This window comes from Microbispora bryophytorum (assembly GCF_006874465.1).
GTDB classification, from domain to species: domain Bacteria; phylum Actinomycetota; class Actinomycetes; order Streptosporangiales; family Streptosporangiaceae; genus Microbispora; species Microbispora bryophytorum.
The window spans coordinates 1-54,386 of the sequence record NZ_VIRL01000003.1 but is presented as its reverse complement, the minus strand read 5'-3'; the positions used below and the strand labels follow the sequence as shown (position 1 = coordinate 54,386).

Annotated in this window: 63 protein-coding genes (1 of these 63 running past the window's edge); 11 read left to right on the top strand and 52 right to left on the bottom strand. The window is 69.9% G+C overall.

The window, feature by feature from the left end; translation table 11 throughout:
- The 4 genes from FLX07_RS07805 to FLX07_RS07790 all read right to left on the bottom strand — a co-directional run.
- Positions 1-850: the 5' portion of an alpha/beta fold hydrolase gene (locus FLX07_RS07805; protein ID WP_142569082.1), read on the bottom strand. Its footprint begins 203 nt before the window's first position; 850 of the gene's 1,053 nt are visible here — the first part of the coding sequence; its start codon is at positions 848-850; its stop codon lies off the left edge, out of view.
- A 24-nt stretch (positions 851-874) separates the two neighbouring features.
- On the bottom strand, positions 875-2,020 hold the full coding sequence (gene alr, locus FLX07_RS07800; RefSeq protein WP_142569080.1) for an alanine racemase: 1,146 nt from the start codon (positions 2,018-2,020) through the stop codon (positions 875-877).
- A gap of 78 nt (positions 2,021-2,098) precedes the next feature.
- Positions 2,099-3,601, bottom strand: a complete 1,503-nt coding sequence (locus FLX07_RS07795; RefSeq protein ID WP_142569078.1) for an NAD(P)H-hydrate dehydratase — start codon at positions 3,599-3,601, stop codon at positions 2,099-2,101.
- Positions 3,602-3,760: 159 nt separating this feature from the next.
- Entirely contained in the window at positions 3,761-4,615 is an 855-nt protein-coding gene (locus FLX07_RS07790) for a haloalkane dehalogenase (protein WP_142569077.1), read from the bottom strand.
- A gap of 91 nt (positions 4,616-4,706) precedes the next feature.
- On the opposite strand from FLX07_RS07790, the gene FLX07_RS07785 reads away from it, so the two are divergent.
- Positions 4,707-5,204, top strand: a complete 498-nt coding sequence (locus FLX07_RS07785; protein WP_142569074.1) for a MarR family winged helix-turn-helix transcriptional regulator — start codon at positions 4,707-4,709, stop codon at positions 5,202-5,204.
- 69 nt (positions 5,205-5,273) lie between these two features.
- Here FLX07_RS07785 and FLX07_RS07780 read toward each other — a convergent pair whose 3' ends face one another.
- The gene (locus tag FLX07_RS07780) at positions 5,274-5,624 is read right to left on the bottom strand and encodes a holo-ACP synthase (protein WP_142569072.1); all 351 of its coding nucleotides are present in this window, start codon (positions 5,622-5,624) and stop codon (positions 5,274-5,276) included.
- 240 nt (positions 5,625-5,864) lie between these two features.
- Here FLX07_RS07780 and coaA point away from each other — a divergent pair, with 240 nt between their 5' ends.
- Genes coaA through FLX07_RS07750 form a run of 6 tightly spaced genes read left to right on the top strand, consistent with a single transcriptional unit; the run spans position 5,865 to position 11,340 of the window.
- Positions 5,865-6,806 carry a type I pantothenate kinase gene (gene coaA / locus FLX07_RS07775; RefSeq protein WP_142569070.1) on the top strand — a complete coding sequence of 314 codons (942 nt, stop codon included), beginning with the start codon at positions 5,865-5,867 and terminating at the stop codon, positions 6,804-6,806.
- 57 nt (positions 6,807-6,863) lie between these two features.
- Positions 6,864-7,814, top strand: coding sequence for a DUF389 domain-containing protein (locus FLX07_RS07770; RefSeq protein ID WP_142569068.1), 951 nt, complete (start codon positions 6,864-6,866; stop codon positions 7,812-7,814).
- A gap of 58 nt (positions 7,815-7,872) precedes the next feature.
- Positions 7,873-8,814, top strand: coding sequence for an ABC transporter ATP-binding protein (locus tag FLX07_RS07765; protein ID WP_142569066.1), 942 nt, complete (start codon positions 7,873-7,875; stop codon positions 8,812-8,814).
- The gene (locus FLX07_RS07760) at positions 8,811-9,677 is read left to right on the top strand and encodes an ABC transporter permease (protein ID WP_142569065.1); all 867 of its coding nucleotides are present in this window, start codon (positions 8,811-8,813) and stop codon (positions 9,675-9,677) included. Before FLX07_RS07765 ends, FLX07_RS07760 begins: the two co-directional genes overlap by 4 nt.
- On the top strand, positions 9,674-10,627 hold the full coding sequence (locus FLX07_RS07755; protein ID WP_229689525.1) for an ABC transporter ATP-binding protein: 954 nt from the start codon (positions 9,674-9,676) through the stop codon (positions 10,625-10,627). Before FLX07_RS07760 ends, FLX07_RS07755 begins: the two co-directional genes overlap by 4 nt.
- The gene (locus FLX07_RS07750) at positions 10,624-11,340 is read left to right on the top strand and encodes an ABC transporter permease (RefSeq protein ID WP_142569063.1); all 717 of its coding nucleotides are present in this window, start codon (positions 10,624-10,626) and stop codon (positions 11,338-11,340) included. Before FLX07_RS07755 ends, FLX07_RS07750 begins: the two co-directional genes overlap by 4 nt.
- Here FLX07_RS07750 and FLX07_RS07745 read toward each other — a convergent pair.
- The gene (locus FLX07_RS07745) at positions 11,337-12,317 is read right to left on the bottom strand and encodes an alpha/beta hydrolase (RefSeq protein ID WP_142569061.1); all 981 of its coding nucleotides are present in this window, start codon (positions 12,315-12,317) and stop codon (positions 11,337-11,339) included. The genes FLX07_RS07750 and FLX07_RS07745 overlap by 4 nt on opposite strands.
- Positions 12,318-12,366: 49 nt before the next feature.
- A complete protein-coding gene (locus tag FLX07_RS07740; protein ID WP_142569060.1) occupies positions 12,367-12,684 on the bottom strand; it encodes a putative quinol monooxygenase in 318 nt (105 codons plus the stop codon).
- Positions 12,685-12,828: 144 nt separating this feature from the next.
- Here FLX07_RS07740 and FLX07_RS07735 point away from each other — a divergent pair, with 144 nt between their 5' ends.
- Positions 12,829-13,734 carry an AraC family transcriptional regulator gene (locus FLX07_RS07735; RefSeq protein WP_142569058.1) on the top strand — a complete coding sequence of 302 codons (906 nt, stop codon included), beginning with the start codon at positions 12,829-12,831 and terminating at the stop codon, positions 13,732-13,734.
- A gap of 124 nt (positions 13,735-13,858) precedes the next feature.
- Here the strand turns inward: FLX07_RS07735 and FLX07_RS07730 are convergent, their stop codons facing one another.
- The 5 genes from FLX07_RS07730 to rplM form a co-directional block, all read right to left on the bottom strand.
- A complete protein-coding gene (locus FLX07_RS07730; RefSeq protein WP_142569056.1) occupies positions 13,859-14,704 on the bottom strand; it encodes an alpha/beta hydrolase family protein in 846 nt (281 codons plus the stop codon).
- A gap of 253 nt (positions 14,705-14,957) precedes the next feature.
- Entirely contained in the window at positions 14,958-17,801 is a 2,844-nt protein-coding gene (locus tag FLX07_RS07725) for a LuxR family transcriptional regulator (RefSeq protein WP_142569054.1), read from the bottom strand.
- Positions 17,802-17,906: 105 nt separating this feature from the next.
- Positions 17,907-19,292, bottom strand: a complete 1,386-nt coding sequence (glmM, locus tag FLX07_RS07720; protein ID WP_142569052.1) for a phosphoglucosamine mutase — start codon at positions 19,290-19,292, stop codon at positions 17,907-17,909.
- A complete protein-coding gene (rpsI, locus tag FLX07_RS07715) occupies positions 19,292-19,813 on the bottom strand; it encodes a 30S ribosomal protein S9 (RefSeq protein WP_142569050.1) in 522 nt (173 codons plus the stop codon). Before rpsI ends, glmM begins: the two co-directional genes overlap by 1 nt.
- A 30-nt stretch (positions 19,814-19,843) precedes the next feature.
- Positions 19,844-20,287, bottom strand: coding sequence for a 50S ribosomal protein L13 (gene rplM / locus FLX07_RS07710; protein WP_142569048.1), 444 nt, complete (start codon positions 20,285-20,287; stop codon positions 19,844-19,846).
- 337 nt (positions 20,288-20,624) lie between these two features.
- Here rplM and FLX07_RS07705 point away from each other — a divergent pair, with 337 nt between their 5' ends.
- A complete protein-coding gene (locus FLX07_RS07705; protein ID WP_167748153.1) occupies positions 20,625-21,347 on the top strand; it encodes a CAP domain-containing protein in 723 nt (240 codons plus the stop codon).
- A 41-nt stretch (positions 21,348-21,388) separates the two neighbouring features.
- Positions 21,389-22,603, top strand: coding sequence for a hypothetical protein (locus tag FLX07_RS07700; protein ID WP_142569044.1), 1,215 nt, complete (start codon positions 21,389-21,391; stop codon positions 22,601-22,603).
- Between the two features lie 439 nt (positions 22,604-23,042).
- On the opposite strand, the gene FLX07_RS07695 is transcribed toward FLX07_RS07700, so the two are convergent.
- Complete coding sequence (locus FLX07_RS07695; RefSeq protein WP_142569042.1) at positions 23,043-23,357, bottom strand: hypothetical protein; 315 nt, start codon at positions 23,355-23,357, stop codon at positions 23,043-23,045.
- Positions 23,358-23,978: 621 nt separating this feature from the next.
- Between FLX07_RS07695 and FLX07_RS07690 the strand changes: the two genes are divergently transcribed.
- Entirely contained in the window at positions 23,979-26,330 is a 2,352-nt protein-coding gene (locus FLX07_RS07690; RefSeq protein ID WP_142569041.1) for a hypothetical protein, read from the top strand.
- 53 nt (positions 26,331-26,383) lie between these two features.
- On the opposite strand, the gene truA is transcribed toward FLX07_RS07690, so the two are convergent.
- The 39 genes from truA to FLX07_RS07495 form a co-directional block, all read right to left on the bottom strand.
- The gene (gene truA / locus FLX07_RS07685; protein ID WP_142569039.1) at positions 26,384-27,274 is read right to left on the bottom strand and encodes a tRNA pseudouridine(38-40) synthase TruA; all 891 of its coding nucleotides are present in this window, start codon (positions 27,272-27,274) and stop codon (positions 26,384-26,386) included.
- 82 nt (positions 27,275-27,356) lie between these two features.
- On the bottom strand, positions 27,357-27,899 hold the full coding sequence (rplQ, locus tag FLX07_RS07680; protein WP_142569036.1) for a 50S ribosomal protein L17: 543 nt from the start codon (positions 27,897-27,899) through the stop codon (positions 27,357-27,359).
- Between the two features lie 148 nt (positions 27,900-28,047).
- Positions 28,048-29,064, bottom strand: coding sequence for a DNA-directed RNA polymerase subunit alpha (locus FLX07_RS07675; protein WP_030508347.1), 1,017 nt, complete (start codon positions 29,062-29,064; stop codon positions 28,048-28,050).
- Between the two features lie 155 nt (positions 29,065-29,219).
- Entirely contained in the window at positions 29,220-29,846 is a 627-nt protein-coding gene (gene rpsD / locus FLX07_RS07670) for a 30S ribosomal protein S4 (protein WP_142569034.1), read from the bottom strand.
- A gap of 20 nt (positions 29,847-29,866) precedes the next feature.
- Positions 29,867-30,271: a 30S ribosomal protein S11 gene (rpsK, locus tag FLX07_RS07665; RefSeq protein ID WP_020542285.1), complete on the bottom strand. Its 405-nt coding sequence runs from the start codon at positions 30,269-30,271 to the stop codon at positions 29,867-29,869.
- Between the two features lie 36 nt (positions 30,272-30,307).
- Entirely contained in the window at positions 30,308-30,688 is a 381-nt protein-coding gene (gene rpsM, locus FLX07_RS07660; RefSeq protein ID WP_142569032.1) for a 30S ribosomal protein S13, read from the bottom strand.
- A gap of 232 nt (positions 30,689-30,920) precedes the next feature.
- A complete protein-coding gene (gene rpmJ / locus FLX07_RS07655) occupies positions 30,921-31,034 on the bottom strand; it encodes a 50S ribosomal protein L36 (protein WP_003956441.1) in 114 nt (37 codons plus the stop codon).
- A 45-nt stretch (positions 31,035-31,079) separates the two neighbouring features.
- Positions 31,080-31,301, bottom strand: a complete 222-nt coding sequence (gene infA, locus FLX07_RS07650) for a translation initiation factor IF-1 (protein WP_030508344.1) — start codon at positions 31,299-31,301, stop codon at positions 31,080-31,082.
- 420 nt (positions 31,302-31,721) lie between these two features.
- Entirely contained in the window at positions 31,722-32,171 is a 450-nt protein-coding gene (locus FLX07_RS07645) for a DUF1707 SHOCT-like domain-containing protein (RefSeq protein ID WP_142569030.1), read from the bottom strand.
- 68 nt (positions 32,172-32,239) lie between these two features.
- Entirely contained in the window at positions 32,240-33,070 is an 831-nt protein-coding gene (gene map, locus FLX07_RS07640; protein WP_142569027.1) for a type I methionyl aminopeptidase, read from the bottom strand.
- An 86-nt stretch (positions 33,071-33,156) separates the two neighbouring features.
- Positions 33,157-33,810: an adenylate kinase gene (locus FLX07_RS07635; RefSeq protein WP_142569025.1), complete on the bottom strand. Its 654-nt coding sequence runs from the start codon at positions 33,808-33,810 to the stop codon at positions 33,157-33,159.
- Entirely contained in the window at positions 33,810-35,117 is a 1,308-nt protein-coding gene (secY, locus tag FLX07_RS07630; RefSeq protein ID WP_142569023.1) for a preprotein translocase subunit SecY, read from the bottom strand. The genes FLX07_RS07635 and secY overlap by 1 nt, the downstream gene beginning before the upstream one ends.
- A gap of 181 nt (positions 35,118-35,298) precedes the next feature.
- Complete coding sequence (gene rplO / locus FLX07_RS07625; protein WP_142569022.1) at positions 35,299-35,754, bottom strand: 50S ribosomal protein L15; 456 nt, start codon at positions 35,752-35,754, stop codon at positions 35,299-35,301.
- Positions 35,755-35,756: 2 nt separating this feature from the next.
- Complete coding sequence (gene rpmD, locus FLX07_RS07620; RefSeq protein ID WP_142569020.1) at positions 35,757-35,939, bottom strand: 50S ribosomal protein L30; 183 nt, start codon at positions 35,937-35,939, stop codon at positions 35,757-35,759.
- A 2-nt stretch (positions 35,940-35,941) separates the two neighbouring features.
- Positions 35,942-36,574 (bottom strand): 30S ribosomal protein S5, encoded by a 633-nt coding sequence (gene rpsE / locus FLX07_RS07615; protein ID WP_142569018.1) that lies wholly within the window; start codon positions 36,572-36,574, stop codon positions 35,942-35,944.
- 64 nt (positions 36,575-36,638) lie between these two features.
- On the bottom strand, positions 36,639-37,022 hold the full coding sequence (gene rplR, locus FLX07_RS07610) for a 50S ribosomal protein L18 (protein WP_142569016.1): 384 nt from the start codon (positions 37,020-37,022) through the stop codon (positions 36,639-36,641).
- 2 nt (positions 37,023-37,024) lie between these two features.
- Positions 37,025-37,567 carry a 50S ribosomal protein L6 gene (rplF, locus tag FLX07_RS07605; RefSeq protein WP_142569014.1) on the bottom strand — a complete coding sequence of 181 codons (543 nt, stop codon included), beginning with the start codon at positions 37,565-37,567 and terminating at the stop codon, positions 37,025-37,027.
- Positions 37,568-37,585: 18 nt separating this feature from the next.
- Positions 37,586-37,984: a 30S ribosomal protein S8 gene (gene rpsH, locus FLX07_RS07600; RefSeq protein WP_030508333.1), complete on the bottom strand. Its 399-nt coding sequence runs from the start codon at positions 37,982-37,984 to the stop codon at positions 37,586-37,588.
- Between the two features lie 111 nt (positions 37,985-38,095).
- A complete protein-coding gene (locus tag FLX07_RS07595; protein WP_030451489.1) occupies positions 38,096-38,281 on the bottom strand; it encodes a type Z 30S ribosomal protein S14 in 186 nt (61 codons plus the stop codon).
- A 2-nt stretch (positions 38,282-38,283) separates the two neighbouring features.
- A complete protein-coding gene (gene rplE / locus FLX07_RS07590; RefSeq protein WP_142569012.1) occupies positions 38,284-38,868 on the bottom strand; it encodes a 50S ribosomal protein L5 in 585 nt (194 codons plus the stop codon).
- On the bottom strand, positions 38,868-39,173 hold the full coding sequence (gene rplX, locus FLX07_RS07585; protein WP_167748187.1) for a 50S ribosomal protein L24: 306 nt from the start codon (positions 39,171-39,173) through the stop codon (positions 38,868-38,870). Before rplX ends, rplE begins: the two co-directional genes overlap by 1 nt.
- An 8-nt stretch (positions 39,174-39,181) precedes the next feature.
- Positions 39,182-39,550, bottom strand: coding sequence for a 50S ribosomal protein L14 (gene rplN, locus FLX07_RS07580; protein WP_030508330.1), 369 nt, complete (start codon positions 39,548-39,550; stop codon positions 39,182-39,184).
- Positions 39,551-39,738: 188 nt separating this feature from the next.
- Positions 39,739-40,038, bottom strand: a complete 300-nt coding sequence (gene rpsQ, locus FLX07_RS07575; protein ID WP_142569008.1) for a 30S ribosomal protein S17 — start codon at positions 40,036-40,038, stop codon at positions 39,739-39,741.
- Complete coding sequence (gene rpmC / locus FLX07_RS07570; RefSeq protein WP_142569006.1) at positions 40,031-40,267, bottom strand: 50S ribosomal protein L29; 237 nt, start codon at positions 40,265-40,267, stop codon at positions 40,031-40,033. Before rpmC ends, rpsQ begins: the two co-directional genes overlap by 8 nt.
- Positions 40,267-40,686 carry a 50S ribosomal protein L16 gene (gene rplP / locus FLX07_RS07565; RefSeq protein ID WP_030508327.1) on the bottom strand — a complete coding sequence of 140 codons (420 nt, stop codon included), beginning with the start codon at positions 40,684-40,686 and terminating at the stop codon, positions 40,267-40,269. Before rplP ends, rpmC begins: the two co-directional genes overlap by 1 nt.
- Before the next feature lie 2 nt (positions 40,687-40,688).
- Positions 40,689-41,540, bottom strand: coding sequence for a 30S ribosomal protein S3 (gene rpsC / locus FLX07_RS07560; protein ID WP_142569004.1), 852 nt, complete (start codon positions 41,538-41,540; stop codon positions 40,689-40,691).
- Positions 41,540-41,893, bottom strand: a complete 354-nt coding sequence (gene rplV / locus FLX07_RS07555) for a 50S ribosomal protein L22 (RefSeq protein WP_030508325.1) — start codon at positions 41,891-41,893, stop codon at positions 41,540-41,542. The genes rpsC and rplV overlap by 1 nt, the downstream gene beginning before the upstream one ends.
- 33 nt (positions 41,894-41,926) lie before the next feature.
- Entirely contained in the window at positions 41,927-42,205 is a 279-nt protein-coding gene (gene rpsS / locus FLX07_RS07550) for a 30S ribosomal protein S19 (protein ID WP_142569002.1), read from the bottom strand.
- An 11-nt stretch (positions 42,206-42,216) separates the two neighbouring features.
- On the bottom strand, positions 42,217-43,053 hold the full coding sequence (gene rplB / locus FLX07_RS07545) for a 50S ribosomal protein L2 (protein ID WP_142563128.1): 837 nt from the start codon (positions 43,051-43,053) through the stop codon (positions 42,217-42,219).
- A gap of 130 nt (positions 43,054-43,183) precedes the next feature.
- Positions 43,184-43,486 carry a 50S ribosomal protein L23 gene (gene rplW, locus FLX07_RS07540; protein WP_030508322.1) on the bottom strand — a complete coding sequence of 101 codons (303 nt, stop codon included), beginning with the start codon at positions 43,484-43,486 and terminating at the stop codon, positions 43,184-43,186.
- Positions 43,486-44,136 (bottom strand): 50S ribosomal protein L4, encoded by a 651-nt coding sequence (gene rplD, locus FLX07_RS07535; protein ID WP_142569000.1) that lies wholly within the window; start codon positions 44,134-44,136, stop codon positions 43,486-43,488. The genes rplW and rplD overlap by 1 nt, the downstream gene beginning before the upstream one ends.
- Positions 44,133-44,789 (bottom strand): 50S ribosomal protein L3, encoded by a 657-nt coding sequence (gene rplC / locus FLX07_RS07530; protein WP_142568998.1) that lies wholly within the window; start codon positions 44,787-44,789, stop codon positions 44,133-44,135. Before rplC ends, rplD begins: the two co-directional genes overlap by 4 nt.
- Before the next feature lie 13 nt (positions 44,790-44,802).
- A complete protein-coding gene (gene rpsJ, locus FLX07_RS07525; protein ID WP_012887830.1) occupies positions 44,803-45,111 on the bottom strand; it encodes a 30S ribosomal protein S10 in 309 nt (102 codons plus the stop codon).
- Between the two features lie 244 nt (positions 45,112-45,355).
- Entirely contained in the window at positions 45,356-46,549 is a 1,194-nt protein-coding gene (gene tuf / locus FLX07_RS07520) for an elongation factor Tu (RefSeq protein WP_142568996.1), read from the bottom strand.
- A gap of 160 nt (positions 46,550-46,709) precedes the next feature.
- Positions 46,710-48,758, bottom strand: a complete 2,049-nt coding sequence (gene fusA / locus FLX07_RS07515) for an elongation factor G (RefSeq protein ID WP_229689565.1) — start codon at positions 48,756-48,758, stop codon at positions 46,710-46,712.
- Between the two features lie 84 nt (positions 48,759-48,842).
- Positions 48,843-49,313, bottom strand: a complete 471-nt coding sequence (gene rpsG, locus FLX07_RS07510) for a 30S ribosomal protein S7 (RefSeq protein ID WP_079319871.1) — start codon at positions 49,311-49,313, stop codon at positions 48,843-48,845.
- Position 49,314: 1 nt separating this feature from the next.
- Positions 49,315-49,689 (bottom strand): 30S ribosomal protein S12, encoded by a 375-nt coding sequence (rpsL, locus tag FLX07_RS07505; protein WP_030508316.1) that lies wholly within the window; start codon positions 49,687-49,689, stop codon positions 49,315-49,317.
- A gap of 560 nt (positions 49,690-50,249) precedes the next feature.
- The gene (locus FLX07_RS07500) at positions 50,250-54,125 is read right to left on the bottom strand and encodes a DNA-directed RNA polymerase subunit beta' (protein ID WP_142568993.1); all 3,876 of its coding nucleotides are present in this window, start codon (positions 54,123-54,125) and stop codon (positions 50,250-50,252) included.
- Between the two features lie 19 nt (positions 54,126-54,144).
- The coding region (locus tag FLX07_RS07495; protein ID WP_142568991.1) for a hypothetical protein at positions 54,145-54,386 on the bottom strand (242 nt) is incomplete at its 5' end.

Sequence of the window (54,386 nt, the reverse complement as noted above, 5' to 3'; positions counted from 1 at the left end):
TGAGCACGTCGAGCGCGGTGAGCTTGTCGTGCGTCATCAACGCCGGATAGAAGTCGGCGATCACCTCGGACGGGGTCGCCCTGATCATGGACTCGACGAAGTCCACGACGGTGGGGCTGACGTTCCTGGAATCGCCGAACCCGAGGTGACGCAGCGCCAGGAACGACAGGTCGGTGCCGGCCTCGCGCCCCCGGTCGACCAGCGCGCCGCTCCTGCGCATGATCGTGACGGCCGACGGCACCGCGAGGTTGACGAGCTTGGAGACCAGGGCGGGCAGGCCGAGGGTGATCTCGGCGAGCTTGCCCGCCGACGTCGCGATCAGCGACACGCCCCGGATCTTGTCGCCGAACAGCTCGGGCCGCCGCTCCGCCAGCGCCATGATCGTCATGCCGCCCATGGAGTGGCCCACCACCACGCACGGCCCCGGGACGAGCTCCTCCAGCACCAGCGCGAGGTCCTCGCCGAGGCGCTCGATCGTGCAGTCGTTGGCCGGTCCGCGGGCGGACTGGCCGTGGCAGCGCTGGTCCCACAGCACCAGCCGATAGGAGTCGCGCAGGTCGCGTCGCTGGTAGTGCCAGGAGCCCGAGGACAGGCAGTAGCCGTGGCACAGCACCACGGTCAGCGGCGCGTCCTCCACGCCGTCGACCTCGGCGTGGATCTTCACGCCATCGGAGGTCGTGAGCGTCACCGAACGTCCGTGCAGCTCGCCGAAGGGCTCACTCGCCTCCAGGTCCGGCCGCAGGCGGATGCGGCCCACGGCGTACCTCTTCGCGAGCGTGGCCGCCGCCACTCCCGCGGACGCCGCGCCGAAGACCGCTCCGGCGATCCCGACCTTGCGACGTGTGCTCATGCCTGCCCTCCTCGCAGCCGCGGCTCAGCGTCCATCCGTATGGACACGAGGCACGCGGGATCCGATCCTCGTCACGATCTCATGGGTGATCGTGCCCAGGGAATCCGCCCATTCCTGACAAGTCGGCTCGCCGTTGTCTCCGGGACCGAAAACGATCACCTCGTCCCCCGATTCCGCCGGGTCGTCACCGAGGTCGATGACGAACTGGTCCATGCACACCCGCCCGGCGATCCGCCGCCGCCGGCCCGCCGCCAGCACCTCCGCCCGATTGGTCGCGTTTCGCAAGATGCCGTCCGCATACCCGAGAGGAACGAGGCCAAGCGTGGTCTCACGCTCCGTGACGTACAGGTGCCCGTACGACACTCCCGAGCCCGGGGCGGCCCTCTTGACCTGCGCGAGCCTGGCCGTCAGCGTCATGGCGGGGCGCAGCCCGAAGTCGCCCAGCTCGGGAATCGGGCTCAGGCCGTAGACCGCGATGCCCGTGCGGACCATGTCGTACCTCGCCCGTGGCAGCGTGACGGTCGCGGCCGAGTTCGCGAAGTGACGGATCGCGTCGCTCGGCACGCCCGCCTTGTCGGCGACGGCGAGCGCCTCCTCGAACGTCGCGAGCTGGCTGTCGATCGAGGGATGTCCCGGGATGTCCGCGCAGGCGAAGTGCGACCACAGCCCGGCGATCTCGACGGCCCCGCTCGCCCGCGCGGCGAGCGCGTGCTCGACCAGCGACGGCCAGTCCGCGGACGTCGCGCCGCCGCGGGAGTTGCCGGTGTCGGCCTTCAGATGCACCCGGGCGGTGCGCCCCGTGCGCCGGGCGGCCTCGACGATGTCGTCCACGACCCACGTCGACCCGGCCGACAGCTCGACGTCCGCGAGCAGCGCGGCGTCCAGCGGCTCGCCGGGGGTGATGAGCCACGACATGACCGGTGCGGTGACGCCCGCCTCGCGCAGCGCCAGCGCCTCGCGGACGAGTGCCGTGCCGAGCCGGCTCGCGCCCGCCTCCAGGCACGCCTTCGCCACCTGCGCCGCGCCGTGACCGTACGCGTCCGCCTTGACGACGGCCATCATCTCGGCGCCGGCGGCCGACTCGGCGAGCAGCCGCACGTTGTGCGCGATGGCGGACAGGTCCACGCGTGCCTCGGCCGGGGTCGCGGAGCGCACCGCTGAGAAGCTCATTTTTCCAGTGTGTCAGGTGGACCCGGGTGGATGCGCCCACCCTGACGGCGCACGTCAGAGCGCACGTCAGAGCACACGTCAGAGCGTACGCAGGGCCTCGGGCAGCGCCTGGGCGACGTCGAGGGCGGCGATCGGCGCCTGCCCGCGTCCCGCGGCCTCGCCTCCGGCGGCCGTCCGCGCCGCCAGCCCGTGGACGTACGCCGCGCACGAGGCCGCGTCGTAGCCCGTCAGCCCGGCGGCGAGCAGGGCGCCCGCGATGCCCGACAGGACGTCGCCCGTGCCGCCCGTCGCCAGCCACGGCGTGCCCGTGGTGTTGACCCGCACCGGCCTGTGCTCCTCCGCGACGAGCGTGGTCGAGCCCTTGAGCAGCACCGTCGCCCCCAGCTCCGCGGCGGCCCTGCGCACGTGGTCGAGCCGCCCGGCCTCGATGCGCTCGCGCGGCACGCCGAGCAGCCGCGACAGCTCCCCCGCGTGCGGCGTGAGCACGGTGGGGGCGGCCCGGCGCAGCAGCGTGCGGTCCTTGGCGACCAGCGTCAGCCCGTCGGCGTCCACCAGCACGGGCACCCCGGTGGACAGCACCGCGCGGGCCACCGCGTGCGCCTCCGGGCCCGTCCCGAGCCCGGGGCCGAGCACCCATGCCTGCACCCGCCCGACCTCGTCCAGCGAGCTCTTCAGCACCAGCGACGGATCGAGCACGGTCGTGATGGCCTCCGGCCAGCGGGCCCTGACCAGCCGCACCGGCTCGGCGGAACTCGCGAAGCGGACCATCCCCGCGCCGGCGCGCACCGCGCCGCCGACCGAGAGCACGGCGGCCCCGGTGTACCTGTCGCTGCCCGCGGCGATCCCGACGACGCCCCGCCGGTACTTGTCGCTCTCCTCGCCCGGGCGGGGCAGCAGGTCGGCCACGTCGTCGGCGGTCAGCGCGGCCACCTCGGGGTCCGGCAGGAAGGGTCCCAGGCCGATGTCCACCAGCTCGACCGCGCCCGCGTGGGTGGCGCCGGGATCGACCAGCAGACCGGCCTTGTACGCGCCGAACGTCACCGTCAGGTGCGCGCGGACCGCCGGTCCCTCGACCCGTCCGCTGCTCGCGTCCACCCCGCTCGGCACGTCGACCGCGACGACCAGGCCCCCGGCCTCCGCGGTCAGCTCCGCGAGCGTGCCGTACGGCTCCCGCAGCGGCCCGCTGCCGCCGATGCCGACGAGGCCGTCCATGACGAGGTCGGCGTCGGCCAGCAGCTCGCGCGCCCGCGCGGCGTCGTACGGATGTGCCCGGCCGCCCGCCTTCCGCAACGCGGCCAGGCCGCCCTCGTGGGTGCGCGAGCCGGCGAGGACCGCCTCCACCCGCGCTCCCCTGCGGGCCAGCCGGGCTCCGGCGTACAGGGCGTCCCCGCCGTTGTCGCCGCTGCCGATCAGCAGCACGGTGCGGGAGCCGTACACCCGGCCGCGGGAGCCGGCGAGCAGGTGCGCGCAGACCGCGGCGAGCCCGGCGGCGGCCCGGTCCATCAGCGTCCCCTCGGGGAGCCTCGCCATCAGCGCGAGCTCGGCGGAGCGGATCTGGTCGGAGGTGTAGGCGGTCCGCATGCGTCCGACGGTAGCCTGCCGGGTCGGCGATGGCGATCACCGTACGCCGGGCATCGGCGAGGAGATGCCCCCCGCGGCGCGAACGGCGGTCGCTCCCACGGGCCGGCCATGCCGGCCGGCCATGACGCGCGGCCATGCCGCGTGGCCATGACGGCGGGTCTACAGCCCGTGCCGCTCCGCCCACGCGTCGATCGCCGCGGCGATGGCCTCCGGCCGGTCCTCCGGCGCGTGGTGGCCCGCCGGTCCGCAGTGCTCCACCTCCAGCCCCGCGATGTTCGCCGCGCACCAGGCGGCCATCTCCGGCCCGATGGACAGGGTCGGCGAGGAGTCGAAGGTTAGCAGCAGCTTGGGAACGTCGTGGCTGCTCGCGAGCCACCCGCCGTACGCGCCGATGCGCTCGGCGACGTCGGCGGGCTCGCCGTCGAGCGGCATCGAACGCGCCCACTCCAGCAGCGGGCGGCGGCTGACGCGCGTCGGGTACGGCTCCAGATAGGGCCGCATGTCCTCCTCACCGAGCGGCGTGAGCACCCCTCCGGTGAAGGCGGTCTCCACCATGAAGTTCCGGTCGAGCACGAGCGGCTCGCCCTCGGGGCTTCGGATGGCCTCCGCGCGGGCGCGCGGCGCCTCGCCCAGCTCGCTCCACGACATCGTGCGGACGATCGTCTCGAAGAACGCGACGCCGCGGACGCGTCCGGGATGGCGGGCCGCCCAGTCGAAGGCGAGCGACCCGCCCCAGTCGTGTCCGACGAGCACCACGTCCTCCAGCCCCAGCCGGTCGAACCAGGCGTCGAGGTAACGGGCGTGATCGGCGAACCGGTACGGCATATCGGGCTTGCCCGAGCGGCCCATGCCGATGAGGTCGGGGGCGAGCAGGCGGGCGTCGGCGCGGATCCCTGGCAGGACCTTGCGCCACAGATGGGACGAGGCGGGGTTGCCGTGCAGGAAGACGAAGGGAGCACCGCTGCCGGTCTCCTCGTGGTACATCGCCGAGTCGAGCACGTCGATCGAAGGCATGGGGGTTCTCACATTCGTTCGTCTGACTAACGTTAGTAACACGAACAGATTAGGTCGTTAGTCGGACTAACGCAATCGGTAGGATGGCGGCATGAGCAGCAGCGAGCCGGGCACGGCCCCTCCAGCGGCCCCCCGCATGGACGGGAGGACCGGACCGGCCCGGTTGCAGGGCCTGCCGACCCGGCTTCTGTCACTGGCGGCGACGCACTCCGACCGCCTCGTCAACGAAGGGCTCGCCGCCGCCGACGCCCGCAAGTGGCACTACGCGGTGCTCGCGACGCTGGAGGAGTCGGGCCCGGCCAGCCAGGCGGAACTGAGCCGCCGCACCGGCATCTACCGCAGCGACCTGGTCTCCGTCATCAATGAGCTGACCGATCGGGGCTTGGTGGAGCGCGCGCCGGATCCTGCGGACCGGCGCCGCAACGTCATCACGATGACCGAGCGGGGGCGCGCCCGCTTCGCCCGGCTCGACACTCTGATCACCGAGCTGGAGGACGAGGTGCTCGCGCCGCTCGGCCCGGCCGAGCGCGACCAGCTCGCCCGGCTGCTCACCCGCCTCGTGGACCACCACGCGCGCCGGGACGGCTGACTGCCCGGGATCCCCGCTCGGCGTTCCCGCTCGGCGTTCCCGCTCGGCGTTCCCGGTCGGCGTTCCCGCTCAGGACTCGGCGAGGACGTAGGCGACCGCCATGCCGCCGTCGTGCGACAGGGAGACGTGCCATCTGCGCACGCCGAGGTCGCGGGCCACCTCGGCCGCCCGGCCCGTGATCCTCAGCTCGGGCCGGCCGTGTCCGCCACGCACGACCTCCGCGTCCAGGTGCCGCAGGCCCGGCGGCGCACCGAGGGCCTTGGCCACCGCCTCCTTCGCGGCGAACCGCGCGGCCAGCGACTCCAGCGGCAGCGCGCCCTCGGCATCGGTGAACAGCCGCCTCCGCAGCGCGGGCGTGCGCTCCAGGGCCGCGCCCAGGCGCGCCACCTCGACCACGTCCACCCCGATGCCCACGATCACAGCGCCAGCGTACGGCGCGGCAGGGAGCGAACCCGACGCAGTGAGCGCAGTGGCGGGCCGAGGAACGAGGAACGCCGCGAAGCGAACGAGGAGCGGTGAGCGACCAATGGCAGGAGCGAACCCGACGCAGTGAGCGACCAGTGAGACGAAGCGATCGTTCTTCCCCGTCGGGCGCCGCGGTAATCCATCGATTTTTGTCCACAGGCTGTGCACGACCCCGGGTGGGAGCGCGGAAACGCCATGGCTACGCTTGCCGTCGTGGCAGATCGGGACGGGTACGTCGAGCTGAGCCGGGAGCAGTGGCGTGACCTGCGCAAGAACACACCGCTCACCCTCACCGAGGCGGAGCTGGAGGAACTGCGCGGCGTCCACGACCCGATCGACCTGTCCGAGGTCACCGACATCTACCTGCCGCTCACCCGGCTACTGAACCTGCACTTCACCGGTTCGCGGCAGCGCGGCGCGGCCGTCGGCGCCTTCCTCGGCGAGCAGGACGCGCCCCCGCCGTACGTGCTGGGCATCGCGGGCAGCGTCGCGGTCGGCAAGTCGACCACCGCGCGGCTGCTGCACACGCTGCTCGCCCGCTGGCCCGAGCACCCCCGGGTCGACCTGGTCACCACCGACAGCTTCCTCTACCCCAACAAGGTGCTCGAAGAGCGCGGGATCATGCACCGCAAGGGCTTCCCGGAGAGCTATGACCGGCGGGCCCTGGTGGGCTTCGTGGCCGACGTCAAGGCGGGCCGTCCCTCGGTGGAGGCGCCGGTCTACAGCCACCTGGAGTACGACATCGTGCCCGGCGCCGTGCAGACGGTGGACCGGCCGGACATCCTCATCGTCGAGGGGCTCAACGTCCTGCAGCCCGCGCCGCCGGACGCCCTGGCGGTCTACGACTACTTCGACTTCTCCATCTACGTGGACGCCCGGATGGAGGACATCCGCACCTGGTACGTGGAGCGCTTCCACAAGCTGCGCCGCACCGCCTTCTCCGACCCGAAGTCCTACTTCCGCCACATCGCGGCGCTGTCGCACGAGGAGGCGACGGCGTTCGCCGAGAACGTCTGGCGGGAGATCAACGAACGCAACCTGGTGGAGAACATCGCCCCCACCCGCCACCGGGCCGGGCTGATCCTGCACAAGGGCTCCGGCCACTCCGTCAGACGGGTGCGGCTGCGCAGAACCTGAGTCGTCTCCAGCAAACCGAGCCCTGCCGCAGTTGCCAGACGCTCCTAGGATGCGGCTGTGCTGCATCTGCGGATCATCTCCCCGTTCCGGCTGACCGGCCAGGTCGTCGAGGTGCTCGACCGTACGCCGGGAGTCACGAACGTCGTGTTCCTGGCCAAGGCGGCCAGGAGGCCGGAGGGCGACGTCGTGCTCGCCGACGTCGCCAGGGAGGCCGCCGACACGGTCATCGGCCGGCTCAAGGCGCTCGGCCTGGAGCGGGACGGCTCGATCACCGCCGAGGACATCGAGCTGTCGATCTCCCGGGGCGCGGCCGAGGCGGAGGAGCGGGCGCCCGGCGAGGGCGACGACGCGGTCGTGTGGGACCAGTTCGAGCAGCGTGTGGCCCTCGACAGCCGCATCACGTGGGCGTTCCTGGCGTTCCTCGCCATCGCCACGCAGATCGCCGCGATCGGCGTCCTCATCCCCTCGCAGATCCTGATCGTCGGCGCGATGGTCCTCGGGCCGGAGTTCGGCGCGGTGGCGGCCGTCTCGTTCGGCCTGCTGCGCCGCCGGTGGCGGCTCGTCGGCGCCGCGGCCCGCACGCTCACCCTGGGTTTCGCGGCCGCGATCGCCGTCACCCTGGCCTGTGCCCTCGTGTCGCGCGGCCTCGGCTGGATCTCCCCCGACAGCCTGCGGCACCACGACGAGGTGCGCTTCATCGTGACGCCCGACCGCTGGTCGTTCATCGTGGCGCTGCTCGCCGGCGCGGCCGGGGTGCTGTCGATCACGGCGGGCAAGTCCTCGGCGCTGGTGGGCGTCTTCATCTCCGTCACCACCGTCCCCGCGGCCGGCTACATGGCCCTGGCCCTGGCGCTGGGGCGCTGGGACGAGGTCGGCGGCTCGGCGCTGCAGCTTCTCGTCAACATCGCCGGGATGGTCGTCGCCGGCACGCTGACGCTGCTCCTCCAGCGCGCGCTGTGGTCGCGCTACGGTGGCGGCCGGGCACGACGAGGCATACCTGAGGCGTAGGCGGGGTTCCTCCATCAGGCGGAGGCCCGGCGAACGCCCCGCCCAGTAGGGTCGGATCATGACAGCGAGCGCGACCCCATGCTTCGCGACCGAGGGGCTGACCAAGCGCTTCCCCCGCGTCACGGCGCTCGACGACCTCACGGTCGCCGCCGGAACCGGCGTGACCGGCCTCGTGGGCGCCAACGGCGCGGGCAAGTCGACGCTGATCAAGATCCTGCTCGGCCTGCTCCCCCCGACCTCCGGGCGTGCCTCGGTGCTCGGCTTGGACACGGCGACCCAGGGCCTGGAGATCCGGCGCGTGGTCGGCTACATGCCCGAACACGACTGCCTGCCCCCGGACATGTCCGCGACCGAGTTCGTGGTGCACATGGCCCAGATGTCCGGACTGCCGCGTACGGCCGCCCGCGAGCGTGCCGCCGACACCCTCCGTCACGTCGGGCTGGACGAGGAGCGTTACCGCCCGATGGGCGGCTACTCCACGGGCATGCGGCAGCGGGTCAAGCTCGCCCAGGCCCTCGTCCACGACCCGCAGCTGGTCTTCCTCGACGAGCCCACCAACGGGCTCGACCCGCAGGGCCGCGACGACATGCTCGCGCTGATCCGGCGCGTCGGCACCGAGTTCGGCATCAGCGTGCTGGTCACCTCTCACCTGCTCGGCGAGCTTGAGCGGGTGTGCGACCACGTCATCGTCATCGACGGCGGGCGGCTGCTGCGCTCCTCGGCGATCCGGGAGTTCACCCGGGCCGAGCAGACCGTCGCGGTGGAGGTCGAGGAAGGGCAGCAGCGGCTCGCCGAGCGTCTGATCGCGGGCGGCGAGACGGTCGCCGCGCAGGGCAGGCTGCTGACCGTCCAGGTGTCCGCCGACGACCCCGGCCGCACCTACGACGCCGTTCGCGACGCCGTCTGCGACCTCGGCCTGAGCCTCCTGCGGCTGGAGCAGCGCCGGGGCCGCATCGAAGACGTGTTCAAGGAGTCCACAGCCAAGGAGCCGGTGGCATGACCCCAGAGCCGACCGCGGTCATCCACGACATCGGATACCGCCACTACGACGGCGTACGGCTGGGGCGCGGCCGGGCCACGCTCGCCCTCGGCGTGCAGAGCCTGCGCGGCGTGTTCGGGCTCGGCCGCACGGTCCGCGCGAAGATCATGCCGCTGCTGCTGGTCGCGATCATGTTGATGCCGACGGTCGTGTCGATCGGCGTGATGGCACTCGCCAAGCAGTTCGTGATGCCCTATCCCAACTACGCGGTCTTCATGCAGGCGGTGATCGCGGTCTTCCTGGCCGCCCAGTCGCCGTACCTGGTCGCGCCGGACCTGCGCTTCCGTGTGCTGCCGTTGTATTTGTCCCGCCCGCTGACCGTGACCGACTACGTCCTGGCGAAGCTGACCGCGCTCGCGGTCGCGCTGTTCGGGCTGCTGGCCGTGCCGCTGACGATCGAGTTCGTCGGCGAACTCCTGGTGGACCTGCCGGGGCCGCCGCACACCGCCGACTATCTCGGCGCGCTGGGCGGCGCGGTCCTCCACGCGGTGCTGCTGTCCTCCGTGGGCATCGCTCTCGCGTCGTTCACCCCGCGCCGCGGTCTCGGCGTCGCGTCGGTGATCGCGTTCTACATGTTCACCGCCGCCGTCTCCGGGATCTTCGCCGGCGTGCTGATCTCGTCGGGACGCGACGACCTCGCCGGGTGGGCCCTGCTTCTCAACCCGTTCTTCCTCGTCGACTACGTCCAGTCGGCACTGTTCGGCACCACGCCCGTCAACACGGAGTCGGCTCCGCCCGGCATCGCATCGTGCCTGATCCTGCTGGCCGTCGTCGCCGTGGCTGTGACGGGCGTTCTCCTGCGCTACCGGAAGGCGGCGTCGTGACCACCACGAGCTCCCCCGTGACCACCCGCCAGGGCGTGCTCGAACTCGCCCAGGTGTCCCGCTGGTACGGCAACGTCGTGGCGGTCAACGACGTCACGATGACCATCGGGCCCGGCGTCACCGGCCTGCTCGGGCCGAACGGCGCGGGCAAGTCGACGCTGCTGCACATGATGGCCGGGTTCCTCGCGCCGTCCAGCGGCACGGCGACCCTCGACGGCGGACGCATCTGGCACAACCACGGGATCTACCGGCAGATCGGCCTGGTCCCCGAGAAGGAGGCCGTGTACGGCTTCCTCACCGGATGGCAGTTCGTGCTGTCGTCGGCCCGGCTGCACGGCCTGCCCTCGCCCGCCGAAGCGGCCAAGCGGGCCCTCGACCTGGTGGAGATGACCGACGCGTCCGGCCGCCGCGTCGAGACCTACTCCAAGGGCATGCGGCAGCGGGTCAAGGTCGCGGCGGCCCTCGTCCACGACCCCCAGGTGCTGCTCTTGGACGAGCCGTTCAACGGCATGGACCCCCGGCAGCGGCTCCACCTCATGGACCTCGTGCGCCGCATGGGCGAGGAGGGCCGGACGATCCTGTTCAGCTCGCACATCCTCGAAGAGGTCGAGCGGGTGGCCCACCACATCGAGGTCCTGGTCGCGGGACGGCACGCCGCGTCGGGCGACTACCGCGAGATCCGGCGCCGCATGGCCGACCGGCCACATCTGTTCCGGGTCAGGTCGAGCGACGACCGGCGTCTGGCCGCCGCGCTCATCGGCGACCCCTCCTCCAGCGCCGTCTCACTGACCGAGCAGGGAATCGAGGTCCAGGTGACCGACCACGCGCGTTTCACCGCGCTGCTGCCGCGGATGGCGCGCGACCTCGCCGTACACCTGTGGCAGGTCTCCCCCACCGACGAGGACCTGGAAAGCGTCTTCTCCTACCTCATCTCCGGGAGCACGCGATGAACACGGTGGTGGCCGACATCACCTACCGGGCCATGCTCGGGCGCAAGCGGATCTGGCTGCTGATTCTGCTGCCGGTGGCGCTGGTCGCGCTCGCCGCGCTGCTCAGGCTGGTCAACGGCCAGGACGAGCAGACGGCCGTCCTCCTGATGAAGAGCTTCGCGATCGGCACGATGCTGCCGCTGCTCGGGCTGATCGCCGGGACGGGGGTGATCGCGCCGGAGATCGAGGACGGCACGATCATCCACCTGCTGGCCAAGCCGATCTCGCGACCGGTGATCGCGGTGACGAAGTTCGTGGTCGCGGCCTCCCTCGTCGCGGTGCTCGGGGCCGTCTCGACCTACGCCGCCGCCTACCTCCTGGCCGGCTCGGAGTCGGGCGTCGCGACCGGCTTCACCCTCGGCGCGCTGTTCGGCGGCATCGCGTACGCCGCGGTGTTCCTGCTGCTGGGCGTGCTCACCCGCCACGCGGTCGCGGTCGGGGTGATCTACGCCCTCGTGTGGGAGGGCGTGGTCGGCGGCTACGTGCCCGGCGCGCGGAAGTTCTCCATCCAGCAGTGGGCCCAGTCACTCGCCGACCAGGTCTCCTCCTCGCCCTTCTTCTCCACCGAGGTGACGCTCGGCTTCGCCGTACCGGCGATGGTCATCGTCACGATCGGCGCGGTCGTCTGGACCGGCCAGCGCCTGCGCTCCCTGTCCCTCACCGGCGACGACTAACTCTCCTCTACCGGACAATCCGCTCGCAGGACCCGGGCGAGCCAGTCGGTGCGCGTCCGGCGGGCCGTGGCCGAGATCCGCGCCTGCGGATACAGGGCGTCGAATCCGTGGAAGCCGCCCGCCCAGACGTGCAGCTCCGCCTGGCCACCGGCCGCCCAGATGCGGGTGGCGTAGTCGGCGTCCTCGTCGCGGAAGACCTCGGCGGAGCCGGTGTCGATGTAGGTGGCCGGCAGCCCCGACAGGTCGTCCGCCAGCGCGGGCGAGACGTACGGGGACACCTCGTCGCCGGTGAGGTCGCCGAGGACGCAGCGCCACCCGAACTCGTTCATCTCGCGGGTCCAGACGCCGGGCTCGCCGGAGAACTGGCGGCTCGACGTGCTGGTGTTGCGGTGGTCGAGCATGGGGCAGATCAGCATCTGCGCGGCGATCGGCGGGTCGATCCGCGAGGCGCCGCGGTCGCGGGCCAGCAGGGTGACGCCGGCGGCGAGGCCGCCGCCGGCGCTGGCGCCCGCGACGACGATCCTGGCGGGGTCGATGCCCAGCTCGGCGGCGTGCTCGGCGATCCAGAGCAGACCCTGGTAGCAGTCGTCGACCAGGGCGGTGCCGGTGGCCTCCGGCGCGAGCCGATACTCCACGGAGACCACGACCGCGCCGAACCGGTCGAGCCACTCCAGCGGGATGTCGATCTGCGAGAAGCGGTCGCCCATGACCATTCCGCCGCCGTGCATCCAGTAGACGCAGGGCGCGGCGACGGCGCCCACGGGTTTGAAGATCGACAGCGGGATGGGGGCGCCGTCCACGGCGGGCACGGTGACCTCGCGCCGATCGACCTGCCGGTGGGCGAGGAGGGGTTCGACGGGTGTGGACGGGAGCCGGCGCAGTTGCGCGAGCATGCCCTGGTCGAGCTGGGACATGAGGGGCATGTCGGCCAGCAGTTCACGCAGTTCGGGGTCCAGGCCGGGTCGTGCGGGGGTCATGGTCACTGCCTTTCACAGGGGATGGAGGGCCGTTGGGTGATCGGCGGGGTCAGAAGGCGGCCTTGCCACGCACCGGGACGTGGTCGGCGTACTCGGACTCCTTGGCCAGCAGCCCGCCGATCCGCGCCACGATGTCCTGCGCGGCCTGGCCGGCGAAGATCCGGTGGTGGTCCTCCTCGCTGGTCCAGCCCTCGATGACGTGGACGACGTCGGGATCGGACGCGGAACGCGAGACCAGGTAGACGACGCAGTGCTCGCTCGCGCCGGGGCTGCCCTCGTCCAGGCCGGCCAGCAGCACGTCGACCAGCCGATCGCCCATTCCGGGCCGTGCGGTCAGGGTGGCGGCGAAGCCGTAATTGACGGTCATGGATTCCCTCTTCTTCATCGGTGGAATGAGGTGATCTCATTGAACCGCTATGACCTGCGGAAATGTTAGAACGATGCTCGCTCGTACTTGCACGATCCTCTCGCCTGTGGGAGTACCGGCGCGAAATCGTGCTGCAATGGCCGCATGTGCCTCGACGAGCTCCGCACTCTGCTGGCCCGGCATGCCCGGCCCGACGGGACCACCCCCATCGACGGCCTCCTCATCTCGAAGGTCGACCGGTCGGATCCGCCGGCGCCCTCGATGTCCGGCACCGTGCTGGCGGTCATCGCCCAGGGCGCCAAACGGCTCGCGCTCGGTGACCGGATCTTCGAGTACGGCGCCGGGCAGTATCTGGTCGCCTCGGTCGACCTGCCGGTCACCGGGCAGTTCACCCAGGCGGACCCCGAGCGGCCGGCGCTGGGCTTCGGTCTCCTCCTGGAACCGCCCGCCGTCGCCGAGTTGCTGCTGCAGGCCGCGCCCGGAGACACTCCCCCCTCCGGTGCGGGCGCGGCGCCGGGCATCGTCGTCAGCGACGCTCCGCCCGCTCTGCTCGACGCGGCCGTCCGGCTGCTGCGCCTGCTCGACGAGCCCCGCGACCGGGCCGTGCTGGCCCCGCTGGTCAAGCGCGAGATCCTGTGGCGCCTGATCACCGGCGAGCAGGGCGCGACGGTTCGCCAGCTCGGCCTCGCCGACAGCGGCCTCAGCCACATCTCCCGGGCCGTGCGCTGGATCCGCGACCACTACGCGCAGCCCTTCCGGGTCGAGGACCTGGCGCGGCTGTCCGGCATGAGCGTGTCCGCCTTCTACCGCAACTTCCACGCGGTGACCGCGATGAGCCCCATCCGGTTCCAGAAGCAGATCCGGCTGCAGGCGGCCCGGCTGCTGCTCGCCACCCATCCGGGCGACGTCACCGGAGTCGGCCACCGCGTCGGCTACGACAACGCGTCACAGTTCAGCCGGGAATACCGCCGCCAGTTCGGGGCGCCCCCCAGCCAGGACGCCGCCCGCCTGCGTCAAAGCGCCCGCGACCCCGCAGGCGTCCTCCCCTGAGCCCGGGCTCACGAGGGCTGGTTCTCCTGGAAGGCGACTCGACGGGGGGTCATCGAGGGACGCGCCGGGCAGCACCGTGCGGACGGCCCGCCGCGATCGGCGGGCCGTCCACACTCCTGGTAGGTCAGAACGGGCAGGTGCTGCGGTATTCCTCGACGGTCAGGCTTCTGCCGGGGCCGGGGCACAGGAACTGGTCGTAGCGGGTGTCGTCGTCGACGAACCGCTTCATCCAGGCCACGGCGTACTTGCCGATGGTGGTGTTGGTCGTGTTCGGCGCGAAGTGGGTGGCGCCGTTCAGCTCCAAGTACGCCTTGTCGAGGGACGAGGACAGGCTGGTGTAGAAGGGCACCGCGTGCGAGGCGACCGGCGCGACGGTGTCGGCCTCGGCGCCGATGATCAGCGTGGGCGTCCGGACGCCCGACCAGGTCTTGTCGAGGTTCCACGGGGTCAGCGGGACCGCGGCCCGCACGGACGGCCGGTCGTCGACGGCCTCAAGTGTGCCGCCGCCGCCCATCGAGTGGCCCATGACGCCGAGCCTGGTCGCGTCCACCCGGCCGCGGACCGAGCTGCGCTGGGTCAGGTAGTCGAGCGCGGCCAGCAACTGCCGGCCCCGGCTGTCGGGCTGGTCGAGCCGCGTCAGCGTGTCGATGTTGAACACCACGAAGCCGTGCGAGGCGAGTCGGGCGGCCAGCCAGGCGAGGCTGGACTTGTCGGCCGTGTAGCCGGGAGCGATGGCCACACCGCCGAACGTCCCTTCGGACGTGGTGGTCGGGTAGTAGATGGTTCCGCCGCCGAAGCCGCTCACGGACAACGACGACACGTCGGTCTGCGCGGTCGCGTACGGCCCGCGCGACGACTCGAGGAGCGCGTCCGTCGGGTCCGGGCCGTGTACGGCGGCGTGGGCGGCGGGAGCGGTGAGGAGACCGCCGGCCAGCGCGAGCAGCACGACGAGCGCCAGCCTCGTGACCATGGAGGACGTCCGGTGGAGGAATGGGGTTGGGGGGTGTGTCGGCACGTCGGTGCACTCCTTGGGGGATAGGAGTGGGAACGGCCCCACGGGCCGGTTCCCGCGAACGGTCTGACCGTCGTCACTGTCGCGCCGTCAGCCCGTACGCGCATCGGTGAAATCACCGGTCCCCGCCGACCACGGGCGGGGCCCCGGCGGACCACCGGCCCCGCGGCCGGTTCCAGAGATGATCTGATCGTCACCCGTCTGCCGGCCCTCACGGCAGCAGGCGGGCCAGTTCGACCCGGGAGCGCACACCGAGCCTGGCGAAGATGTTCCTCAGGTGGTGCTCCACCGTGCGCGGGCTGATGAACAGCCGCGCCGCCACCTCCCGGTTCGTCGCGCCCTCCGCCACCAGGGTGGCGATCTGGAACTGCTGCGCCGTGAGCAGCCGGCCGGCCTCGGAACGGGAGCCCGAGGGCCGCACCGACTCCCCCGCCGCCCGCAGCTCCGCGCGGGCGTGCGCGCTCCACAGGCGGGCGCCGTACCGTTCGAACGTCTCCAGCGCGCCGTGCAAGTGCTCGCGGGCGGCTCCCGGGCGGCGCGACCGCCGGAGCATGCCGCCGTACAACAGTCGCGTGCGCGCGGTCTCGAACGCGCACGACCCTTGCCGGTGCAGTTCCAGCGCCTGGGCGAAACGCTCCCCGGCCTCGTCCGGGGACGCCAGGAGCGCGTGGCATCGGGCCGCCAGCGCCAGCCGGTCGGGGTCGCGGGTGCTGTCCGCCCAGCGTTCCAGCACGACCAGCGCGTCCCGCGCCTGCGCGACGTCCCCCGTCCGTACGGTGCTCTCAACGAGCAGCGGCGTCGCCATCACCCGTACGACGAGGGGGTCTCCCGTGCGGGCCACCACGCGCAGGCGGTTGACCGCGTCGGCGTGGCGGTTGGCCGCGACGTCCAGATGGGCCAGCGCGAGCGTGCCGAGCGCCTCGGCCACGCTGACGCCGTGGGCGGCGGCCAGCTCGACGGCGCGCGCTGCCCGCAGGGCGCACGTCTCCTCGTCGCCCTCGACGGCGGCGGTGAAGGCGAGCCAGGCCAGGTGCTGCGCGCCGCTGACGGCACGGCCCGTCTCCTGCGCCAGGCGCAGGCCGTCCATCGCGTTGGCCGCCACCGCGTCGTAACGGCCCATCCACTGCTGGGCCTGGATGAGGATCTCCAGCATCTGCGGCATGCTGGCGACCGCGCCGTGGGCACGCGCGACCTCGACCGCCCGGGAGGTCAGGGTGAGCGCGGCGGCGCCGTTGCCGAGCAGGAGGCTCGCCACCCCGCCCCACACGAGCGCCGAGGGACTGCCGGCCGAGGACGGCGCCATCACCCCGGTGGCGACGCGGCGCAGGGACGCGGTCGCCTCCCTGTGCCTGCCGCGGAACGTCGCGGCCATGCCCCCGAGATACTCCAGCGCCATGCGCGTGAGGTGGGCGTCGTCGGGCCGCCGCAGCGTCTCTGCCCGCCGGGCGATCGTCAGGAACCGCCGGTTGTCCCCCGCCAGGTAGCTCGCCTCACCCGCTCGGACCAGCGCGCGTACGGCCTGCTCGCGGTCGGTGCGCAGCAGCCGCTCCGCGGCGGCGAGCAGCGTGTCGCAGGCGCTGTCGGTCTTGCCCGCCCGCAGCTCCAGGCTGCCCCTGAGCAGCTCGGCCCGGCCGCGCACCTCGGCGCCGGCCGTGAGCGTGTCGATCCTGGCCAGCAGCGACCGCGCCCGCTGCGGCTGCCCCGCCCGCCAGGCGTGCTGGGCGGCGGCCGCGAGCCGTGCGGCCTTGGTCTCGCCGTGCCCGGTGAGCTCGGCCGCCCGTTCGAGGACGCGGAACGGTTCCGGGAAGGCCGCCGTCGTCGCCTTCGGCATCTCCGCCAGTGCCCGTACGAGGTCCTCGGCGAGCTCACCAGCGGGACCGTCGAGGGCGGCGGCGCGATGCCACGCCCGCCGCAGCCGCCGGCGCTCCCCTCCGGAGTCATCGCCGGAGGCATCGGCGGCACCCTCACCGGCACCCTCACCGGAAACATCGCCGGAGACATCGCCGAGAAGGCCCGCGAGCAGGCGGTGAGCGGCCCGCCTCCGGGCGAGGGACGCCTCGGCGTAGGCCACGTGGCGCAGGAGCGGGTCGGCGAGGTCGAAGCCGCCGTCCGGCAACTCGACGACGACGCCCGCGGCCTCCGCCGCCTCCAGCGCCGCCAGCCCGGACCGCGCCTCCGCCGCGCGCGTCAGCGTGACCGCGTCGATGCCGGGATCGGCCGCGATCAGCGTGACGAGGTCGGCCGTGTCGGCGGGCAGGCCGAGGAGCCGGTCGGCGTACGCCCGCCACAGCCGGCCGCCCCGCGGCGGCGTCTGCGGCGGCGGCGCCGTGCCCTCACGGTGCTCATCGGTCAGCGCGCCGGCGAGTTCCGCGAGTGCGAGCGGGTTGCCCCGGGCCGCCCGGACCAGCGCCGTACGCAGGTCTCCCGGCAGGCCGTCGGGGACGAGGTCGTCGAGCACCTGCCGCGACGCCCTCTCGTCGAGCGGGGCGAGCGGCAGCGTGGGCAGGCCGTCGGGGGCGGTGCCGGGCTCCGCGCAGGCCAGCAGCACGGCGACGGGGATCGTCCCCACCCGGCGGGCCACGAAGCAGAACGCCTCCCGGCTGGGGGCGTCGAGCCGCTGGAGGTCGTCGGCGCACACCAGCACCGGACGACCGGCGGCCCGCAGGAGCCGCAGCAACGCGGCCGGCAGCGCCAGGCCGCCGGCGTCGGCGCCGGTCCGCAGCGCCTCGGCGAGCACCCGCGTATCGGCCGCCGGCGTGTCCAGCCGATCGGTGATCGGGCCGAGCAGGGCGTGCAGCCCGGCGTACGGCAGGTGGGTCTCACCCGCGACGCCCTGGGTGCGGAGCACGAGGAACCCCGGCTCGCCGGGGGCGCCGGTGGCCGCGTGCGCGGCGGCGAGGTCGAGCAGCGCGGTCTTTCCCGCACCCGGTCCGCCGAGGAGGAGCAGGCATCCGCCCGCGCCGGCTCTGGCCCGGTCCACCAGTGCGCGCAGCGCGTCCGATTCCTTTTCCCGGCCTCTTACCGAATTCGACCGAACATCGGTCAAACAAGACATGAATCAGTGTTACGCGCACATTACGCAATTGAGAAGGGTTTCCAATAAGGAACCCCGCCGGGCGCGCGCCCGGCGGGGTCCTCAGGAATCGTGACGCGTGCGGCGTCAGGCGCAGACCGTGCGGACGACCTCCGCGAGGCGGTCCGCCACGGCCTTGGCCTGGTCGTGCGACGAGGCCTCGACCATGATCCGGATCATGGGCTCGGTGCCGCTCGGCCGGATCAGCACCCGGCCGGAGTCACCGAGTTCCGCCTCGGCCTCGGCCACGGCCGCCCGCAGTTCGGGGGCGGACGCCTTCGACTTCGCCACGTCCCGGACGTTGACGAGCACCTGCGGCAGCTTCGTCATCGCCGAGGCGAGGTCGGCGAGGGAGCGGCCCTGGCGGGCCACCTCGGCCATCAGGTGCAGCGAGGTGAGCAGGCCGTCCCCGGTCGTGGCGTGATCCAGCATGATCACGTGACCGGACTGCTCGCCGCCCAGGGTGTAGCCGCCGTCCTGCATCGCCTCCAGGACGTAGCGGTCGCCGACCGCGGTCTCCACCACGGACAGGCCGGCCTCCCGCAGGGCGAGCTTGAACCCCAGGTTGGACATGACCGTCGCGACGACCGTGTCCTTGGCGAGGCGGCCGTCGGCATACATCGACAGGGCCAGGATCGCCATGATCTGGTCGCCGTCGATCTCCTCACCCGCACCCGTGACGGCGAGGCAGCGGTCGGCGTCGCCGTCATAGGCGATGCCCAGGTCGGCACCGCCGTCGACGACGGCCTTACGCAGCGCGGCCAGGTGGGTCGAGCCCACGCCGTCGTTGATGTTCAACCCGTCCGGGGCGGCGCCGATGGTCTCCACGGTCGCGCCGGCGCGCAGCAGCGCCTCCGGAGCGACCATGTGCGCCGCGCCGTGCGCGCAGTCGACGACGACCCGCAGGCCGTCGAGCCGGTGGGGCAGCGTGGTCAGCAGGTGGGAGACGTATCGGTCGGCCTCGCCGTACGCCTCGCGGACCCGGCCGACCGACGATCCGACCGGACGCTCCCACTTCTCCCCGAGCCGTTGCTCGATCTCGTTCTCCACCGCGTCGGGCAGCTTGTAGCCGCCGCGGGTGAAGAACTTGATGCCGTTGTCCGGCGCGGGGTTGTGCGACGCGGAGAGCATGACGCCGAGGTCGGCCCCCAGCGCGTTGGTCAGGTACGCGACCGCCGGGGTGGGCAGCACGCCGAGCCGCAGGACGTCCACACCGGACGACGCGAGGCCGGCGACCACGGCGGCCTCCAGGAACTCTCCTGAAGCCCGCGGGTCCCGGCCTACGACGGCGATCGGGCGGCCGCGCCGCCCGACACTGGCGTGGAACGCCCCGGCGTCGCCGAGCACATGCGCGGCGGCCACGGACAGGTCCATGGCCAGCTCCGCGGTGAGGTCGCGCCCGGCGACCCCGCGTACCCCGTCGGTGCCGAAGAGGCGCCCCCGGGAGGGGGCGCCTACGGGCTCCTGCGACATTAACGCTTGCTGTACTGAGGAGCCTTGCGGGCCTTCTTGAGGCCGTACTTCTTCCGCTCCGTGGCGCGGGCGTCACGGGTGAGGAAGCCGGCCTTCTTCAGCGGCGGGCGGTTGACCTCGGCGTCCAGAACGGCGAGCGCGCGGGACAGGCCCATGCGCAGCGCGCCGGCCTGGCCGGTCACGCCGCCGCCGTCGATGCGGGCGATGACGTCGAACGCGTCCTCGGCGCCCAGCACGACGAACGGCTCGTTGATCAGCTGCTGGTGGACCTTGTTCGGGAAGTAGCTCTCCAGCGAGCGGCCGTTGATCGTCCACTTGCCGGTGCCCGGCACGATGCGGACACGGGCGATGGCCTCCTTGCGGCGGCCGGTGCCGTACGAGTTGCCCGTGGTGACGGGCTTGCGCACGGCGCCCTCGCCGGCGGCGGCCGACTCGGTGGTGTATTCGGAGGGGAACTCCTCCGCGGTGTACTCTTCCGGCTCGCCCTCGACGAGCGTCTCGATACCGGTGGGCTCGGCCACGGTTCTCCTCTTAACTTTCCTGGCTCGCGATTACTGGGCGATCTGGGTGATCTGGAAGGACACCGGCTGCTGGGCCTGGTGCGGGTGCTCGGCGCCGGCGTAGACCTTGAGCTTCTTGGCCATCTTGCGACCCAGGGCGTTCTTGGGGAGCATGCCGCGGACGGCCTTCTCCACGGCCTGGTCCGGACGCTTCGCCATGAGCTCGCCGTAGCTGACGGAGCGCAGACCGCCGGGGTAGCCCGAGTGGCGGTAGGCCTTCTTCTGCTCGAGCTTGTTGCCGCTCAGGGCGATCTTGCCGGCGTTGATGACGATGACGAAGTCACCCGTGTCGACATGCGGAGCGAAGATCGGCTTGTGCTTCCCGCGGAGCAGGGTCGCCACCTGGCTGGCCAGCCGGCCGAGCACGACGTCGGTCGCGTCGATGACGTACCACTGACGTTCGACGTCGTTGGGCTTCGGTGAGAACGTGCGCACGGCAGTGCCTTCTGTCGGAATGTGAACTCTCGGTAGGTTGCGCAGGCACGGCGACAACCTCCGTCTCCACATGTACGGGAGAAGACGCCGGACGCGCCGTGCACCGGTCTGCGGACAGACCGATCCACACACAACGAACTAGCAGCCTACCGACCCGATGCCACCTGGTCAAAACAGCGAGCGGTACGGGGCATTGGAACGACTCATTTGAACGTTCATCAAATCCATACCCATTCGCCTCTTCTTCCTCATGGCGCAGATCTCTATATTTGACTGCGGTATGTCGCAGACCCCTCACAAAAATCACACCTTCCGTGTCCCCTTACGGGGGACTCAGATGGGTTTGCTGGCATGCGCCGTCGCCATCCTGCTCACCGGTGTCGTGATCGGCAGGATGAGCACCAGGTCGGGCGAGGTCGACGACGTCTATCTGCGCAAGTCGGAGCCGTCCCCGTCGCCGAGCGTGAGCGCGGCGGGCGCGGTGCCGCGTGAGCGCCCCACCCTCGACCACGTGCTGCACACCGTGGCTCCGGTCGCTCCCCGGCAGGTGCCGCAGCGCCGGCCCCGGAAGGAAAGGCCGTCCTCCACGCTGATCGACGGCTCCGAAAACGGCTCGCGGCACACCGTTCTCACGCCCGGGACGGACGGCGGCGACGCGTACGACGCCGACTCGATGCGCTCCGCCTCGATGGAGGCCGAGGTCGTGCGCCTGGTCAACGCCGAGCGCCGCAGGCACGGCTGCCGGTCCCTGCGCATGGACCCCCGCCTGGTGGAGTCCGCCCGCGCGCACTCGGCCGAGATGGCGTCGAGCCAGCTGTTCCGGCACAGCTCCCCGGGAGGCGCCTCTCCCTGGGACCGCATGGGCGCGGCGGGCTACTCCGACGGGGGCGCCGAGACGATCGCCAGGGGCTACCAGACCGCCGAGGCGGTCGTCCGCGGCTGGATGGCCGGGCGGAGCGACCGCGCCACGCTGCTCGACTGCCGCCTGGTCGCGACCGGGGTCGGCGTGAGCGCGGGCGAGGGCGGCCTGTGGTGGACCGAGGACTTCGGGTATTCCTGACGCTTCCTCATGTGTCCGAATAGCCGACTAATCTCAGCGCCATGGGTTATCCCGGCGACCAGCAACCACCTCCGCCGCATCATCCCCAGGATCCCCGCAGGCGGGACCTGCCGCCGTACTCCGGCGGGGACGACCCTCCCCTCGCCGGACGTCGCGACGCGCCGCCCTACGGCCAGCCGCCGTACCAGCGCGAGCAGTCGCCGTACGCCCGCGAGCAATCGCCGTACGAGCGTGAGCAGTCGCCGTACGAACGTGAGCAGGCGCCCTACCAGCCCTACCCACAGCAGCCCCATCAACAGCAGCCCTATCCGCAGCAGCCCGAGCAGCCGCCGTACGGCGGGCGCGGGCCGTACGAGCAGGAGAGCCCCCGCCGTGCGGAGGAGCTCGCGTCGGGTCCGTACGCGTCCCCACCCGGCGGACAGACGGGCGGCCAGCCGGGCGGACAGCCGGGCGGCGACTGGGACGTGCGGCGGCAGCCGACGGCGCCGCGGGTGCCTCCGCCGCCGGAGCCCGTGTGGGATCCGGACGCGAAGGGACCCTGGTGGCGTCGCCCCTGGGCTCTCGGCCTCGCCCTGCTGCTCCTGATCGGGGCGCTGTTCACCGGCCTGTGGTACGCCGCGCGCAACGAGAAGCCGCCGGTCGCCGCCCCGACGCCCACCGCCCGCCCCAGACCACCGCTCGTCTCCGAAGGCCCTCTCGGCAAGTTCGGCTACACCGCGTCACGGACGACCGACAAAAGTCCGCTGTCGCTGCGAGAGCTGTTCGCCAAGGGCAAATTCGTCAAGAACAAGCGGTCGTACGTTCGCACGACGTTCCGTAAGGAGAAAAAGTGCGCGGACGGCGTCACCGGCGACAAAATAACCAAGGCGCTCAAGGCGGGCGGATGCACGCAACTGCTGCGGGCCAGCTTCGCTGACTCCAAGGGCACGGTCATCGGCACCGTGGGCGTCGCCAACCTCAAAACCTCCGCCACGGCGAAGAAGGTCGCCTCCGCCGGAGGCGGCGGCGAGCGCAAGGACTACCTCAAGCCGCTGCCGGGCAAGGACGAGGCCACCAAGCACCTCGGCGCCGGCGAGGCGTACGCGGGCGGCTGGACCCACGGCCACTACGCGGTGCTGCTCTGGTTCCAGTTCAAGGACGGCCATAAACCGGCCAAGAACGAGCTCAAACGGCTCTACCAGACCGCGGTGGACGTCACCGATGCGACTGTTTTCCCTGCCCTCGACACCCGTTCGCTGAAGGGTGGTCCCATCTGAGGCCAGGCGTTCACTGAGGTGAACGCCGGTGGGCGAGCCGGGGCGGCTCGGACCGAAACGCCCATAGGGGCACGCCGATCGCGCCCACGCCGTTACGCTTCCGGCTATGCGTGGCAAGGATTCCGCTTCCGAGCACGAACACGAAACGGCGTGGGCCCGCCGCGAGGCGGACGCCGAGGGCTCGGCGACACCTCCGACGCCACCTCCGAGCTTCGGCCAGACACCGCCGGCCGGATCCGGGCAGCCACCGGCGGACGACGGCACGGCCTGGGCCCCGGACGCCGCCGGTGCGGCGGACCGGCTTCCGGCCGTGTCCCACCCGACGAGGTACGGCCCTCCTGGCGGTCTCGGGGCACCGGAACCGGCGGACGACGACCCGGAGAGCACGAACAGGTTCAGGGCCGTTCCGGCGTACGGCCCTCCACCGGCCGACCCCGGCCTACCGGAAAACGCCGGTATGCCCGGGAATGCCGACGTGCCCGGGAATACGAGCGTGCCCGGGAACGCCGGAGTATCGGGGGACGCCGGGGACCTTCCCGCGCCGCGCCGCCCCGGCGACGAGGCCCTCGGCCTGCCCGCGTCCGGTGAGCCGTATCCCGGAGCCGGTTCCGGCCCCGGAACCGGCCCGGGTCACAGCGCGGTGCCGCCGCAGGCCGCGTACGGCCCGGGAACGCCTTCCTGGCAGCAGCCGGAAAGCCAGGGCATCCACTCGTGGCAGCCGGCCGGACACGAAGACCAGCAGCAGCCGGGTCACGGCGCACATGGTCATCCCGGATACGGCCCGCCCGCATGGCAGCCCCCGGCTCCGGCCACCCCTCCGTGGCGGCCTCCGGCGGAGCACGCCGATCAGCGGCCGCCGGTTCCGGACCCGGCCGCGCCCTCGTGGCAGCCCGAGGGCCAGGCAGTTGCCCCGTGGCAGCCCGACGGCCAGGCAGTCTCCTCGTGGCAGCCTCCGGCCGACCCGAACGCCGTGCGTTGGGAACAGCACCCGCCGGGCCCGGAAGCGCCGTCCTGGCAGCCCGCACAGCCGCCCTGGCAGCCCCCGCAGGGCGCGGGCGGGCCCGCCTACCCCCAGACTCCCCCGCCGCCGCCCGGCCCACAGCAGCCCGGCCCACAGCAGCCCCCGTACGGCCCCGGACCCCACGCCTGGCAGCCGCCCGCGGACGGACCCAACCCGGGATGGCAGCCCAACCCGGGGTGGCAGCAGCCGCCCACGGAGGGACCCAACCCGGGGTGGCAGTCGCCGGCCGGCGCGGGAGCGCAGCCGTGGTCTCCGTATGGCCCCGGAACGCCGGCCTGGGAGCAACCGCCCCCGGGCTCGGCTCCGCAGCCGTGGCAGCAGGAGCCGCCGCCTCCGGGAGCGGGAGCCCCGCACATGTGGCCGGCCCCCGTCGCCGATCCCGGCGCCCGGCCCGGCGCCTTCGGCGCGTCCCCCTCGCCGTACGGCGAGGGATCTCACGGCGGGGGGTGGAATGGCCCGGCCGGGCCCCCTTCCTGGTCGCAGCCCGGCGGCCCGCCCCCGGCTCCGGCCTCCTACGGGCCGGATCAGCAGACCGCAGCGCCGGCCTCCTACGGGCCGGATCAGCAGAACACCGGGGCTCCCTGGGCCCAGCCCGGCGAGACGGCGCCCGGCGTGCCGACGTTCTCCGAGTGGGGGCCCGCCCCCGACGGGGGGCAGCCGCCCGGCGGGGAGGCCTGGCCGCAGGCACCGGCCCCGGCACCGGCGCCCCACCAGGGGTACCCACCCGCCCTCCCGCCGCAGTACGACCCCCAGTACATGCCGCAGCCCGGTCCGGATTTCCCGGCCGGGCAGCCGGAGATGTACGCCCAGGGAGCCATGTCCCCGGACGCGGTCCACCCCGGGGAGCCCGGCGACGTGCCCGTGTGGCCGCCACGGCTGCCCGGTGAGCCGTACCCGCAGGGGGAGATGCCCGCGGGCACCTCCTGGCCCCCGACGAACGCCTACCAGGGCGAGCCCGGCTCGGCGCAGGCGCCCGAGGGCATGTCCGGCGAGCGTCCGGGCCCTGACGAGCCAGGCGGCACGTCCGACCACAGCACCGCGCCCGACCAGACCCCCGGGCCCCACGACACCACCGGTCCCTACGACACCACCGCACCCGAGCACAGCACCGGGCCCCACACCACGGGACCCCACACCACCGGGCCCTACGACACCACCGCGCCCGGCCAGGCCGGCGCGCCTGCGGGCGTGCCCACCAAAGGACCGGGACAGACGGGCACGCCAACGCCGGGCGATCCCGGACAGGACGCTCCCGCGGGGAGCATCCCCCCACCGGACGCGCCGGCGCCGTATCCCGCCGGGCCGGATCACGCTGGGCCGGATCACGCTGGGCCGGGTCACGCCGGGCCACCCGGCAGCTTCGGGACCGAGATCGGCCATGCGGTGACCCCGATCGAGGGGTTCCCGGCGCCCGGCGCACCGTACGAACCCGGCCATGGTCTCCCGCACCCCGGACAGCAGGGCACTCCGCACAGCGAACCGCAGCACCAGGCCCACGACAGGACGACGCAGCCGCTGCTCCCCCCGCAGCCGGAGGAGCCGTTCCAAGCGCCCACGCAGACATCGATCGCGCCTGGTCAGGCGCAGTACAACGCACCGTCCGGGACACCACTGGGGAGACAGGACGAGACGCAGGGTCACATGGCGTCTCAGTCACCGTCCCAGTCGCCGTCCGCGACGTCCCCCTCGGATGTCCCGCCATCCGCCGCGCCCCCGGGTGCGGCGCCATCCGACCCGCCGCCCCCGGGCCCGTCCGCGAGCGACGGCGCCTCCGGAGCGGACTCCCCCGACCCCAATTCAGGACAGATGGCGACAACCTCTCCCACGAACGGTTCGCCCTCGCAGTCGACGGGTGAGACCCCGTTCGCGTTCACGCCGGTGACACCTGCCAAGGCGGGCAAGCCGGCGCCTCCAGGCGGATTCGGGCCGAACCCCTCCGCCCCCTCCTCTGGGAGCAACCTCCCGGCGACGCTGGGCTCCAGCAGCCCTTCCTCCTCCGGCGGCAAGGTCAAGCGGATCCTGATGGCCGCCGGTGCGGTGGTCGTCGTGGCGGCGATCGGCACCGCGGCCTACTTCGCCTACTCGGGTGAGCCGGACGGCGACCAGGCCGCCCGCCCGCCGGCGACCACCACCACGCCCCCCTCGGACGAGCCGCAGCCGACCGCCTCGGTCTCCTCCGCCATCCTCGACTCGGAGCAGACCGACCCCAAGACCCTCAAGCCGGGAGAGGCGTTCCCGGACGAGAAGGTGACGCTGGCGGGCATCACGTACCGCCGGGTCAAGGCCGACGTGACCGACGACTGCGAGAAGGCGGCGGCGGGCGCGTTCGCGCAGGCCCTCACCGAGCAGCAGTGCCGCAGGGTGCTCAGGGCCACCTACGTGGACGGCAAGCGCCAGTACGCCGTGACCACGGGCATCGCCGTGCTGCCCGGCAAGACCGAGGCCCTCGCCGTGGACCAGGCCAAGGATCTCGGCGCGAACGTCTGGTTCCGCGGCCTCGACGGCGACCAGAAGAACCGGGCCGACAAGGTGTCGATCTCCGGCGGCTACGCCGCCGGCATGGTGTGGGGACGCTACATCGTGTTCAGCTACGCCACCTACGCCGACGGCCACACCCCGGACGCGAACGACAAGAACCTCGCGCCGATCAGCGGCGCCTTCCGGGACAGCATGGCGAAGGTGATCGAGAAGCGCGCCTCGCGCTGACGATCCCGGCGCGTGGTCTCCCCACGGGGGCCACGCGCCGCGCGGCCACGCCGTCAGGAGCTCAGCGTGCGCACGCGGCGGGTCGCGGCGGCCCGCCGTGCCAGCTCCTCAGGCGCGGGGTAGCGCACCTCCTCAAGGGTGAGACCGTGCGCGGGAGCGACGTGCACACCCGAGTCTCGTACGGCTCTCGCCAGCACCTCGGCGGGCCACTCGACGGGCCGCCTGCCCTCCCCCACGGTCAGCAGCGAGCCGACCAGCGCCCGGACCATCGAATGGCAGAAGGCGTCGGCGACCACGGTCGCGAGGAGGATCCCGTCCGCGCCCCTGACCCAGTCGAGCCGCTGCAGCTCGCGGATCGTGGTCGCGCCCTCGCGCCTGCGGCAGAAGGCGGCGAAGTCGCGCTCGCCCAGCAGACGGGCGGCCGCCGCGTTCAGCAGGTCCACGTCCAGCGGCCGGGCGTACCACAGCACCTCACGCCGCCGGAGCGGGTCCACCCCGCCGGGGACGTCGCCGACGCGATAGCCGTAGCGGCGCGACAGCGCGGAGAACCGGGCGTCGAAGCCCTCCGGAGCCACGCTGACGGTGTGCACCCGCACGTCGAGGGGGAGCACCCCCGCCAGCCGCCTCGTCAGCGCACCGAGCCACTCAGCGCCGCGCTCTCCCCACGCCCGTTCCGGATCCTCGGGGACGGGGGCACGCACGGACGAGACGGCGGCCAGCGCGGCGAGCGGGAGGTCGACGTGCGCCACCTGCCCCCTCGCGTGGACGCCGGCGTCGGTGCGGCCCGCGACGGTGAGCGACGGCGGGGCGTCCAGACGAAGGACACGGCCCAGCGCGTCCTCGATCTCCCCCTGCACGGTGCGCCGCCCCGGCTGGCGCGCCCAGCCCGAGAAGTCCGTGCCGTCGTACCCCAGGTCCAGCCTCAGCCGCAGTTCTCGCTCCACGCCATCCCTCGTACGGTGCACAAACGAAGAGCGGGCCCAGCATCCCCGGAAGGGAAACTGAGCCCGCTCACAGAGCCTGGGATCAGGCCTCGTCCTTCTTGTCACCCTGTGCCGACTCAGACTCGGCGGCCTCGGGAGCCTCCGCCGTCTCGGCGGCGGCGCCCTCGGCGGCCTCGTCCTGCGCGGCCGGCGTCTCCTCGACCTCGGCCGGAGCGGCCTCGGCGGCGGACGCGGCCGGAGCCGTACGGGAGACCCTGACCGGGTTCAGCTGCTCGGTGACCAGCTCGATGACCGCCATCGGAGCGGCGTCGCCCTTGCGCGGGCCGAGCTTGGTGATCCGGGTGTAGCCACCGGGACGCTCGGCGAACGTCGGGGCGATCTCGGTGAAGAGGTGGTGGACGATGCCCTTGTCGCGGACGACCGTCAGCACCTGGCGACGGTTGTGCATGTCGCCCTTCTTCGCCTTGGTGATCAGCTTCTCCGCGAGCGGGCGGAGACGCCTGGCCTTGGCCTCGGTGGTGGTGATCCGGCCGTTCTGGAACAGCGAGGTGGCGAGGTTCGCCAGGATCAGCCGCTCGTGGGCCGGGCTGCCGCCGAGGCGGGCGCCCTTGGTGGGCTTGGGCATTTCATGCTCCTCATGGCTAACCCGCTCCGGCCGTGTCAGGTACCGGGGTCGGGCCGACCGGAGTACCGGTCGTGACTTGTCATCGCCGGCTCATGCCGCCCTCGACGGGCGGCACGAGCCGGTGGTGCCGCTGCTGAAAGACCGGCGATCAGTACTGCTCGGTCTCGATGAACCCGCCGTCCTCGTCGTCGTACCCGCCGCCGGCGACCGCGGAGGGGTCGAACCCGGGCGGGGAGTCCTTGAGAGCCAGACCCATCTCGTGCAGCTTCTGCTTGACCTCTTCGATCGACTTGGCGCCGAAGTTGCGGATGTCCAGCAGGTCCTGCTCGCTGCGGGCGACGAGCTCACCCACGGTGTGGATGCCCTCGCGCTTGAGGCAGTTGTACGAACGGACGGTGAGGTTGAGCTCCTCGATCGGCAGCGCCAGGTCGGCCGCGAGAGCCGCGTCCGTCGGCGACGGGCCGATGTCGATGCCCTCGGCCTCGACGTTGAGCTCGCGGGCCAGGCCGAACAGCTCGACCAGGGTCTTGCCGGCCGAGGCCACCGCGTCGCGGGGCTTCATGGACGGCTTGGTCTCGACGTCGAGGATCAGGCGGTCGAAGTCCGTGCGCTGCTCGACACGGGTGGCCTCGACCTTGTAGGTGACCTTGAGCACCGGAGAGTAGATCGAGTCGATCGGAATCCGGCCGATCTCCTGGCCCGGCTGCTTGTTCTGAGCGGCGGAGACATAGCCGCGACCGCGCTCGACGGTCAGCTCCATCTCCAGCTTCGCCTTGCCGTTCAGCGTGGCGATGTGCAGGTCGGGGTTGTGCACCTCGACACCCGCGGGCGGCGCGATGTCGGCCGCGGTGACCTCACCCGGGCCCTGCTTGCGCAGGTACATCACCACGGGCTCGTCGTGCTCGGAGGAGACGACCAGCGACTTGAGGTTCAGGATGATGTCGGTGACGTCTTCCTTGACCCCGGGCACGGTCGAGAACTCGTGGAGCACGCCCTCGATGCGGATGCTGGTGACCGCCGCCCCCGGGATGGAGGACAGCAGGGTCCGCCGCAGCGAGTTGCCGATGGTGTAACCGAAGCCCGGCTCGAGCGGCTCGATGATGAACCTGGACCGGTGCTCCTCGAGCGACTCCTCCTGGAGGCTCGGGCGCTGTGCGATGAGCATCTGGATCTCCTGGATCCGGGACGGCCCCGTTACGGTGGACGAGGAGCCCCTGGGTTACGGCGACGCCCGCTATTTGACGCCGCTCGCCTACAACCATGATGCCGTACGGCCGGAGTGTACCGGCCGTACGGCGTCATGAAACTGCCGGGGCCCTACTACTTGGAGTAGAGCTCGACGATCAGCTGCTCCTGGACCAGCGTGTCGATCTGCTGGCGGACCGGGAGCTGGTGCACGAGGATCCGCATGTTCTCGGTCGAGGAGCCCAGCCAGGCCGGGACGGTCTTGTCGCCGGCGCTCGCGCGGGCCACCTCGTACGGAAGCAGGTTGCGCGACTTCTCGCGCACCTCGATGATGTCGTGCTCGCGCACGCGGTACGACGGGATGTCGACCTTCTTGCCGTTCACGATGAAGTGGCCGTGGCGCACCTGCTGGCGGGCCGCGTCACGCGACTCGGCGAAGCCGGCGCGGTAGACCACGTTGTCGAGACGGCTCTCCAGGATCTGGAGGAGGTTCTCACCCGTCTTGCCACCCTTGCGGTTGGCTTCCTCGTAGTAGTTGTGGAACTGCTTCTCGAGGACGCCGTAGATCCGACGGGTCTTCTGCTTCTCACGAAGCTGGAGCTGGTACTCCGACTCCTTCGGACGGCCACGGCCGTGCTCACCCGGCGGGTACGGGCGGATCTCGATGGGGCACTTGGCGGACTCGCACTTCTTACCCTTGAGGAAGAGCTTGGTCTTCTCACGGCGGCAGAGCTTGCAGTCCGGACCCGTGTAACGAGCCATTTCTTTCTACTCTCCTGAGCTCAGACGCGACGGCGCTTGGGCGGACGGCAGCCGTTGTGCGGGACCGGGGTCACGTCCTGGATGGACCCGACCTCGAGACCGGTCGCCTGAAGCGAACGGATCGCGGTCTCACGGCCGGAGCCGGGGCCCTTGACGAAGACGTCGACCTTGCGCATGCCGTGCTCCATGGCACGGCGAGCGGCGTTCTCGGCAGCCATCTGCGCGGCGAACGGGGTGGACTTGCGAGAGCCCTTGAACCCGACGTGGCCGGCGCTGGCCCAGGAGATCACGTTCCCGTTCGGGTCGGTGATCGAAACGATGGTGTTGTTGAACGTGCTCTTGATGTGGGCGTGCCCGTGAGCGACGTTCTTCTTTTCCTTGCGGCGCACCTTCTTCGGTGCGCCCTGGCGGCTCTTCGGCGGCATTGAAGCGCTAACTCCTGGAAATGTGGCTGCTAAGGACTACTTCTTGCCCGGCTTCTTCTTACCGGCGACGGTCTTCTTCTTACCCTTGCGGGTGCGCGCGTTCGTCTGCGTCCGCTGACCGTGGACAGGCAGCCCCTTGCGGTGCCGGATGCCCTGGTAGCAGCCGATTTCGATCTTGCGTCGGATGTCGGCCTGAACCTCGCGGCGCAGGTCACCCTCGATCTTGTAGTTCGCCTCGATGTAGTCACGCATCGGAACGAGCTCGGCGTCCGTGAGCTGGTGGACGCGCATGTCGGGGCTGATGCCGGTCGCGTCAAGGATTTCCTTGGCACGGGTGCGGCCGATTCCGAAAATGTAGGTGAGAGCGATCTCCAGCCGCTTGTCGCGGGGGAGGTCGACGCCAACCAGGCGGGCCATGGTCGGGCATTCTCCTTCAGTGTGGCGGAGGTCTAACGCCACACTTCCCCTCCCATGCCCGGGCGAGGGCCCCGGCCTCCGACCGGGGGTCTCCCGCGTGGTACGGACTCCTCGCGGAGACCGCCTGCGCGGGTGTGTGGCGCGATTTCGTTGTTCCGGCCCGTTCGCTGGCCGAGTCCGCCGCAGGGGCGGACTCAGCCGGGGCCCGGTGGCGACGTACTGAGAGCTGTGCTCAGCCCTGACGCTGCTTGTGGCGCAGGTTGTCGCAGATCACCATGACGCGACCGTGCCGGCGAATCACCTTGCACTTGTCGCAGATCTTCTTGACGCTCGGCTTGACCTTCATAGTCCTTATTCGTTCCGCATACGGCCCGTCCCGCTGACGGGGGGGCTACTTGTACCGGTAGACGATCCGCCCACGACTCAAGTCGTAGGGGCTCAACTCCACGACAACCCGGTCGTCGGGCAGGATCCTGATGTAATGCATCCGCATCCGCCCGCTGATGTGGGCCAGGACCTTGTGACCGTTGTCGAGCTGCACCCTGAACATGGCGTTCGGGAGCGACTCAATAACAGTGCCCTCAATCTCGATGGCGCCGTCTTTCTTGGCCATGGCCCTCGCGTTTCAGTGATCGGATCGTCTGAGGCTTCGGAACACTAAGCAGCCGCGACCTTCGGGCGCTTCCAGAGAGCAGCGACCAGCCAGGCCGCCTAGGCGCAAAGGTCATAGTGAACCGACAAAGGAGTGTACGGCAACCCGGGCCGAATTGCGAAACAACGGCAGGGGTCCCGACACAACCAGATCACAGAGTACCCCCGGAGGGGGCCGCCCGCCAATTCGGCGCCGGCCTGTTCCTTCGGGGCGTCGCGGGGGACGCCGCCGCACCCGCCCGCCCGGCACCGCCGAAATGCCGACGCGGGTGGGTGCGGCCCGATCACCGCGGGGACGCGGCCCGAGAGGGACCGCACATCGCGACACCGGTCGTCTACCCGCCCGCGGCTCCCGCGACGGCGGCCCTACGGTAAAGAACGCTCAGGTGTCGCGCCGGGACTGTCCGCCCCGGTCGGAGACCGTCTTGATCAGGAGGATTACGCCCCAGGGGCCCATGACCCACATCGGCCACGGAGGAATGAGATGGCCCGAGGCGACCGTGGACAGGAGCCAGATCATCCAGCTCACGGCGCTGGCGGCCGCCCAGGCGGACCATGCGCTCTTGACGCTGCCCTGCGCCTTCCCGTCACGCCGGGCGGGGCCCGGCCGTCCCGCGGGCGCAACGGCGGCGGGCAGCCGGTGCAGGTCGATCGCGGGCAGGTCGGAGGTGAGCGTGGCGAGTTCCCCGTACGTACGGCTCTGGTACACCTGCTCAAGCCGCTCATTGAACTCGTCGATGGTGAGCCTGCCCTCGGCCACGTGCTCGCGCAGTGCCGCGGCGACCCGGTCACGATCGCCGTCGGAGGCCCGCATCTCCGGCGCTGCCGCCATCACCATCTCCCGGTCATTTGAGCGATACGACCATTATTGTTCACGCGCCGCCGGAACGGGCGTCAGGTTCAGGAGACGCTCTCCCCCTGGCCCGCGCCCACACCGGGGAAACGGGAGGCTCCACCGTCGAGCGCCGTGAGAACGAGGGGGCCGTTCTCCGTCACCGCGACACTGTGCTCGAAATGGGCGGAGGCGCGGCCGTCGACCGTCACGACCGTCCAGTCGTCGCCCAGCACCTTGGTCCGGTCCGTGCCGAGGTTCACCATCGGCTCGATCGCCAGGCACATGCCGGCCTCGAAGCGGGGGCCGCGCCCCGGCCGGCCGTGGTTGGCCACCCACGGATCCATGTGCATCTCGGTGCCGATGCCGTGGCCGCCGTACTCCTGGGGGATGCCGTAACGGCCCTGAGAACGCACGTACTGCTCGACCTGATGGCCGATGTCGGACAGGTGCCCGCCCACCCGCAGGGCGCCGATGCCCCGCCACATGGCCTCCTCGGTCACCCGCATGAGCTCGGTCAGCGCGGGGTCGACCTCGCCGATCCCGACGGTGATCGCCGAGTCGCCGTGCCACCCGTCGAGGATCGCGCCGCAGTCGATCGAGATGATGTCGCCCTCGCGGAGCGCGCGGCTGTCGGTGGGGATGCCGTGGACGACCTCGTCGTTCACGGAGGCGCAGATCGTGGCGGGGAAGCCCTGGTAGCCCTTGAACGACGGGATCGCGCCCTCGCCCCGGATGGCCTCTTCGGCGATGGCGTCGAGGTCGAGCGGCGTCATCCCGGCCCGGACCGACGTCCGGAGCAGTTCCAGTGTGCGGGCGACGACCAGGCCGGCCGCACGCATCTTCTCCAACTGCTCGGCGCTCTTGATCTGGATTCCGTGCCGATTCTTCTTGAACACGTAACGCACCCCCTCCCGAAATTGTCCCATATAAGCGTGAACGCCACCCCATGGACTGGAGTGGCGTTCCCGGCTGCGGTAATGAATCAGTCGGCGAACCGCCGCAGCGCCGACATCGACCGCTGGGTGATCTCCTCGACCGGCCCGGTCGCGTCGACCCCCTGCAGGATTCCCTCGTCGGCGTAGAACGAGATCAGCGGCGCCGTCTGCTCCTGATAGACCTCCAGGCGCCGCCTGATGGTCTCCTCACGGTCGTCGTCCCGCTGGAAGAGCTCCCCGCCGCAGGCGTCGCAGACGCCCTCCACGGTGGGCGGATCGAACACGACATGCCACACCTTGCCGCAGGAACGGCACGTACGGCGGCCCGCCAGACGGCGCACGACCTCGTCGTCCTCGACGACCAGATTGAGCACCACGTCGAGCCCCGTGCCGAACTCGGCCAGCATCTTCTTGAGGACCTCGGCCTGCGGCACGTTGCGGGGGAAGCCGTCCAGGAGGAAGCCCTCCTGCGCGTCGTCCTCCGACAGCCGGTCGCGGACCATGGCCACGGTCACCTCGTCGGGAACGAGGTCACCGCGATCCATGTACTCCTTGGCGAGCTTGCCGAGCTCCGTGCCGCCAGAGACGTTGGCACGGAAGATGTCGCCTGTCGAGATTTTCGGGATCGACAGGTGCGAAGCGATGAACTGGGCCTGCGTCCCCTTACCCGCTCCGGGGGGCCCTACCAGGACGACGCGCACTATCTCAGGAAGCCCTCGTAGTTGCGCTGCTGAAGCTGGCTCTCGATCTGCTTGACCGTGTCCAGACCAACACCAACCATGATCAGAATGCTGGTCCCTCCGAACGGGAAGTTCTGGCTCGCTCCGGCCACCGCCAGCGCGATGATCGGGATGAGCGAGATCACACCCAGATACGGAGCGCCCGCGGCCGTGAGCCTGTTGAGCACGAAGCTCAGATACTCAGCGGTCGGCCGGCCCGGACGGATGCCCGGGATGAACCCACCGTACTTCTTCATGTTGTCAGCCACTTCAGGGGGGTTGAAAGTGATGGACACGTAGAAGTACGTGAAGAAGACGATCAGCAGGAAGAACGTGGCCATGTAGATCGGGTGGTCACCCCTGATCATGTTCTGCGCCAGCCACTCGACGACCACGTTGGGCTTCTGGCTGTTGCCGAACAGCGTGACCAGAAGCTGCGGCAGGTACAGCAGCGACGAGGCGAAGATGACCGGGATGATGCCGGCCTGGTTGACCTTGAGCGGGATGTAGGTCGAGGTGCCGCCGTACATCCGGCGGCCGACCATCCGCTTGGCGTACTGCACCGGGATGCGGCGCTGCGCCTGCTCGATGAACACGACGACGCCGATCATCACGACGCCGACCACCATCACGACGACGAACTTGAACGGGCTCTGCCGGTAGATGTTCACGAGCTCCGACGGGAACACCGCGATGACCTGAGTGAAGATCAGGATCGACATGCCGTTGCCGACGCCGCGGTCGGTCACCAGCTCACCCAGCCACATGATCACGGCGGTTCCGGCGGTCATCGTGATGACCATGGTGATCAGTGGGAAGACGTCCTGGCTGAGCAGGATCTCCTGGTTACAGTTCTGGAAGAGCTGCCCGCTGCGGGCCAGCGCGACGAACGCGGTGGACTGCAGCACCGCCAGCCCGATGGTCAGGTAACGGGTGTACTGCGTGATCTTCGCCGTCCCCGCCTGGCCCTCCTTCTTGAGGGCCTCGAGCCGGGGAATCACCACCGTCAGCAGCTGCAGGATGATGCTCGCGGTGATGTACGGCATGATGCCGAGCGCGAACACTGAAAGTTTCAACAGGGCGCCGCCGCTGAAGAGCTGCACCATCCCGTAGATGTTGGCAGCGTCTCCCGCCTGGGCCTGCTCCAGACACAGGGCCACGTTCTTGGCGTTGACTCCCGGAGTGGGAAGCACCGAACCAAGACGGAACAGCACAATGATGGCCAGTGTGAAGAGCAGCTTATTGCGCAGGTCAGGCGTTCGGAACGCCCGGGTAAACGCGGTCAGCACGGTCCCTCCTGCGCGCCAGTGACGCGGTAACGGTCGGCGATGGTCCGCAAGGCGTCCATCGACATGTCTTTCTGCCAGAGTGCTTGGTCGAACACGGGTGGAGTCCCGTGCCAGGCGAACTCTAACGCACTACGGGCGCGGAGGCTCATAACGAACCTCCGCGCCTCGTGCAGCGTCATGCCTACAGCTCGGAAACCGAGCCACCGGCCGCGGCGATCTTCTCCTTCGCGCTGGCGGAGAAGGCGTGCGCCTGCACGTTCAGCGCCACGGAGATCTCGCCGGTGCCCAGCACCTTGACGGGCTGGTTCTTGCGGACCGCACCCTTGGCCACCAGGTCGTCGAGCGTGACGTCGCCGCCCTGGGGGAACAGCTCCCCGAGCCTGTCCAGGTTGACGACCTGGTAGGTCGTCTTGAACAGGGCGTTGGAGAAGCCCTTCAGCTTCGGCAGCCGCCGCTGGAGCGGGACCTGGCCACCCTCGAAGCCCGGCATCACCGACGTACGGGCCCGGGTGCCCTTGGTGCCACGACCGGCCGACTTGCCCTTGGAGCCCTCGCCGCGGCCCTTGCGGGTCTTGGCCTTGTTGGCGCCGGGAGCCGGACGGAGGTCATGGATCTTGAGCGGAGCGTTCTCGGTCATGACTAGTCGACCTCCTCAACATCGACGAGGTGCGACACCTTGGCGACCATGCCCCGGATCTCCGGGCGGTCCTCCTTGACGACGACGTCGCCGATTCGCTTCAGACCCAGCGAGCGCAGCGAGTCACGCTGGTTCTGCTGCCCACCGATCTTGGACCGGGTCTGCGTGATCTTCAGCCGAGCCACCGTCAGCTCACCGCCTTCGCGGCCGCCGCGGCCTCGGCCAGACCCTCGGCGCGAGCCTTGAGCATCGCCTTGGGCGCGACATCCTCGATCGGCAGGCCACGGCGGGCGGCGATCTCCTCGGGGCGGCTGAGGCCCTTCAGAGCCGCCACAGTGGCGTGCACGATGTTGATCGGGTTGTCCGAGCCGAGCGACTTGGACAGCACGTCGTGGATCCCGGCGCACTCCAGGACCGCGCGAACCGGGCCACCCGCGATGACGCCCGTACCGGGCGAGGCCGGACGCAGGAGGACGACGCCGGCGGCTTCCTCGCCCTGCACCGGGTGCGGGATGGTGCCCTGGATCCGCGGGACCTTGAAGAAGTGCTTCTTGGCCTCCTCGACGCCCTTGGCGATCGCCGCGGGCACCTCCTTGGCCTTGCCGTAGCCGACCCCGACGAGACCGTTGCCGTCGCCGACGATGACCAGCGCGGTGAAGCTGAAGCGCCGACCACCCTGAACGACCTTGGCCACTCGGTTGATCTTTACGACGCGCTCGATATACGAGACGCCCTTGTCTGCGGCGCCACCGCGGCGGTCATCACGACGGTCACGCCGCTCGCCACCGCCGCCGGCACCGCGACGCGGAGCTGCAGCCATCAGTGGTTCCTCTTCTCGTTGCTCTTGGGACGGGTCGCCGGTCGCGACCCATGGACCGGAGCCATCAGAACTCCAGCCCGCCTTCACGGGCGCTGTCCGCGAGAGCGGCGATGCGCCCCGCGTAGCGGTTGCCACCGCGGTCGAACACGACAGCGGTGATCCCGGCGGTCTTGGCCCGCTGAGCGAGAAGCTCGCCGACCTTCTTCGCCTTCTCGGTCTTGTCACCCTCGCCGCCACGCAGCGAGACGTCCATCGTGGACGCGCTCACCAGCGTGTGGCCCTGAGTGTCGTCGACGATCTGCACGAACAGGTGACGCGTGGACCGGTTGACGACCAGGCGCGGACGCTCGGACGTGCCGAAGACGTTCTTGCGGACTCGGCGGTGCCGGCGGGCCCGGGAGACCGTGCGGGCGGCCGTGTGCTTGCCGAACGCAGTCTTTCCAGCCATGCCTACTTACCAGCCTTTCCGACCTTGCGGCGGACAACCTCGCCCTGGTAGCGCACGCCCTTGCCCTTATACGGGTCCGGCTTGCGCAGCTTCCTGATGTTGGCGGCGACCTCGCCGACCCTCTGCTTGTCGACACCGTCCACGTGGAACAGCGTCGGCCTCTCGACGCGGAAGCTGACACCCTCGGGAGCCTTGACGATCACCGGGTGACTGAAGCCCAGCGAGAACTCCAGCTCCGTCGGGCCCTTGGCCTGGACGCGGTAACCGACGCCGACGATCTCGAGCGTCTTCGTGTAGCCCTGCGTTACGCCCGCCACCATGTTGGCGATGAGCGTGCGAGACAGGCCGTGCAGCGCACGAACCTTGTTCTCGTCGTTCGGGCGGGTGACGGCGATGGTGCCGTCCTCGCCGCGCGAGACCTCGATGGGCTCGGCGACCGTGTGAGTGAGCGTGCCCTTGGGCCCCTTGACCTGGACTTCCCGGCCGTCGATCGTGATGTCGACACCCGCGGGTACGGGGATGGGCAGCCGTCCGATACGCGACATGCTGAGTGCCTCCCCTCGTTACCAGACGTAGGCGAGGACTTCCCCGCCCACTCCACGCTTGCTCGCCTGCCGGTCGGTCATGAGGCCGCCGGACGTCGAGATGATCGCGACGCCCAGACCGCCAAGAACGCGGGGCAGGTTGTCCTTCTTTGCATAAACCCGCAGACCGGGCTTCGACACCCGGCGCAGTCCTGCGATGGCGCGCTCGCGGCTGGGGCCGAACTTCAGCTCCATCACGAGGTTCTTGCCAACCTTCGCGTCCTCGACGCTCCAGCCCTGGATGTAGCCCTCCTGCTGGAGGATCTCCGCGATGTGTGCCTTGATCTTGGAGTAAGGCATGCTCACGGTGTCGTGATAGGCCGAGTTCGCGTTACGCAGACGCGTCAGCATGTCTGCGATCGGGTCGGTCATCGTCATGGCCGGTGGCCTTCCTCACCGCGGTTTCCCGATGGGACCTTCGGTGCGGTCGTGGGCGCTGCGATCAGCGCCCGGTTGATATGACTTCTGTGCGGCTGGCCCGCGGCGGGCTTACCAGCTCGACTTCGTGATGCCGGGCAGCTCGCCCCGGTGCGCCATCTCGCGGAAGCACACGCGGCACAGGCCGAACTTGCGGTAGACAGCGCGGGGACGGCCGCAGCGGGAGCACCGAGTGTACGCCCGGACCTCGAACTTCTGCTTGCGCGCTGCCTTGACCTTCAGCGACGTCTTCGCCATGATCAGGCCTCCTTGAAGGGGAAACCGAGGAGCTTCAGCAGCGCCCGGCCCTGCTCGTCGTTCTTCGCGGTGGTCACGACCGTGATGTCCATGCCCCGCTGCCGGTCCACCCTGTCCTGGTCGACCTCGTGGAACATGACCTGCTCGGTGAGGCCGAAGGTGTAGTTGCCGTTGCCGTCGAACTGCTTCGGCGACAGGCCGCGGAAGTCCCGGATACGCGGCAGCGCCAGCGACAGCAGCCGGTCGAGGAACTCCCACATGCGGTCGCCGCGCAGCGTCACGTGCGCGCCGATCGGCATGCCCTCGCGGAGCTTGAACTGCGCGATGGACTTGCGGGCGCGGGCGACGGCCGGCTTCTGGCCCGTGATGGCGGTCAGGTCGCGCACGGCGCCCTCGATGAGCTTCGAGTCGCGGGCGGCCTCGCCGACACCCATGTTCACCTTGATCTTGGTGACCGTGGGCACCTGCATGATGTTCTCGATGCCGAACTCGTCGCGCAGCTTCGCGATGATTTCCTCGCGGTAGCGCTGCTTGAGGCGCGGAGCGACTCGCCCGGTCTCAGTAGACTCAGTAGTGGTGGTGGTCATCAGCTGTCCTCACCCTCACCCGTCGCCTCGGCGTCGCCCTTGCCGGCGGCCTTCTTCTCGGGCTTCTTCTCGTCATCCTTGAGCTTCTTGACGTTGCTCACGTGGATGGGAGCCTCCATGGTCTGCACGCCGCCTTCCTGGGCGCCACGCGGGCCCTGGTTGGTGACCTTGGAGTGCTTCTTGATCATGTTGACGCCCTCGACCACGACGCGCTCGTCGCTCGGGTAGGCGGCGATGATCCGGCCCTTGGCGCCCTTGTTCTTGCCGGCGATGACCTGGACGAGGTCACCCTTCTTCACGTGCAGCTTCGCCATCACAGCACCTCCGGCGCGAGCGAGATGATGCGCATGAACTTCTTGTCGCGCAGTTCACGGCCCACCGGGCCGAAGATGCGGGTGCCCCGCGGGTCACCGCTGTCCTTGATGATGACCGCGGCGTTCTCGTCGAAGCGGATGTAGGAGCCGTCGGGGCGGCGGCGCTCCTTCACGGTGCGCACCACGACAGCCTTGACAACGTCGCCTTTCTTAACGCCCCCGCCGGGAATGGCGTCCTTCACCGTGCCCACGATGATGTCGCCGATTCCCGCGTAGCGCCGACCCGAGCCGCCGAGCACGCGGATGCAAAGGATTTCCTTGGCACCCGTGTTGTCGGCGACCTTGAGCCGCGACTCCTGCTGGATCACGTCTACTCCTGTGTGTCGTGCCGGTTCTCACCCTCGCGGTGAGCCTGGCCGAACCTGATGTGGTCTTTTTCCCTCGGCGACAGCCGTACGACCGCCGCCGCGGGCGGACGGGACCGATGGTCGGCCCCGCCCCTTGGACACCATCATGGGGGGCGGTCTCCCACCCCCCACGAGGCGCGTCTGTGGTGTTACTTGGCCTTCTCGAGGATCTCGACGACCCGCCACCGCTTGGTGGCCGACAGCGGCCGGGTCTCCATCAGGAGGACACGGTCGCCGACGCCGCAGGCGTTCTGCTCGTCGTGAGCCTTGTACTTGGTCGTACGGCGGATGACCTTGCCGTACAGCGGGTGCTTGACGCGGTCCTCGACGGCGACGACGACGGTCTTGTCCATCTTGTCGCTGACGACCAGGCCCTCACGGGTCTTGCGGTAGTTCCGCTGCGTCTCAGCGGCCGTCTCAGTGGTCGTGGTCTCGGTTGCTTCAGACATCGCTCGGCTCCTTCTCGACCGTGACGATCCCGAGCTCGCGCTCGCGCATCACGGTGTAGATGCGGGCGATCTCGTGGCGGACGGCGCGCAGCCTCCCGTAACTTTCCAGCTGACCCGTCGCCGACTGGAAGCGGAGGTTGAACAGCTCCTCCTTGGCTTCCTTCAGCTTCTGGACCAGCACCTCCTGGTCCTCGACACGCAGCTCCGCGGCGGTCAGACCCTTAGCCATCACGCCTCACCCACTTCACGCTTGACGAAACGGCACTTCATGGGGAGCTTGTGCATCGCGCGGCGCATGGCCTCACGGGCCACGGGCTCGGCGACACCGGACAGCTCGAACATGACACGGCCGGGCTTGACATTGGCGATCCACCACTCCGGAGAACCCTTACCGGAACCCATGCGGGTCTCGGCCGGCTTCTTCGTCAGCGGGCGGTCCGGGAAGATGTTGATCCACACCTTGCCGCCACGGCGGATGTGCCGGGTCATGGCGATACGCGCGGCCTCGATCTGGCGGTTGGTCACGTAGGAGTGCTCAAGCGCCTGAATGCCGAACTCGCCGAAGACGACCCTGGTGCCGCCCTTGGCGGCGCCGCTGCGGTCGGGCCGGTGCTGCTTGCGGTGCTTGACCCTGCGCGGGATCAGCATGGTCAGCTCCCTTCAGCACCCGGCTGCTCCGCCGGGCCGGTCTCGGGGGCGGCCTGCGCGGCCGCCTCGGTCCTGGGTGCACGGTCGCCGCGGCCAGCGCCGCCACGACGGGGACGGTCGCCGCCGCCGCGACGGGGACGGTCGCCCGCGCCGCCACCACGACGGTCGTCACGCTCACGACGCTGGCCCGCACGGGCGCCGGCCGCGGCCGCCTCCCGCTCGGAACGGCTGGTCGGAGCCTCGCCCTTGTAGATCCACACCTTCACACCGATGCGGCCGAAGGTGGTGCGGGCCTCGTAGAAGCCGTAGTCGACGTCCGCGCGGAGCGTGTGCAGGGGCACGCGGCCCTCGCGGTAGAACTCCGAGCGCGACATCTCGGCGCCGCCCAGACGGCCGGAGCACTGGACACGGATGCCCTTGGCCCCGCTCTTCATGGCGGACTGCATGGCCTTACGCATGGCCCGGCGGAACGAGACGCGGCTGGACAGCTGCTCGGCCACGCCCTGCGCGACGAGCTGCGCGTCGATCTCGGGGTTCTTCACCTCGAGGATGTTCAGCTGGACCTGCTTCTTGGTCAGCTTCTCCAGGTCGCCGCGGATGCGGTCGGCCTCCGCGCCGCGACGGCCGATGACGATGCCCGGCCGGGCGGTGTGGATGTCGACCTGGACGCGGTCGGTCGTGCGCTCGATCTCGACCTTGGAGATGCCGGCCCGCTCCATGCCCTTCTGCAGCATGCGACGGATCGACACGTCCTCGGCGACGTACGACTTGTACAGCTTGTCGGCGTACCACCGGCTCTTGAAGTCGGTCGTGATGCCGAGGCGGAACCCGTGCGGGTTAACCTTCTGGCCCACTAGCGGGTCCTTCCCTTCGGCTCGCGGGACTCCACGATCACGGTGATGTGGCTGGTCCGCTTGTTGATCCGATAGGCACGACCCTGGGCGCGCGGGCGAAAACGCTTGAGGGTCGGACCCTCGTCTACCCATGCGCGGCTCACGAAGAGCGTCTCCCGGTCGAGCTTGAAATTGTGCTCAGCGTTCGCGATCGCGCTCGAGAGCACCTTGTAGACGGTCTCGCTCGCCGACTGGGGAGCGAACTGCAGCACGGCCTGCGCCTCCGAAGCGGGCAGCCCGCGAATGAGGTCCACCACACGGCGGGCCTTCCGGGGCGTGTGGCGCGCGTACCGCGCCTGTGCCCTGGCTTCCATCGCTTTCTCCTCTAACTGCTGGCTTGAAGGCGCTTACCGCCGGCTGCGGCGGTCTTCCTTGACGTGGCTGCGGAACGTCCGCGTGGGGGCGAACTCACCGAGCTTGTGACCGATCATTGATTCGGTGACGAACACCGGAACGTGCTTGCGGCCGTCGTGCACGGCGATCGTGTGGCCGATCATGTCGGGCACGATCATGGAGCGCCGCGACCACGTCTTGATGACGTTCTTGGTGCCCTTCTCATTCTGAACGTCCACCTTCTTCTGCAGGTGGTCGTCCACGAAGGGACCCTTCTTAAGACTACGTGGCATATCGGCTGCTCCTACCGCTTCTTCCTCTTGCTCCGACGACGGATGATCAGCCGGTCGCTCGGCTTGTTCGGCTGCCGCGTGCGGCCCTCGGGCTTGCCCTTCGGGTTCACCGGGTGGCGACCACCGGAGGTCTTGCCCTCACCACCACCGTGCGGGTGGTCGACCGGGTTCATGGCGACACCGCGGACCGTGGGGCGCTTGCCCTTCCAGCGGTTGCGGCCGGCCTTGCCGATGTTGATGTTGGCCTGCTCGGCGTTGCCCACCTGGCCCACCGAGGCCCGGCAGCGCACGTCGACCTGGCGCATTTCTCCGGACGGCATACGCAGCGTGGCGTACATGCCCTCCTTGGCGAGCAGCTGGATCTGCGCACCGGCGCTGCGGCCGAGCTTGGCGCCGCCACCGGGGCGCAGCTCCACCGCGTGGATGAAGGTACCGGTCGGAATGTTGCGCAGCGGCAGGCAGTTGCCCGGCTTGATGTCGGCCGTGGGGCCGTTCTCGACCTGGTCCCCCTGCTTGAGGCCGGCCGGGGCGAGGATGTAGCGCTTCTCACCGTCGGCGTAGTGCAGCAGTGCGATGCGGGAGGTCCGGTTCGGGTCGTACTCGATGTGCGCGACCTTGGCCGGGATCCCGTCCTTGTCGTGGCGGCGGAAGTCGATGATCCGGTAGGCGCGCTTGTGCCCGCCTCCCTGGTGCCGGGCGGTCACCCGCCCATGGACGTTACGGCCGCCCTTGCTGTGCAGTGGGGCAAGCAGCGACTTCTCCGGGGTGCTGCGCGTGATCTCGGCGAAGTCCGAGACGCTCGCGCCGCGCCGACCCGGAGTCGTCGGCTTGTACTTACGGATGCCCATCTTTTTCGTTCATCCTTCGTCGGTTCGTACCGGTCGGGGTCCGCCTCACGGCGGTCCCCCCGGTGCTCTCTTCCTCGGGGCCGGTCCCTCGCACGATGGCGAGGGGCCCCTCTCCCCGCTGCGGCAGGTGCTAGCCGATCTGACCGAAGATGTCGATCCGCTCGCCCTCGGCCAGGCTCACGATCGCCCGCTTGGTGGTCGGGCGCTGACCGTAACCGAGCTTGGTCCGCTTGCGCTTACCCTGGCGGTTGATCGTGTTCACGCCGGTCACCTTGACGCCGAAGATCTGCTCGACGGCGATCTTCACCTGCGTCTTGTTGGCACCCTTGCGCACCAGGAACGTGTACTTGTTGTGCTCATCGATCAGGCCGTAGCTCTTCTCGGAGACGATCGGCTTGAGGATGATGTCACGCGGGTCGGCGATCTTCTGCATCAGGCCTCTTCCTTCCCGCTGTTCGCCAGCCGCGCGATGACCTGGTCGTAGGCCTCACGGGTGAAGACCAGGTCGTCGTGGCACAGCACGTCGTAGGTGTTGAGCTGCCCCGCGTCCAGCAGGTGGACCTCGGGCGCGTTGCGCAGGCTGAGCCAGGTGAGCTCGTCGTTCTCGTCGACCACGACGAGCACGCTGCGGGCCTGCGTGATCTTCCGCAGCGCCTCCAGGGCGGCGCGGGTTCCGGGCGTGTCACCCGTGACCAGGCCGCTCACCACGTGGACGCGGCCGCCGCCGGCGCGGTCGGACAGCGCGCCCTTCAGGGCGGCCGTCTTCATCTTCTTGGGCGTCCGCTGCTCGTACGAGCGCGGCTGCGGACCGTGGACGACGCCACCACCGGCGAACTGCGGTGCGCGGGTCGAGCCCTGGCGCGCGCGGCCGGTGCCCTTCTGCCGGTACGGCTTCTTGCCGCCGCCGGACACGTTGCCCCGGGTCTTGGTGGCGTGGGTGCCCTGCCGGCGCGCGGCGAGCTGGGCGACGACCACCTGGTGGATCAGCGGGACGTTGACCTTGGCGCCGAAGACCTCCTCGGGGAGGTCGACGGTCCCCGCCTTGGCGCCGCTGGCGTCGAGGACGTCGATGGTCGTGGTCACTTGGCAGCAACCCCCTTCTTGGCGGCGGTGCGGAGAAGAACCAGGCTGCCGTTGGCGCCGGGGATCGCACCCTTGATCAGGATGAGGCCCTTCTCGGCGTCCACGGCGTGCACCTTGAGGCTCTGGACCGTCGTGCGGACGTTGCCCATCCGGCCGGCCATGCGCACGCCCTTGAAGACGCGGCCCGGGGTGGCGCAGCCACCGATGGAGCCCGGGGAGCGGTGCTTGCGCTGCGTACCGTGCGAGGCGCCCAGACCACGGAAGTTGTGGCGCTTCATGACACCGGCGAAGCCCTTGCCCTTGCTCTTGCCGGTGACGTCGATGTACTGCCCGGCCTCGAAGGCGTCGGCGAGGATCTCCTGGCCGAGCGAGTATTCGGAGGCGTCCTCGGTGCGGACCTCGGCGAAGTAACGGCGCGGCGTGATGTCGTGCTTGCGGAGGTAGTCGCCCAGGGGCTTGTTGACCTTACGAGGGTCAATCTGCCCGTAGCCGAGCTGGACGGCGGAGTAGCCGTCCTTCTCCGGAGTGCGTACCCGGGTCACCACGCACGGACCGGCCTCGACGACGGTGACCGGGATCACCCGGTTCGCCTCATCGAAGACCTGGGTCATGCCGAGCTTCTTGCCCAGGACGCCCTTGATCTGCTTAGCCATGTCAGTGCGTTCCTTAGAGCTTGATCGAGATGTCGACACCGGCGGGAAGGTCGAGACGCATGAGCGAGTCGACCGTCTTCGGCGTCGGGTCGATGATGTCAATCAGCCGCTTGTGCGTACGCATCTCAAAGTGCTCGCGGCTGTCCTTGTACTTGTGCGGCGACCGGATGACGCAGTACACGTTCTTCTCGGTCGGCAGCGGCACCGGGCCAGCGACCTTGGCGCCGGTCCGCGTCACCGTCTCGACGATCTTCTTGGCCGAGCTGTCGATGACCTCGTGGTCATACGCCTTGAGCCGGATGCGGATCTTCTGTCCCGCCATAATGGCCTCGGTGTCCTTCGCTGTCGTCCTATAAAGCTTCACGCGGCCTGGTGCCGCAGGTCGTTTCCACGCGACCGACGTTCCGGATCCCGTCCGGTGTTCCGTGATCTGGCAGTGGTTTCGGTCGAAGTGCGGCCGAAAGCACTGCGAGATCACGGTCTCGTCGTCCGTGGGGGACCGTTTCCGGCCCCTCCGTGGTGCGGCGGTCAGGCCCTCACGAGCCCGACCGCCGCCCAGCGGTGTACTACTTGATGATCTTCGTCACACGGCCGGCGCCGACGGTGCGGCCGCCCTCGCGGATCGCGAACTTGAGGCCTTCCTCCATCGCGATCGGCTGGATGAGCTGGACGGTCATCTCGGTGTTGTCACCGGGCATGACCATCTCGGTGCCCTCGGGCAGGTTCACAACGCCCGTCACGTCAGTCGTACGGAAGTAGAACTGAGGACGGTAGTTGTTGAAGAACGGCGTGTGGCGGCCGCCCTCGTCCTTGGACAGGATGTAGACCTGCGCCTCGAACTCGGTGTGCGGGGTCGTCGTGCCCGGCTTGATGACACACTGGCCGCGCTCGACGTCCTCGCGCTTGATGCCGCGCAGGAGCAGACCGACGTTGTCACCGGCCTGGCCCTCGTCGAGGAGCTTGCGGAACATCTCGACACCGGTGACGGTGGTCGTGGTGCTCTTCTCCTTGATGCCGATGATGTCGACGGTCTCGTTGACCTTGACGACACCGCGCTCGATACGACCGGTGACGACGGTGCCGCGACCGGTGATCGAGAACACGTCCTCGATCGGCATGAGGAACGGCTTGTCGGTGTCACGAACGGGCTCGGGGACGTTCTCGTCCACGGCGTTCATGAGCTCGACGATGGAGTCGCCCCACTTCTCGTCGCCCTCGAGCGCCTTGAGAGCGGACACGCGCACGACCGGCAGGTCGTCGCCCGGGAACTCCTGGGCGGACAGCAGCTCGCGGACCTCGAGCTCGACGAGCTCCAGGATCTCCTCGTCGTCGACCATGTCGGCCTTGTTGAGGGCCACGACGATGTAGGGAACGCCGACCTGGCGGGCCAGGAGGACGTGCTCCTTCGTCTGGGGCATCGGGCCGTCGGTCGCCGCGACCACCAGGATCGCGCCGTCCATCTGGGCGGCACCGGTGATCATGTTCTTCACGTAGTCGGCGTGACCGGGGCAGTCCACGTGAGCGTAGTGGCGCTTCTCGGTCTGGTACTCGACGTGCGCGATCGAGATGGTGATTCCGCGGGCCTTCTCCTCGGGCGCCTTGTCGATCTTGTCGAACGGGGTCGCCTCGTTGAGGTGCGGGAAACGGTCGTGAAGCACCTTGGTGATCGCCGCGGTCAGAGTGGTCTTGCCGTGGTCGATGTGCCCAATGGTGCCGATGTTCACGTGCGGCTTGTTCCGCTCGAACTTGGCCTTGGCCACTGGTCTGTCTCCTTAGAGATTCTGACTTGACTTGCGTCTTCTACCTCAGGCTGTGCACGGCGGAGGTGCCCCCGCCGTACACCGAGCGGAACGAGTCGTCCCGAGCCCCTCCGGCAGCGGGGCGACGATCACATCGGCGCCCCGCCACAGTGGTGCGGAACTATTCGCCCCGAGCCTTCGCGACGATCTCCTTGGCGATGCCCGGGGGCACCTCCGAGTAGGAGTCGAACTGCATGCTGTAGCTCGCCCGCCCCTGAGTGCGGCTGCGCAGGTCGCCCACGTAGCCGAACATCTCGGAGAGCGGAACGAGCGCCCTGATCACACGGGCGCCGGACCGTTCGTCCATTGCCTGGATCTGTCCGCGACGACCGTTCAGGTCGCCGATGACGTCTCCCATGTAGTCCTCGGGCGTGGTGACCTCGACGGCCATCATCGGCTCGAGGAGTACGGCGTCTGCCCTGCGCGCGGCCTCCTTGAAGGCCATCGAGCCGGCAATCTTGAAGGCCATTTCCGACGAGTCGACCTCGTGGAAGGCACCGTCCTGAAGCGTGACCTTGACGCCGACCATCGGGTAGCCGGCGAGCACACCGAACTCGGCGGCCTCCTGCGCGCCCGCGTCCACCGACGGGATGTACTCCCGCGGGATGCGGCCGCCGGTGACCTTGTTCTCGAACTCGTAACCGTCGTTGCCCTCGCCCAGCGGCTCGAGGCTGATGATCACGCGCGCGAACTGGCCGGAACCACCGGTCTGCTTCTTGTGCGTGTACTCGACCTTCTCCACCTTGCGGCGGATGGTCTCGCGGTAGGCGACCTGCGGGCGTCCGACGTTCGCCTCGACCTTGAACTCGCGGCGCATCCGGTCGACGAGGATCTCCAGGTGGAGCTCACCCATGCCCCAGATGACCGTCTGCCCGGTCTCCTCGTCCCGGCGGACCTGGAAGGACGGGTCCTCCTCGGCCAGCCGCTGGATCGCGGTGCCCAGCTTCTCCTGGTCGCCCTTGGTCTTGGGCTCGATCGCGACGTTGATGACCGGCGCGGGGAACGTCATCGACTCGAGGACGACCTGCTTGACCGGGTCCGACAGAGTGTCGCCGGTGGTGGTGTCCTTCAGGCCCATGACGGCCACGATCTGACCAGCGATCGCGGTCGGGCGCTCCTCGCGCTTGTTCGCGTGCATCTGGTAGATCTTGCCGATCCGCTCCTTCTTGCCCTTGACCGAGTTCACCACAGTGGTGCCGGTCTCGAGCGTTCCGGAGTAGACGCGGATGTAGGTGAGCTTGCCCAGGTGCGGGTCGCTCATGATCTTGAACGCCAGCGCCGCGAAGGGCTCGTTCGGGTCCGCGTGGCGCTCGATGGCCTCCTCCTCGTTGCCCACCGCGTGGCCCTTGAAGGCCGGAATGTCGGTGGGAGCGGGGAGGTAGGCGACGATCGCGTCGAGCAGGGGCTGCACGCCCTTGTTCTTGAAGGCGGTGCCGCACAGGACCGGGTTGATCGAGCTGGTGATGGTCGCCCGGCGGATGGCCGCGACGAGCTGCTCCTCGGTGGGCTCGACGCCCTCCAGGAAGAGCTCCATGAGCTCGTCGTCGTTCTCGGCGACCGTCTCGACGAGCTTGTCGCGCCACTCACGAGCGGCGTCGGCGTGGTCGGCCGGGATGTCGACGGTGTCGTACATCTCGCCCTTGGCCGCCTCGGCGCTCCAGAGCAGGCCCTTCATCTTCACCAGGTCGATGACGCCCTTGAAGTCGGCCTCGACGCCCCAGGGAAGCTGGATGACCGCCGGCGTGGAGCCCAGCCGGTTGATCATCATGTCGACACAGCGGTGGAACTCCGCGCCGACCCGGTCCATCTTGTTCACGAAGCAGATGCGGGGCACGCCGTACCGGTCGGCCTGGCGCCAGACCGTCTCCGACTGAGGCTCCACGCCGGCGACGCCATCGAACACCGCGACCGCGCCGTCGAGAACACGCAGCGACCGCTCGACCTCGATGGTGAAGTCCACGTGTCCGGGCGTGTCGATGATGTTGATCGTGTGATCAAGCCAGCTGCAGGTGGTCGCGGCGGAGGTGATGGTGATGCCGCGCTCCTGCTCCTGCTCCATCCAGTCCATGGTGGCAGCGCCCTCATGGACTTCACCGATCTTGTAGTTGATGCCGGTGTAGAACAGGATGCGCTCAGTCGTCGTGGTCTTGCCCGCGTCGATATGGGCCATGATCCCGATGTTGCGGACCTTGGCCAGGTCAAGAGCGGTCGTGGTGGCCACTTCTTCGCGTCCTTAACTCGTCGTCGGTGCTCACTACCAGCGGTAGTGGGCGAAGGCCTTGTTGGACTCGGCCATCTTGTGCGTGTCCTCGCGCCGCTTGACGCTGGCGCCGAGGCCGTTGCTCGCGTCGAGCAGCTCGTTCATGAGCCGCTCGGTCATGGTCTTCTCACGGCGCGCGCGGGAGTACTGGACGATCCACCGCAGCGCCAGCGTGGTGCTGCGCGAGGCCTTGACCTCGACCGGCACCTGGTAGGTGGCGCCACCGACGCGGCGGCTCTTCACCTCGAGCGTCGGGCGGACGTTGTCGAGGGCGCGCTTGAGGGTGACGACCGGGTCGTTGCCGGTCTTGTCCTTGCAGCCCTCGAGGGCGCCGTAGACGATCGACTGCGCGAGGGAGCGCTTGCCGTCCAGGAGAACCTTGTTGATGAGCGCGGTGACCAGCGGCGAGTTGTGCACCGGGTCAGCGACCAGCTGGCGGCGGCCAGGGGAACCCTTGCGCGGCATGTCAGCTCTTCTCCTTCTTAGCGCCGTAACGGCTGCGGGCCTGCTTGCGGTTGCGGACGGCCTGGGTGTCCAGCGAACCACGGATGATCTTGTAGCGAACACCCGGCAGGTCCTTCACACGACCACCACGCACGAGCACCATCGAGTGCTCCTGGAGGTTGTGGCCCACCCCGGGGATGTAAGCCGTGACCTCGATGCCGTTGGTGAGCCGAACACGGGCCACCTTGCGCAGCGCCGAGTTGGGCTTCTTGGGGGTCGTCGTGTAAACGCGGGTGCAAACGCCGCGCCGCTGCGGGCTCCCCTTGAGGGCAGGAGTCTTGGTCTTGCTGACCTTGTCCTGCCGGCCCTTACGGACCAACTGCTGAATGGTGGGCACCGCGTCTCCGTTTCGTGCCTAGCCGGTGATACGTGGAACCCGATCGAGGTGGCGATGCCGCCTCTCACAGGCTTGCAGGTACTGCCGGTGTCATGACCTGCTGGTTTTCCATCCTCTTCGACCCCCGCGGTCGGGCGTGTCGCGCTCTTGTCGCATCACACCCGAGCAGACCCGGTCGATCCGGAGGAGTCTCGCGGCACTCCCGCACACCCCTCTCGTCGAGAAGTGGCATTCAAGCGCACGCGTGCGAGCCCACAGACGGGCACGGAGGTTAAGCCTACCCGCCCCCGTACAACACGTCAAAACAGAGGAGGACGCCCCGGAGGGACGTGCCCCGCTGTCTAGACGTGTCGCTGTGCCGACGGCCCAAGCAGGACCGCCGAAGGACCCGGCGCCTCATCATACCGTCCCCACGAGGGACTTCTCACGGTTTCCACGCCGTCCCACCCTGCGCCGTGGGCGTACGCGGGAGTGCGGACAACGGAAAGCGGCCCGGGACGGGGTGTCCCGGGCCGCTTCCGTACGTCCCCGCCGCGGCGATCGCTCGCCGCGGCGACCTGTCAACGGCCGTACTGTCCGAAGTCGTACTCCTCCAGCGGGACGGCCTCGCCGCTGCCGGAACCGAAGGTGTAGTCCGCGGCCGAGCCGTCGTAGCCGCCGACCGTGTACATCGCGGCCTTGGCCTCCTCGGTCGGCTCCACCCGGATGTTGCGGTACTGGGGCATGCCCGTACCGGCCGGGATGAGCTTACCGATGATGACGTTCTCCTTGAGGCCGAGCAGCGAGTCCGACTTGGCGTGGATCGCCGCGTCGGTGAGGACTCGCGTCGTCTCCTGGAAGGACGCCGCCGACAGCCACGACTCGGTGGCCAGCGAGGCCTTGGTGATGCCCATCAGGACCGGACGGCCGGCGGCCGGCTGGCCACCCTCCGCCACGGTCTGCCGGTTGAGCGCCTCGAAGCGCGGCCGCTCGACCAGCTCGCCGGGCAGCAGCTCGGTGTCGCCGGACTCCAGTACGTTCACGCGCTTGAGCATCTGCCGGACGATGACCTCGATGTGCTTGTCGTGGATCGACACACCCTGCGAGCGGTAGACCTGCTGCACCTCGTCCACCAGGTGGAGCTGGACGGCACGCGGGCCGAGGATGCGAAGGACCTCGTTCGGGTTGCGCGCACCGGCGATCAGGAGCTGACCGACGTCCACGTGCTGCCCCTCGGAGACCAGCAGCCGCGACCGCATCGACACCGGGTAGGCGATCTCGTCCGAGCCGTCGTCCGGAGTGATGACGATCTTGCGGGTCTTGTCGGTCTCGTCGATCCTGACCCGGCCGGCGACCTCGCTGATCGGAGCCACACCCTTGGGGATGCGGGCCTCGAACAGCTCCTGGACACGCGGCAGACCGTGGGTGATGTCCGCGCCCGCCACACCACCGGTGTGGAAGGTACGCATGGTCAGCTGGGTGCCGGGCTCACCGATCGACTGGGCCGCGATGATGCCGACGGCCTCGCCGACGTCCACGAGCTTGCCGGTGGCCAGCGAACGGCCGTAGCAGGTCGCGCAGACACCGATCTTGGCCTCGCAGACGAGCGTGCTGCGGGTCCTGACCGTCTCGATGCCGACGTTCACCAGCGCCGTCACCACGTCGTCGTTGATGTCGACGCCCGCGGACGCGATGAGCTTGCCGTCCACCTCGACGTCCTCGGCCAGGATGCGGCCGTGCACGTTGCTCTCGGCGTTCTCGGCCTTGACCAGGTTGCCCTGGGGGTCGCGCTCGCCGACGTGCAGCGGGACGGCCCGGTCGGTGCCGCAGTCGATCTCGCGCACGATGACGTCCTGCGCGACGTCGACCAGACGACGGGTCAGGTAACCGGAGTCGGCGGTCCGCAGGGCGGTGTCCGCCAGGCCCTTCCGCTGGCCGTGGGTCGAGATGAAGTACTCCAGCACCGACAGGCCCTCGCGGAAGGAGGACTTGATCGGCCGCGGGATCGTCTCACCCTTGGTGTTGGACACCAGGCCGCGGATGCCGGCGATCTGCCGGACCTGCATGCGGTTACCGCGGGCGCCGGAGTTGACCATCATCCAGACCGGGTTGGTCGCCGGGAACGCGTTGACCATGTCGGTCTCGACGTCCGCCGTCGCATGGGTCCAGATCTCGATGAGCTCCTGACGGCGCTCCTCGTCGGTGATCAGACCGCGGTCGTACTCGCGCTGGACCTTGTCGGCCCGCCTCTCGTACGACTCCATGATCTCGGCCTTGTTCGGCGGCGCCACGACGTCCTCGATGGAGATCGTGACACCGGCGCGGGTCGCCCAGTAGAAGCCGGCGTCCTTCAGCGAGTCGAGCGCGTTGGCCACATCCACCTTCGGGTACCGCTCGGCCAGCTCGTTGACGATCGCCGAGAGCTGCTTCTTGCCGACCTGGTAGTTCACGAAGGGGTAGTTGTCGGGCAGCGTCTGGTTGAACAGGCACCGGCCCAGCGTGGTCTCCAGCCGGATCGGGTCGCCGGTCTCCCAGCCCTCGGGGGCCTCCCAGCCGCGCGGCGGCGGGACGTCCTTGAGCCGCACGTGGACCTTGGCCTGGATGTCCAGCTCGTGGCGGTCGAAGGCCATGAGCGCCTCCGACACCGTGGCGAACACCCGGCCCTCGCCGACGCCACCCTCCTTGTGGGTGGTCAGCCAGTACAGACCGATGACCATGTCCTGGGTGGGCATCGTCACCGGCTTGCCGTCCGCCGGCTTGAGGATGTTGTTGGTGGACAGCATCAGGATCCGGGCCTCGGCCTGAGCCTCGGCCGACAGCGGCAGGTGCACCGCCATCTGGTCGCCGTCGAAGTCCGCGTTGAACGCGGTGCAGACGAGCGGGTGGATCTGGATGGCCTTGCCCTCGACGAGCTGCGGCTCGAAGGCCTGGATGCCCAGACGGTGCAGAGTGGGCGCGCGGTTGAGCAGCACCGGGTGCTCGGTGATGACCTCTTCGAGCACGTCCCACACGACCGGCTTGGACCGCTCGACCATCCGCTTGGCGGACTTGATGTTCTGCGCGTGGTTGAGATCGACCAGGCGCTTCATCACGAACGGCTTGAACAGCTCCAGCGCCATCTGCTTGGGCAGGCCGCACTGGTGGAGCTTGAGCTGCGGGCCGACGACGATGACCGAACGGCCGGAGTAGTCGACGCGCTTGCCGAGCAGGTTCTGCCGGAAACGACCCTGCTTACCCTTCAGCATGTCGCTGAGGGACTTCAGCGGACGGTTGCCGGGGCCCGTGACCGGGCGGCCGCGGCGGCCGTTGTCGAACAGGGCGTCGACGGCCTCCTGCAGCATCCGCTTCTCGTTGTTCACGATGATCTCGGGCGCGCCGAGGTCGAGCAGACGCTTGAGGCGGTTGTTCCGGTTGATGACCCGGCGGTAGAGATCGTTCAGGTCCGAGGTGGCGAAGCGGCCACCGTCGAGCTGGACCATCGGCCGCAGGTCCGGCGGGATCACCGGGATGCAGTCGAGGACCATGCCGCTCGGCGAGTTGCGGGTGTTGAGGAACGCCGCGACGACCTTGAGCCGCTTGAGCGCGCGGGCCTTCTTCTGGCCCTTGCCGCTGCGGATGGTCTCCCGCAGGTTCTCCGCCTCGGCCTCCAGGTCGAAGCCGGTCAGCCGCTCCTGGATGGCCTGGGCGCCCATGCCGCCGCGGAAGTAGCGGCCGAACCGGTCGCGCATCTCGCGGTAGAGCAGCTCGTCGCCCTCCAGGTCCTGAACCTTGAGGTTCTTGAAGCGGCTCCAGACCTCCTCGAGCCGGTCCAGCTCGCGCTGGGCCCGGTCGCGGAGCTGGCGCATCTCGCGGTCGGCGCCCTCGCGCACCTTGCGGCGGACGTCGCCCTTGGCGCCGGCGGCCTCTAGCTCGGCCAGGTCCGCCTCGAGCTTCTTCTGGCGAGCCTCGATGTCGGCGTCGCGGCGCTGCTCGATGTGCTGCCGCTCGACGGAGATCTTCGCCTCCAGCGACGGCAGGTCGCGGTCACGCATCTCGATGTCGACATGCGTGATCATGTACGCCGCGAAGTAGATGACCTTCTCCAGGTCCTTCGGGGCCAGGTCGAGCAGGTAGCCGAGGCGCGACGGGACGCCCTTGAAGTACCAGATGTGGGTGACCGGAGCGGCCAGCTCGATGTGGCCCATCCGCTCGCGGCGCACCTTGGCGCGCGTGACCTCGACGCCACAGCGCTCACAGATGATGCCCTTGAAGCGGACGCGCTTGTACTTGCCGCAGTAGCACTCCCAGTCCCGGGTCGGACCGAAGATCTTCTCGCAGAAGAGCCCGTCCTTTTCCGGCTTGAGGGTCCGGTAGTTGATGGTCTCCGGCTTCTTCACCTCGCCGTGCGACCACTGCCTGATGTCGTCGGCGGTCGCGAGGCCGATGCGCAGCTCGTCGAAGAAGTTGACGTCGAGCACTAGATAATCCCCTTTTGAATCAGACCTCGTCGACGGTCATCGCGCCCTCGTGGGGACGCCGGGACAGGTCGATGCCGAGCTCCTCCGCCGCGCGGAAGACGTCCTCGTCGGTGTCCCTCATCTCGATCGACATACCGTCGCTGGAGAGGACCTCGACGTTGAGACAGAGCGACTGCATCTCCTTGATGAGGACCTTGAAGGACTCGGGAATGCCCGCCTCGGGGATGTTCTCGCCCTTGACGATGGCCTCGTAGACCTTCA

What these genes read in the sequence shown, in the direction of transcription:
- alr (WP_142569080.1), bottom strand. Translation starts at nt 2,020, where the DNA reads ATGAGCTTCTCAGCGGTGCGCTCCGCGACCCCGGCCGAGGCACGCGTG.
- FLX07_RS07795 (WP_142569078.1), bottom strand. Translation starts at nt 3,601, where the DNA reads ATGCGGACCGCCTACACCTCCGACCAGATCCGCTCCGCCGAGCTCGCG.
- FLX07_RS07790 (WP_142569077.1), bottom strand. Translation starts at nt 4,615, where the DNA reads ATGCCTTCGATCGACGTGCTCGACTCGGCGATGTACCACGAGGAGACC.
- FLX07_RS07785 (WP_142569074.1), top strand. Translation starts at nt 4,707, where the DNA reads ATGAGCAGCAGCGAGCCGGGCACGGCCCCTCCAGCGGCCCCCCGCATG.
- coaA (WP_142569070.1), top strand. Translation starts at nt 5,865, where the DNA reads ATGGCTACGCTTGCCGTCGTGGCAGATCGGGACGGGTACGTCGAGCTG.
- FLX07_RS07765 (WP_142569066.1), top strand. Translation starts at nt 7,873, where the DNA reads ATGACAGCGAGCGCGACCCCATGCTTCGCGACCGAGGGGCTGACCAAG.
- FLX07_RS07760 (WP_142569065.1), top strand. Translation starts at nt 8,811, where the DNA reads ATGACCCCAGAGCCGACCGCGGTCATCCACGACATCGGATACCGCCAC.
- FLX07_RS07750 (WP_142569063.1), top strand. Translation starts at nt 10,624, where the DNA reads ATGAACACGGTGGTGGCCGACATCACCTACCGGGCCATGCTCGGGCGC.
- FLX07_RS07745 (WP_142569061.1), bottom strand. Translation starts at nt 12,317, where the DNA reads ATGACCCCCGCACGACCCGGCCTGGACCCCGAACTGCGTGAACTGCTG.
- FLX07_RS07740 (WP_142569060.1), bottom strand. Translation starts at nt 12,684, where the DNA reads ATGACCGTCAATTACGGCTTCGCCGCCACCCTGACCGCACGGCCCGGA.
- FLX07_RS07735 (WP_142569058.1), top strand. Translation starts at nt 12,829, where the DNA reads ATGTGCCTCGACGAGCTCCGCACTCTGCTGGCCCGGCATGCCCGGCCC.
- FLX07_RS07730 (WP_142569056.1), bottom strand. Translation starts at nt 14,704, where the DNA reads ATGGTCACGAGGCTGGCGCTCGTCGTGCTGCTCGCGCTGGCCGGCGGT.
- FLX07_RS07725 (WP_142569054.1), bottom strand. Translation starts at nt 17,801, where the DNA reads ATGTCTTGTTTGACCGATGTTCGGTCGAATTCGGTAAGAGGCCGGGAA.
- glmM (WP_142569052.1), bottom strand. Translation starts at nt 19,292, where the DNA reads ATGTCGCAGGAGCCCGTAGGCGCCCCCTCCCGGGGGCGCCTCTTCGGC.
- FLX07_RS07705 (WP_167748153.1), top strand. Translation starts at nt 20,625, where the DNA reads ATGGGTTTGCTGGCATGCGCCGTCGCCATCCTGCTCACCGGTGTCGTG.
- FLX07_RS07700 (WP_142569044.1), top strand. Translation starts at nt 21,389, where the DNA reads ATGGGTTATCCCGGCGACCAGCAACCACCTCCGCCGCATCATCCCCAG.
- FLX07_RS07690 (WP_142569041.1), top strand. Translation starts at nt 23,979, where the DNA reads ATGTGGCCGGCCCCCGTCGCCGATCCCGGCGCCCGGCCCGGCGCCTTC.
- rplQ (WP_142569036.1), bottom strand. Translation starts at nt 27,899, where the DNA reads ATGCCCAAGCCCACCAAGGGCGCCCGCCTCGGCGGCAGCCCGGCCCAC.
- FLX07_RS07675 (WP_030508347.1), bottom strand. Translation starts at nt 29,064, where the DNA reads ATGCTCATCGCACAGCGCCCGAGCCTCCAGGAGGAGTCGCTCGAGGAG.
- rpsD (WP_142569034.1), bottom strand. Translation starts at nt 29,846, where the DNA reads ATGGCTCGTTACACGGGTCCGGACTGCAAGCTCTGCCGCCGTGAGAAG.
- rpsK (WP_020542285.1), bottom strand. Translation starts at nt 30,271, where the DNA reads ATGCCGCCGAAGAGCCGCCAGGGCGCACCGAAGAAGGTGCGCCGCAAG.
- rpsM (WP_142569032.1), bottom strand. Translation starts at nt 30,688, where the DNA reads ATGGCCCGCCTGGTTGGCGTCGACCTCCCCCGCGACAAGCGGCTGGAG.
- rpmJ (WP_003956441.1), bottom strand. Translation starts at nt 31,034, where the DNA reads ATGAAGGTCAAGCCGAGCGTCAAGAAGATCTGCGACAAGTGCAAGGTG.
- infA (WP_030508344.1), bottom strand. Translation starts at nt 31,301, where the DNA reads ATGGCCAAGAAAGACGGCGCCATCGAGATTGAGGGCACTGTTATTGAG.
- FLX07_RS07645 (WP_142569030.1), bottom strand. Translation starts at nt 32,171, where the DNA reads ATGGCGGCAGCGCCGGAGATGCGGGCCTCCGACGGCGATCGTGACCGG.
- rplO (WP_142569022.1), bottom strand. Translation starts at nt 35,754, where the DNA reads ATGACCGAGAACGCTCCGCTCAAGATCCATGACCTCCGTCCGGCTCCC.
- rpsE (WP_142569018.1), bottom strand. Translation starts at nt 36,574, where the DNA reads ATGGCTGCAGCTCCGCGTCGCGGTGCCGGCGGCGGTGGCGAGCGGCGT.
- rplR (WP_142569016.1), bottom strand. Translation starts at nt 37,022, where the DNA reads ATGGCTGGAAAGACTGCGTTCGGCAAGCACACGGCCGCCCGCACGGTC.
- rplF (WP_142569014.1), bottom strand. Translation starts at nt 37,567, where the DNA reads ATGTCGCGTATCGGACGGCTGCCCATCCCCGTACCCGCGGGTGTCGAC.
- rpsH (WP_030508333.1), bottom strand. Translation starts at nt 37,984, where the DNA reads ATGACGATGACCGACCCGATCGCAGACATGCTGACGCGTCTGCGTAAC.
- FLX07_RS07595 (WP_030451489.1), bottom strand. Translation starts at nt 38,281, where the DNA reads ATGGCGAAGACGTCGCTGAAGGTCAAGGCAGCGCGCAAGCAGAAGTTC.
- rplE (WP_142569012.1), bottom strand. Translation starts at nt 38,868, where the DNA reads ATGACCACCACCACTACTGAGTCTACTGAGACCGGGCGAGTCGCTCCG.
- rpsQ (WP_142569008.1), bottom strand. Translation starts at nt 40,038, where the DNA reads ATGTCTGAAGCAACCGAGACCACGACCACTGAGACGGCCGCTGAGACG.
- rpmC (WP_142569006.1), bottom strand. Translation starts at nt 40,267, where the DNA reads ATGGCTAAGGGTCTGACCGCCGCGGAGCTGCGTGTCGAGGACCAGGAG.
- rplP (WP_030508327.1), bottom strand. Translation starts at nt 40,686, where the DNA reads ATGCTGATCCCGCGCAGGGTCAAGCACCGCAAGCAGCACCGGCCCGAC.
- rplV (WP_030508325.1), bottom strand. Translation starts at nt 41,893, where the DNA reads ATGGAAGCCAGGGCACAGGCGCGGTACGCGCGCCACACGCCCCGGAAG.
- rpsS (WP_142569002.1), bottom strand. Translation starts at nt 42,205, where the DNA reads ATGCCACGTAGTCTTAAGAAGGGTCCCTTCGTGGACGACCACCTGCAG.
- rplB (WP_142563128.1), bottom strand. Translation starts at nt 43,053, where the DNA reads ATGGGCATCCGTAAGTACAAGCCGACGACTCCGGGTCGGCGCGGCGCG.
- rplW (WP_030508322.1), bottom strand. Translation starts at nt 43,486, where the DNA reads ATGCAGAAGATCGCCGACCCGCGTGACATCATCCTCAAGCCGATCGTC.
- rplC (WP_142568998.1), bottom strand. Translation starts at nt 44,789, where the DNA reads ATGGCTAAGCAGATCAAGGGCGTCCTGGGCAAGAAGCTCGGCATGACC.
- rpsJ (WP_012887830.1), bottom strand. Translation starts at nt 45,111, where the DNA reads ATGGCGGGACAGAAGATCCGCATCCGGCTCAAGGCGTATGACCACGAG.
- fusA (WP_229689565.1), bottom strand. Translation starts at nt 48,758, where the DNA reads ATGGCCCATATCGACGCGGGCAAGACCACGACGACTGAGCGCATCCTG.
- rpsG (WP_079319871.1), bottom strand. Translation starts at nt 49,313, where the DNA reads ATGCCGCGCAAGGGTTCCCCTGGCCGCCGCCAGCTGGTCGCTGACCCG.